Origin of the sequence: Rhizobium sp. BK399 (assembly GCF_014194695.1) — a bacterium.
Lineage (GTDB): Bacteria > Pseudomonadota > Alphaproteobacteria > Rhizobiales > Rhizobiaceae > Rhizobium.
This window is the reverse complement of sequence record NZ_JACIAH010000027.1, coordinates 1-49407: the sequence shown is the minus strand read 5'-3', so window position 1 is coordinate 49407 and position 49407 is coordinate 1. Positions and strand designations below refer to the sequence as shown.

The window sequence follows — 49407 nt, the reverse complement described above, 5'->3', positions numbered from 1 at the left end:
CAAAGGCCGTACATATGAACGCACCGTCCGCGTGGATAAATCGGTTGAGAAGCCCCTTGCACCGCGGGCCGTTCCACATATGAGGTTGTATAGGTCCGAGAACGGATCGGTAATTGCTATGGGCTTAGACCATGGATCCGCCCACATGCCACTCCAATGATCCATTTGACAAAAGACCTGATGTGAAGGGAATTGAACCTGAGGCCTATCCGTTAAAACTGTATATCTCAAGAATGCTCGGGTCTGAAGACTGAAGCGTAATTCTCGCGCGCTAACGCCACAATGCCGATATTGGAACAGCGGACAAACGTTCCCCGAAAGGGATCACCTTATGGTGGTCATACAAGACCATGCCCGAAACAAACCGTTCTCCGGATGCCTTGGCTAAAATTCGCAATCCCGAAAAATCGGAATTGGAGACGGATGCTGCCGCCTTTATCTCGATACCGACGATCCGCCCCCTTCTATCTTCGATGACGATATCGACTTCGTTCTGCTGCTTGTCACGAAAATGCGAAAACTCGAAGCGAGTTTGCCCGCCGCTGGCGAGTTTAAGGATCTCGGCAAAAACGAAAGTCTCCAGCAGTGCCCCGAACTGACCCCTGTCGTCGTGGAGGCGGTCGAGAGAGAGGTCACGAAGGGATGCAAGAAGGCCAGAATCGAGGAAATGTACTTTCGGTGTCTTCGTGAGACGTTTCAGTTTGTTAGAAAACCAGGGTTGTACGGTGCAAGCGAGGAACAGGCTCTCGAAGATACCGACATATTTTTGCGTTGTGATGTGGTTCATCCCAATGGCCGCACCAATCCGGGAATAGTTCACCAACTGTCCCGAATGCTCTGCCAGAATGCGTAGCAGGCGCGGCATTTGAGCAATCTGCTCGATTTGCGCGACATCACGAACGTCGCGTTGAACGATCGCCTGGATATAATCCGCATACCAGTCCTGTCTACGGCTCAAGGTTTTGCGGCCCAGCGCCTCGGGATATCCACCGGCCAAAACTGCAGCCATAAGGTCGTCTCCGAAGATTGGCTCTCCGGCCTTGGCTTCGTTTCGAAAGGCGTCGCGCAGGAAGCTGCTTCCGGCGGTTCTGATCTCGCTTTGCGCAAGCGGCAGCAATCGAACGACCTCCATGCGCCCTGCGAGCGAGTCTGCCACGCGTGGCAACGTCATGAGATTGGCTGAACCCGTCAGAAGGAAGCGCCCTGGTCGCTGGTCGGTATCCACGCTTTCCTTGATGGCCAACAACAGCTCGGGCGCGCGCTGAATTTCATCGATGATGGCGCGATCCATACCTCTTACAAAGCCAACTGGATCCTCTCGCGCGGCGTCCAGAGTCGTTGCATTATCCAGCGTGTAATACTCCATCCCTTCATTGGCCATCTTCTTGGCCAACGTCGTTTTTCCTGATTGTCTGGGACCGACGATCAGCACGACTCGCGTGTCTGACATGGCGTCGGCAACGCGTTGCTCAGCGAGCCTTGGATACAGCGCCACAACTTCATTCCTTTAATGACTGTTTGAAATTACGGCGATGACCAATTGAAAGTCAACATGTGACTATTTGAAATTTGCATGGCGGCAGATTGAAACGAGAAACCAAAAAGTGGGTGGCATGTTAGATGGCGGCATGGGGCCACAGCCCACGCAGGCGCCGCTGAACCTTTCGCTGACTGGTCGCCGGAACTGGCCTAGCTGATCCTCAATGGAGGGGTATCTGCTCAGAAGCGAAGCGAACGCAAATTTGTGCATATTGCTCGAGATCAAGAACCTGAAGCTCGCTTACGCAGCACCCCGATCCTGATCGGCGTCGATCTTTCGGTGAAACGAAGCATCGCGTCGATTGCTCCGTCGATGCAACCTATGAACTCTGGACCCAGGTCGATTCCGAGCGCAGCGGCTTCGTCTTCGGTGGAGCCCCCAAGACAGCCGGCAATTCAATCCCCGACCTCATCGCACTTGGCGGTAGCAATGATGGGCGCACGCCAATCCGTGGATTGATTACATCAGGCGCAGCTCCGGGTGAATACAACCCCATCCTGGCCGTCATTCAGTCATTGGCAATTGCTGGCAGCTTCGACCGCCCGGCCGTCACCATCGGCGCGGAGGCTGGCCAGGGTCCGGGCATCGACGTCGTCGTCGGAACGAGAACAGTGATCGCTCCCGCGCTCGGCGCGAACAGGGCCGCAAGCCTGAAGGACGGCATCAGTGTTCTCGCCGACGGTGCCAACAACCGAAAGACTCTGGTGATCACCGGCCAGACCGCGGCCGACGTCGACGCTGCCGTCGCCGAGTTCCAGCGGTCAGGTGAACAGCAGCGAAACGACGGCACGCCGCAGGGCTTACGGGCGCTTGCTAACGCCAAGGGTCGAGCGCTGACGCCGAACTCCATCGTGCCGCTCCAGAACCTCGGTTTCATTGCTCAGCCGTTCTCGGGTCGCCTCTACAAGGAGCGTGTCAACTTCTCGATGCCATCAGACTTCCACCCCGGCGACTATGGCTCGATGGTCCTCCACCTCAACGCCCAATATGCCGCCAACCTGTCCCGCGACGCCGAGTTGATCCTTCGGGCCAACGGGGAAACGGTTGCGGACATCACGCTTGGCGCAAGCCCCACTGGCTTGATCGACGATCAGCGGCTGCCGATCCCGCTCGGCAAGTTGCGTCCTGGTGAAAACACCATCGAGTTCGAAGCGCGGCTGCCGACGGCGGCAGACACTGTCTGCGATCCCATCACCGGGACAAACGAGGACCGCGCCCGCCTGTCGATCCACGGATCGAGCTTCCTCGAAACCCCGTCCTTTGCCCGCGTTGGTCGCTATCCCGACCTCGCAGCGCTTGTCTCAGGCGCATCGTTCAGCGACCGCACGGATACGGAAAACACCTCGGTCTATGTGCCGGGCCTCAATGCGGCTTCGCTCGACGCGGCTGGTTCCTTCCTTGCCAAGATGGCCTACTCCTCCGGACACGTCCTGCCAGTCGATGTCACCACGGCGGTTCCGGATGCAACTCGGCGCCGTGTTATGGCCTTCGGCAGCTTCGGCAAGGTGCCTGCCGAAATTCAGACCGAAGCACCTTCGGTACGCAGAAACTCGGTCGCCGCAATTCTATTCCGGTTGTCTTCGTGCTAAGAGCCGCTCCTAGCACCGACGACGATGGGAACTGAGAACCTCTCACTCGAGACGACCCTCGCTTGCGCCGTGCCCGAATATCGGCCCGCCAAATTCCAGTCCCAACGTCACTCGTATTGGCATTCATTCGCCAGCATCAGCGGAACCGATAGCCAGAGCGATTAAGCTCATTGGGCCTTGTGAAAACCAAACCGCGCATTCCAAATCGGAAGTTTACCACTGGGGCAGTAGGTCTCCACCAATAGGCTCTTAGCGTCTTTGCATTTTCTGTTTGGATCTATCAGAACATCTATTACATCTGCGCAGGCGCGTGGACTTGCGAAACTTGTGCCAAACTCCGATCCTAAATACGCTAGATGGGCCATCAAAGGGACCTCCAGCCCCCCATTTGCCGTGTCGTATTCGGCAGCCGGGCCTCGGGAAGACCCCTTCCAAACGTTTCCGTTTCTGTCGAGGCCGGCGACACTGAGAACAGCGGGATCGCTCGCAGGAACGATTACGTTTCCTTGGGCACCGCCTTCAATGAAGTTGGTCGCGGCCGTCAACGGGTCCGCCTCAGCTACCACAATCCAACCGTTCACGGCTGTCCGGGTCGTTGCTGGTGCGTTCTGCGCCTGAAGCCGCAGCTTGATGTCTAGGACTGGCAAAGCAGCCTTGTTTGTCGATGTGATTGCAAACGAGATGCAGTTTAAACTATTATGACAACGTGCTCCAAATAGCGACTGCATTATCATTGTTGTAGGAAGCCCTGTGGGGGTCACCGACAAAGTACCAAGAGCTGATGAATCGATCCGCAAGGTAGCGTGATTTGTACGAGTGCCGACATTATGGGTAACGTCGGTTTCCCATATGTCGACGTCGATAGACATACTGATCCCAGCGGAGTCCTCCCACCAGAATTCGACCAGCATCTCCTCACAAAGTGAGCCGGTCCTAATACTAAGATAATCCGGCTCGTCTCCCTCCAGCGTGCATTTCGCGGAGTGACCCGCGCCACCTTCGTTGCCGGCCGCAACCACTAGATACCGATCATTTTTTGTCAACTTTGCTGCAATGTATTCTTCCAAAGGAGATTCGCCATTGTGTGGTCCGACGTGTGTTCCGAGTGACAGATTTACGGCAACTGGAAGGCCGTCCGCGTCGAGTTGCGTTTTCAACGCTTCGATGGCGGTCAAGATCTCGGGCGAGCATGCTTGATCGAATGCGGACAAGCCGGTGCCTATGAATGCGGTTGGCGGTCGCACCAACGCGCAACTCACCGTCGTTTTGTCCAGCTTGGAGTTTTTGTCCAGGCGCTCCAGAAGAACGGATAGGACCTTCTCAGCGTGACCGGACAGCTTTATGTCATTGGTGACGGCATGTCGTAGCTTGTTGCCATAATCGTCGGGCTGGCAGCCTATGTCTTCCTCCCCCAGATCAACGATCGCTGCGGCCACCGTCGCCGCTGACAGTGTTGCGGCATGTTGAAACAAGCTTCTGCAGGTCTGATCATGTGGCGAACCGGAGCCGAGTTCGAAGAGGGGCGTGCCGATATCCAGTAGTTCCTCGGTGGGATCCAAGTGGTGAAATTGAGTGAAATAGCCGACGAGCCTGTCCAAACGGAAGCGTCCCCAAAAGACAGAAAATGGATCTAGTTGGTCAAACCTAAAGCTCTGTGACCCGATTTCCTCGTTGGAGAAATACTCTTTCAATAGCGAGATCGGTTGGCGCGTCCGTGCAACCACTGGAATAGTTGTGCGCGAACATTTCACCTTGTCCGCGATTGCATTTAGTTTGTCAGCTATGTCTTTGGCGGTCACATAGCTTGTCGGATTGGAAGACCAAGGCATCTCCCTATCGAAGCTGTGGAACATGATCGATACCAGGCTCGGACTGAACATTTGGGCGTTCCCTAGCCAGCCAATTACTCTTCGCCACGAAGCGTGAAATTGCGCTCTTGGAAAAACCAGAGCTCCCCGCGTCGCTCCGCCATGTTGTCGGACGAGAGTTTTTCCATGGTAGTTGTGATCCAGTTCGGCTGCTCGATCACCTGCAGTGCCTGTGCAGCTTTGGCTTCGGTCATGCCGAGATGCCAGGCGAACTGGAATAGCTTGGGATCACGCACGAACTTTTCAACGTTTTGCTTCAGCGTCGCCTCAGTAACCCCATTGGGCGATTGTGCTAGCATCACATAGGTTATGTAGTTGATTGCCGACAGTTGTTGTACCAGCGCAGCGACGACCGTTTTCACAGCAGCAACGGCTTCTACACCTATGCCCAGCCATGTGACCGGGTCAAAAGTGGTGTGAGCGGCCGCAAGTACCTTCACCGCAACACTTCCCGTTTCCCAGGTGGCTTGCAGAGCCTTTATAAGGTTGATACGAAGATTGATTCCAAGGAAAGGTGCCTTAGCCGCGGAGGGCGACGCCGGAATTTTCTGCGCTGCCTCTTTCCAGATCTCGCGGATCCGCGCGCCTTCGCTGCTCTTTGAGAATTCAACCTGTTCCCCCGGCATTGCCAAGCCCTCCAGATCCTTCCACAATTTCAAATCTGTTATTAATATTAGAACTAGCTAATAATTAAACTGAAGTCCACGACTTTAGATTGCTCGAAAGGGAAAACGTCCATGACGCGGCAGCGCGGGCTGGACGTCAAACCAGCTGTCAGCGCATGAACGTTGTCTCGGCCTGGGCGATGATTGAGTAGTTGCTCAGCCCTCAATTCTCTTGTGTCCCGCAACGCAGTGGGGTTTCCCTTCGACAAACGCCCGTCCCGAATTGCCAATAAGGAGTATCGAGTTCGCCCATCAGATAGCCAAGAACATCAAGGTGGACCGGTTCCCGCATGACCCGAATGGGGCAAGGCGGGCCCGGTTTATTTCTCGCGGATCGCCTTTGAGACGCGGTCGCGGATCGGCTGCCACAGATACGGGCGAACGTCCTGCTCGAGGTTGCAATGAACACCTCGGCAGGCATTCCCAGCACGAGCCGAACGCCGTCCTCGTCGCTATTCCTGCGATGTCAAAGCCTACTCATTCTCCGCGAAGCTCACCATATCTGACCTGACTAGATGCCCTGCGCTCACGACGCGATATGAGGGTTTGGCCGGGATATACTGAAGTGTCCTGAGCGGCGATTTAAGTTCTTCTGCAGGTGTTTCACGGCGAATGGCACGCCTGGAGGGGTCGGGCACAGGCACTGCATGGATGAGTCTTCGGGTATATGGATGCTGAGCGTTTTCGAAGATGGCGGATCTCGGTCCAATCTCGACGATTTCGCCGAGATACATCACCGCCACCCGGTGGCTAACTCTCTCCACGATAGCCATGTCGTGTGAGATGAACAGGAATGAGAGGCCAAGCTTCGCCTGCAGTTCCAGCAAGAGATTCACGACCTGTGCCTTCACCGACACGTCGAGTGCAGAGACGGACTCGTCAGCAATAATGAGCTTGGGTTCCAGAGCAAGCGCCCTGGCGATCGAAATGCGCTGTCGTTGGCCTCCAGAGAACTCATGCGGAAACCGCTCTGCCATATCGGGTGAGAGCCCAACCTGCGATAGCAGTTCGGCCACCCTCGCCTTCGATTGCAGCCGGTTACCAAGGCCATGAGCAAGGTAGGGTTCAGCAATTGCATCACCGATCCGCATTCGGGGATTGAGGCTTGCATATGGATCCTGAAAAATCATTTGGATGCTTCGGCGAATGCTCCGCATCTCTTGCTTGCCAAGTGTAGAAACGTCCTGTCCCTCAAACAGGATTGCCCCCGATGTCGGCTTCACCAACCCGATGATGGAGCGACCGGTCGTTGATTTACCGCAGCCGGACTCCCCGACAAGCGACAGGGTTTCGCCCGGTCGTATCGAAAAGGAGACATCTTCCACTGCATGCACGCGCCCTGAAAGTCGCCCGAAGGAACCGGAGTGAATATCGAAACGCGTTGACAAGCTGGATACTTCCAGGAGCGCGCGATGTTCATGAGAAACGGTAGTAACCACGGTGGACTGGGGCGTTTGAATTCCGCTTTCCATATCAATAATCGGGAACTTTAGAGGTTCTGTATGTCCACGCATTGCTCCTAATCGAGGAACCGAGGCGAGAAGAGAGCGCGTATAGGCGTGATTTGGAATGTTGAAAACCTGCTCGGTCTGGCCGGACTCCACGCACTGGCCCCTGTACATGACGATCGTTTGATCAGCCATCTCAGCAACGACGCCCATATCGTGCGTGATAAACAGCACCGACATCCCGTCTTCGTCCTGCAACGATTTTATGAGGTCGAGCACCTGTCCCTGTATGGTAACGTCAAGTGCTGTTGTCGGCTCGTCAGCGATGAGCAGTTTCGGGCGGCTCGCAAGGGCCATGGCGATAACGACACGTTGCCGCATGCCTCCGGAGAACTGGTGTGGAAATTCGCTGTAACGACTTGCCGCGGCTGGAATGCGGACCTTATCCATCAGTCGCAGGGCCTCGGTCTTGGCTTCTGCATACGACATGGATTTGTTGTGACACAGCAAGGCCTCCGAAATCTGGTCTCCGATGGTGAAAATCGGATTGAGGCTTGTCATCGGCTCCTGGAACACCATTGCAGCGTCCCGACCGCGGACCTGCCGCATCTGGCGGTCAGTGAGCGATAGAATATCGGTGCCACCGAGGACGATGTTCCCCTCGATACGGCAGGATTGCTTGGGCAAAAGTCGCATGATTGACAGCGATGTGACGCTCTTGCCGGATCCGGACTCACCGACGATTGCGAGCGTTTCCTTCGGAGCAATCTGGAAAGAGACATCCTGGACGACGGGTTTCCAACGTCCCTCAACCAGGAATGAGGTTGTAAGATTGGAGACGGAAAGAACCGATTGCTCAGCGGCGATCTGGCGCGACGTTGCGAGTGCGATCATGATGTCTTTTCCTTCGATCAACTCTGGCTGCTACGGGTTATTTGCAAGAGGAAGTCAACGACTGCCCTGACTTTCGCCGGCGTCCGGCGATGGGCCGGGAAGACAATGGATATCGGATCAGCCTCGATCTCGAAATCTTCGAGCATCGGGATCAACGCGCCGTTATTGATGTCATCGCGAAAGATCCACCAGGTCGCCTGAGAAATTCCGAGACCGGCGACTGCCGCTTCACGCAGAATGTCCCCGCTATCAGTGACCAGTTTTCCGGCCACTCGGATGACCTGGTCTTGGCCATCGAGTCCGCGAAAATGCCAGTTGGCACCAAAGCCTCCGACTATGCAGTTGTGCTGCTGGAGATCGGTTGGGGATTGTGGCATACCGTGTCGCTCAAGGTAGCGTGGCGATGCAACGGTCTTTTGGGAGCCACGCACGAGGATCCGGTTTATCAATCGGGAGTCGGCAAGGCGACCGGAATGAACAACCAGATCGTATCCGCCGTCAATTGGATTGGCAGTCTGGTGTTTGAGACACAAATCTAGCGTTACTTCCGGATAACGCTCGTAGAAGGATTCAAGCGCAGGGATTACGGTCCTCCGCCCAAAGGATGGCGGTAAGGCGACACGGACGCTACCGCGCGGCCGAAGGTTCTTCTCGCGCGCCGCATTCTCGGCCGTTTCGAGATCTTGGAGGATATCACGACAACGTTCATAGAATTCCGCGCCGGTCTCGGTGAGATGCATTCGCCGTGTTGTCCGATGAAGTAGCTGTAGTCCAAGCCCTTCCTCGAGGCGTGTTACGCTCTTCGTCACCGCAGATGTGGTCAGGGAGAGCGCACGAGCCGCCGCCGTGAAGCTGCCGAGTTCGGCCACGCGGGCGAATGCCAAAATATCCTGGAACTTGTTCACGATGCCGTCACGTTCCCTGCCTATTTATGTTGCGCACCGCATAAAAACCCGTCATTCAGCAGCAAGTCGACTGGTTTCCCGACCAATACGCGGACAGCATAGCAATTGATGTGCCGTGGGAAGCCTAAAAATGCGCTGCGGCACCTTGATTGTGGGAAAATGATTTTTTCCAAAATGCCGTATTCTCCTAATTCGATACTCTGAAAGACTTAGGACATAAGAGCCCGCAAGCGGCCAAGGGAACATGCCGATAGGAACCCGCTTTGTCCTCGATGTATTTCAGAAATGCATTATGCCTTACACAGGACTCAGGTGCCTGGGTCGCAAAACGGCATTCAATCGAAATTCGCGATGGAACAATCTCCGCGCTCGAGGTTGATGAAGACCGGGTATCGAACTCCGACAAAATGGAGATGATTGATGCATCAGGGATGCTCGTTGTTCCCGGCTTCGTCAATGCGCATTCTCATTCACCAGATAACCTGGTTCGCGGGACTGGAGACAACCTGCCACTCGAACTTTGGTCATTGTCGTCGTCAGCGGGTCGTGAAAACCGCAGTTTGAGAGAAGTCTACCTCTCTGTCTTGCTGGGCGCGATCGAGATGATGCGAAACGGCACCACTACCGTACTCGACCACGTTCGAATTTCTCCCGATATCAATGCGGACGCGCTTGATGCGGTCGCGTCGGCTTGGTTGGACAGCGGCATGCGGGCGACGATCGCTCCGATTGTCTCAGACCGCGCCGTTGTAGACACGATGCCCTTTGAGGCAAGGGATTTTGATGGCGTGGACCAGTCGGACTTCGGGACACGCCTGCCCTTGCCGGCCACCGAACAGATTGCGATCGTCGAGGATTTCTACGAGCGATGGCATGGAAGAGGAAATGGCCGGATTCGGGTGGCTATCGGCCCTTCAGCGCCTCAGAGATGCTCCGACAAGTTGTTGGTGCAAGCGGCGGACTTCAGTCTGCGCAAGAATGCTCTCCTTCACATGCACGTGCTGGAGACAGACGTCCAGCGACACATGGGGGACAAGCTCTACCGGACTGGCACGATTTCGCATCTTGCAGACTTGGGGCTTTTGAGCTCGCGCACACACCTCGTCCACTGCATCTGGGTCAACGAAAGCGAAATCGAGACCATTGCGCGCCACGACGCCTGCATCGTCCACAATCCCGTGTCGAACGCGCGGCTTGGCAGTGGCTATTGTAAGCTTCCCGCCATGCTCGATCGGGGAGTCCGGGTCGCCCTGGGAACTGACAGCACCTGCTGCAATGACGGAAGCAGCATGCTCGAAACCATGAAATGGACTGCAATCTTGCACAATCTCGCGTCGACCGATCCGTCCCATTGGATTGGGCCGGACCGCGCCCTGGCAATGGGCACGGCAGGCGGTGCAGACGCAATTGGTCTCGGCGACAACATCGGCAGAATAGCGAAAGGCCTTTCAGCCGACCTCACGCTTTACCGTCTTGCCTCACCATCTTTCGTCCCACTTAGGGAGCCTGTCCGTCAGCTAGTGCTGTCAGAGACGGGAATGTCTCATGGCCTGACCCTGTGTCACGGCCGCGTCCTCGCAAGAGATGGTCGGGCGACAGTCATCGATGAGAGGGCGGTCTGGCAGGAAGCCGAAGACCTGGCTGCCCGTCGCAAGCGCGACAATGCCAGCGTCTACGAATCTGCCAACAAACTTGAGAGGCCGATCATGCGCATGCGCGCTCGGCTGATCGGAGGATGCGCATGTCACTAGAATGGACCAATAACCCTATCCGCTTCTTCCAGCACCTTTTGCGGGAGTCGGATGCCAAGAACCTTGATGTCAAGTCCCTGATCTCGGAGGTGACAGAGGTCGGCGCTGGCGGCTACATTGCCATGGGCGGTGGCTTCTCGGCCTGGTATCCGACGGCGCGGACTTCCCAGACGATCAATCCCTATCTGGAGTTTGATTTCTTGGGCACCGTGATCGATGCCGCCAAGCAGAATGACATCCGAGTCCTGGTTCGGATGGATATCTCAAAGGGACGCGCGGGGATGGACAGCAACCATCCAGACTGGTTCGTCAGGCGAGAAGACGGCAGTGTTTCGAAGGTATGGGATATGCCCCAGATCTGTGCGACGGGTCCTTTCTGGCAGGATGAGGTATTCGCCATTCTCGATGAGATCATCACCCGTTATCCCCTACTCGACGGCTTCTTCTTCAACTACCTCCATGTCCCACGCTGTTTTTGTTCGCGTTGCGTCAAAATCGTGTGGGACTCGACAGGTGGTTCCGTTCCAAGCTCAGGTGTTCGTATAGTCGGATACGAGCGTTGGCGGCAAAACTTTCTCGCTGACCACATGGCAGGGGTTAGGAGGTTTATCCGTGCGCGGCACCAAAGTGCTGCGCTCGTGCCCTATCACCATGTGCATGACGGTTGGGACATCCGACGGATGGCTGAAATCTCTGACGTTATTAGTTCGCAGGTGTCAAACCCGGTCATTCCAAATCCTGTTGATCCGCAGCCGATGTGGAATTTTTGGGCTGCGGAGGAAGCCTTGACCGCCAAAGCCCTGAAGCCTGAGACCGCGCCAATTCTCATACAGACGAGCTCCGAGGTCTTTGCGAGCCGCCAAACCTCAATGCCATCGGCTCGTCTGGTCCATAACCTCATCCAGGCGGCTGCCCACGGGGCAAACACTGCGCCGGCAGTGAATGGACTACTCAGTCAGTCAGATACGCGGTTCGTCCCCGCTCTGAGGGATTTCGGTGACTATCAGCTTCGGGCGGAGGAATGGTATCGCGAGCTCCAGTCTGCAGCAAAGGTCGCGATCGTCAAATCGGAAGACAGCCGTTTATGGGGACGCGACGACGGGCGCGCGGCCGGTGCGGTTGATGGACGTGGCCATGTCTCCGAGTTTCGCGGGCTGTTCGAAATTCTTGCCGATCTTCGATACCCCTGCGATGTCCTCGTCGCTGGCAACTTGGACCGAAAGAAGCTTGCCGTTTACGACGCAATCGTCCTGCCCGCGGTCGAGGCGCTATCGCAAGATGATGCAGAACTGATCGATGCTTTCGTTGCAGCTGGCGGGCAGATCTTCGTTACGGCCGATACAGGCCGAACTGACGACAACGGCAGAGCGAAAGTGACCGCGGCACTGAACTGCCTCCCAAGCCTGCCGGGTGATGCGCTTGATGTAACAGGCGCCTATTTCAATCTCGACGCGCCGCAGATTTCTCAGGCGTTCGGCGGGATTCCACATATTGCAGCTGCGGGCGACTTCTGGCCGGTCGATTTGGTGCATGACAGCGATTGCCTTCGGCTGATTGGGCCCTATGCGAATAACGCACCTGAATTCACGGTTGTCGAAGGTCCCGGGAAAGCACCAGGCGTGATTGCGAGACGATTTGGGAAGGGTAGAGCAACCTGGCTGCCTTGGCGCATCGGGTCGTTGTATCACCAATTCTCCATGCCGGAATATCGAACTCTGTTTGCGGCTCTGGCAGAACCGGCCATAGGGGAGCCCCCGGTGAAGACATCGGGATCATCGGCTGTTGAGACAATCCTTTATCGTCGCGGTGAAACGGACATTCTTCATCTTTTAAACGGTGCGGCTGCCCGGCAGAAAGTTCTGACGGAACTTACGCCGCTGGCTGGCTTCGACGTGGCAGTTACGACTGGTGCGCGCCGCGCCGTCCAGATCGGCGACGGTCGCGAAGTCCCTTCGAGGCGGAATGGAGACCAACTGGTACTTCACATCGATCGCCTTGAGGGCTTCATGGCGATTGCACTCCTTCCGTCCGGTTCCTAGCCAAAGCCAAAGCGACACTGAAGATCGCAGCCAATTCCGAGATAATAACCAAGACCAAAATGAGGTGAACCATGAACAAGATACTGAGACGAACCTTTCTGACAGCAGCACTTGCGACGACATCGCTGGCGATCGCTCCTTTTCCAGTGGCTGCTCAAGAGGCTGATACGCTTGTCGTTGCGCAACCGGCCGACGCCTATTCGATGGACCCTGCCAAGCATTCTGCCTTTCCGACCGCAAACATTCTCTTCCAGATTTATGATGGGCTCGTTACGCAGGGCGACGACGGCCAGATGGCTCCCGCTCTGGCGAAATCGTGGACCAACCCCGATCCATTGACTTGGCGCTTCAAACTTCGCGAGGGCGTTAAGTTTCAAAATGGCGAACCCTTCAATGCCGAGGCAGTAAAGTTCACATTCGACCGTGCGCTCGATCCGAAGTTCAAGGCCCCGTACTATTCGCGTATTTCGGCGATCAAATCCGTTGTGGTCGTCGACGACTACACGGTAGACTTCAAGACTGCAAAGCCGTTCCCGACGATGCTCCTATCGCTCTATGAGGCTTCTTTTGCGGCGCTTATTGTGCCTCCGAAGCATACCCAGGAGAATGGCGGCAACGCCCTCGCGACGACCCCCGTCGGAACCGGCCCCTATAAATTTGTCAAATGGCTGAAGGACGAAGAGGTCGAACTCGAGGCGAACCCCGACTACTGGGGTGGCAAGCCAAAGATCGCCAAAGTGGTTTTCCGCCCCATAAAGGAAACCCGCACCCGTATAGCTGAACTCACAATTGGTGGGGTCGGTCTTGCTGCCGATATCCCTCCCGAGGATGTCCCGTCACTCTCCAGCGGCGATACCAAGATTGAGACCGTCCCAAGCGACTTTCTATATTTTCTCGCTTTCGACACAACGCGCGATACCCCTCTCAAGGACAAGAGGGTTCGGCAGGCAATTAACTATGCGGTTGACGTCGATGCGATCCAGCAGGCGCTCCTGAATAGCATGGGCAATCGCATTGCGCTGACACTGCCCGCCAATGGCTTTGCCTACAATCCAGACTGGAAGCCCTATCCCTACGATCCGGACAAGGCCAAGAAACTGCTTGCCGAAGCCGGCTACCCGGATGGTTTCACGATCCCGCTGATGACGCGAAAGGGACGCTTCCTCAAAGACGCCGAGATCGTGGAAGCAACAGCTGGATTCCTCGCCAAGGTCGGGATCAAGGCCGAGATCAAATATCTCGAGCCGGGTGTCTGGGGTCAGATCTCCGAGAAAAAGGGCCGAGAGGGCATTACGTTCCCGGGTTGGAGCGGACGCGACCCCAACCTCGTTTGGGATCCGCTCCTCAAGACCGGCCAGTATCAAAGCTACTTCAGCAATCCCGAGCTGGACGCTTTGCTGGATCAGGGCGCCTCGACAATCAATCCCGAAGAGCGCAAGTCGATCTACGAGAAGGCCGCCGTGATCATCAAGGATGAAGCTCCGCACCTGCCCATGATCCAGCCGCCGCTGATTTATGGGCTCAGTGCAAACCTGAACTGGAAGCCGCGCACCGACAGCATCATCGACCTGCGCAAGGCCAGCTTCCAATAATGTTAACCGCCATGGCTGGAAATGAACCAGCCATGGCGACCCGTCAAGCACAAGGGAACCACCTGTTGTGAGCGCTTTCTTGTTGTCGCGAATATTATACGCGATCGCCGTAATCTTCGGGGTTTCGATCGCCGTCTTTTTCCTGATCAGGATTGGCGGCGATCCCTCGGCACTCTTTCTCCCCCCGGAAGCTTCGGCGGAGGAAATTGCGCGCTTCCGTCACTTGATGGGGTTCGACCGTTCATTGGGGGCACAATACCTGGACTTTCTGGGCCGCGCGCTCCGTGGTGATTTTGGCATGTCACTCCGTTACGAGCAGCCGGCCATGCAACTGGTGCTCGACCGCGTCCCTGCGACGCTGGAACTCAGTGGAATGGCGCTGGGGCTGTCTCTTGTGGTCTCCATTCCATTGGCTATCGTGGCAGCTGCATGGCGGGGTTCGATCGCGGACCGCGCTAGCCTGTTGGTATCTCTGATTGGCCAGAGCTTTCCTGCTTTTTGGCTGGCGATCATGCTGATCCTGCTTTTCTCGGAGACATTTCACATCCTGCCACCGTCGGGTCGTGGTGGTGTTAGGCATCTGATCATGCCCGCAGTTGTGCTGGCGACATACTCGACAGCGATCATCACCCGCCTGCTGCGCTCGTCCATGATCGAAGTCTTGCAGTCTGACTATATTCGCACAGCACGGGGCAAAGGCGTCAGCGAACGGCGCATCGTCCTGAAGCATGCCCTTCGCAATGCCGCGATCCCAACCCTCACCGTGATTGGTCTTCAGGTGGGAGCGCTACTGGGCGGGGCCGTCATTACCGAAGAGGTATTTGCCTATCCCGGCATTGGTCGTCTTGCCATTCAGGCAATCTCAAACCGTGACTTCACGGTCGTACAGGCCTTTGTCCTCGTCATGGCCACCGCGATCGTCTCGATAAACCTTCTGGTCGACCTCTCTTATGGCTTCCTTGATCCACGTCTGAGGAAAGGCAAATGACCGCATTTCTGAGACGCTACGTAAGAAGCGCGCTTGCCGCCCTCGGGCTTGCCATCGTGCTGCTCATCGTCTTCCTCGCCGTTTTTGGCCACTGGCTCATGCCCTTCGACCCTGACGCGCAGGAAATTCTCCAGCGTTTGAAACCTCCGCTCTGGTCAAACGGCGATGGAATGCACTTATTCGGTACCGACGCCCTTGGCCGCGATGTTCTCAGCCGTGTTATTGCAGGAGCTCGCGTTTCGCTAATTGTCGGAGTGACGTCAGTCGTCATCTCTGGTGCGATCGGTGTCACATTAGGGCTGATGGCTGGATATGATGATCGCCGTTCCGGGCGCGTGATCATGGCCGCTACCGATATACAACTTGCCATTCCCTTTCTCGTATTGGCCCTTGCTGTCGCAGCGGTCGTTGGTCCCAGCCTCTGGAATATCGTGGCCATTCTCGGCATCACCAATTGGGTGCAATACGCCCGAGTTGTCAGGGCTGAATGCCTGGTCTTGCGGGAAAGGGAGTTCATTCAGGCAGCACGAACGATGGGGATATCAACTCCAATGATCCTGATCAGGCACCTTCTGCCGAATGTGATGTCCTCCATCATTGTCATATCGAGCTTGCTTGTCGCCAAGATGATCCTGTTTGAATCGTCCTTGAGCTTCCTGGGACTTGGGGTCCCACCGGAAACCCCAACATGGGGCACGATGATATCTGAGGGCCGGAACTATATCGGCAATGCGTGGTGGGTCGCGACCATTCCGGGCTTTGCAATTTTCCTTACGGTCGTCGGCATCAATCTCATTGGCGATCGGCTTCGCGACCTCCTCGATCCTCGCCTGCGGCAGGTGGAAACCTGATGACAACACAATACGACATTCTTCTTTCAGGCTTTCCAGGTAAATGCAGCCGAGGCTTCCTCGGCTGGAGCACGACGGTCTTGCTGAAGACCAGGGCAGGATATGCGTTGTTCGACACCGGCGGCGCGGGTGATCGGCCTGGCATTCTTGAAGGACTGGCCAAACGTGGGGTCGACGCTGGCGACATTCGCACAGTCATTCTGTCTCACCTGCACTTTGATCACATCGCCAACGCTGAGTGCTTCCCGGACGCCGAAATCGTTATCCATGAGGCAGAACTCAGTTACTTCGATAGGCATTGGGCGCACGACAGGGCTGTTCCCAAGTATCTGGTGGAAGGACTATTGCGCAGACCGCAACTCTCTGTGGTTTCCGGAGAGCTGGATATCCTGCCGGGAGTTCGAATGATCAGAACGCCGGGACATACTGGCGGTCACATCGCGCTTGTCCTCCAGATCGACGGCGAATGCGTTGTCCTGGCGCAGGATGCCTTGAAGCATCGTGGTGAAGTTGCCACCAGCGTATCGGCTGGCTCGTTTGACGCAAAGGCCGCATCCGCGAGCGTTCAGCGCATCGTCGGTATGGCCGATATCATTGTCCCTGGTCACGATGCTCCCTTCCGCATCCACGACGGAGCCGTCGTACTGCCTGGCCGTCTGCATGAGGAGATCCGGATCACGATCGACGACAGACTATATGAAATGGAGATCGGATAGATGAAGCTGCTATTCAATGCGTTTATCTGCACTGGCCTGCCTGGTGGATTTTACGCAGACGGCGCGATCCTCGTCGAGGGCAGCACCATCAAATGGATCGGCCCATCGAGCGACTTGCCGGACGTAGCGATTGGGGCAACAAGAGATGATCAAAATGGGAAAGTGGTCATCCCCGGCCTCGTCAACACCCATGCCCATGGTGGGCTTTCCACTCACCGTGGCTGCTGTGACGATGGCGACCTTTTCCAATGGGCAAAGGCACTTGCTCCGCATACCGCATCCCTGACAATCGACGACAACCGGCGGGGCTCCACCCTCGCTGCGATGGATATGATACGCGCGGGCATTACGACCGCATGCGACTGTACACGGTACGGTGCAGGTGTCTTCGCATCGGTGGCGAGCGAAATTGGCATGAGGTCGTTAAGCGGCGCTCTTGCAAACTCGCCCGAACTTCGACCCAACGGCCGCCCCAATTGGCCGCTTGCGCTTAAGGAGACACGGCAAGCGATTTCGGACAATGCGGGCAACGGACTGTGCCGCTTTTATCTCGGGGCCCATTCTCCGTACAGCTGCACGCCAGAGCTATTGAGGGCCGTCAAGCGCGGGGCCGAGGCGCTCGGACTTCCCTTCACGATACATGTGGCGGAGAACCTCGCTGAAAACGATCTGATTGCGGAGCGCTATGGTCGCTCACCCGTCGCCTGGCTCAACGATCTCGGCGTGCTCGATGGGACCTCTATTCTTGCCCATTGTGTATGGCTCGATGACGCCGACATGGACATCCTTGCTGCGACCGGAGCTGGCGTGGCTCATAACCCCGCGAGCAATGCAAAGCTTGCGAGCGGTGTCGCACCCATCCCGGCGCTGCGGCGGCGCGGCGTGCCCGTCGGACTGGGTACCGATAGCACCCTTTCGAACAACAGCCTGGACATCTTTCAGGAGATGAAGCTGTCGGTCCTTCTCCAGCGCGCGACAACTCTTGATGCTTCGATCCTCGGCGCTGCGGACGCCTTCTCGATGGCCACCATCGAGGGAGCGCGGGTCCTCGGATGGGATCGCGAGATCGGCAGTCTGGAGCCCGGAAAGCAAGCCGATCTGGTCGTCCTCGCCTTGGAGCACCCGTTGGGAATGACCTACGAGAGAGCTCTTTCTGACATCGTCTACCACGCCGGTCCGCAGCACGTCCGCAAAGTGATGATCGCGGGGGAAACCGTGTTCGACGAAGGCAAATTAACAAGGATCGACGAAGCCGCGGTGCGGTCAACGATCCATCGTCACTATCAATGCAATTGAGGGAATCGAGTATGAACAGAGCACCAGTCGGACTGCTTACGAGCGCTGCCTCCGAAAACCTTCTTCAAAATCGTCGGTCGGAATCCGTTTCGACCCCGTGGGGTGAAGCCGAAGTCCTGCTCGGAACCATTGGCGGGCGCGAGACGGCGGTCATTCTGCGGTATGGCGAAAAGCTGACGGTACCCAGTCACAAGATAAACTATCATGCGAACATATGGGCGTTTCGCGAACTGGGCGTCGAGGCCATCATTTCCCAGAACGCCATCGGCTCCGTCAATCCGGCCATTCGGCCCGGTGATATCGTCATTTCCGATGACTTCCTCGACAAGACGAAGTCGCGCGCCCAGTCCTTGTTCGACGAGAGCGATTGCTGGGTGCGCGTCGACTTCACTGATCCATTTTGCCCGCGTCTTCGCACGGAACTGATCGCCGCCGCAAACAAGTACAGTAATCGCGTCATCGAGCGTGGCACCTTTGTTTGCACCGAAGGTCCCCGTTTCGAAACGCCCGCAGAAATTCGCTCCTATCAACGCGACGGGGGTGACATAGTCGGCACGCCGCTTGTGCCAGAGGTTATCTTCGCGCGCGAAGCGGAACTGTGCTTCGCGTCGATAGCACCAGTTATCAATTTTGGTTCGGGGATGGCACCAGCGGTGGTTCACTTTGGACCCGGCAGCATGAACGAAATCTACTACAAAGAAGGTCTCCACGACCTTATTGAAAAGACACTGATAGAAGCAATTTCAGGGCTTTCAACCGATCGGACATGCGGTTGCTCGCACGCTCTCGACGGAGGCTTTCATGGAACCCCGCCGACGTGGCTGAAACGGAAGATCGCTTGAGTTCACCTCGGGCGTGACCGTCGCGTTTCAGCAGCGCTCTCCAATCTTCCTCGGATTCGAGGGCTTGTCGACGATCCCGCCTGGGGGTTCGTCAGTGATCGGTTCGCGCCGCTCTTCGACCTTGGCGACGCCAGAACTGGCCATCGCACCCCAGATGTTATGCCTCAGATGGTCAAATTCGCTTGTAGCGCCGTTGTGCCCTTCAAAGTCAATGCCGCGTCTCAAGCAATCCCCGTGCAGTTCGCACCATCATTGCCAGATGCGCCGGATCGCGCACTCCCTCGCGGTAAAGTGTCACAAGGATCGCTGCTATGCGATCCGCTTCTTCCGACCCCTTTTCTAGACCACCTTCTGTAAGCACCTGGTTGAACACCGGCTGACAGGCGGCAAGATCCCGGGCGTCAAACGTATTTGGCTTTCGAACGTCAATCGTCTTCATCGCTGCAAAGGGAGCGCCGCAATCGCGACGCCCCCGCCCCCCCAGTTACGCGACTTGCTTTTCGGCGTCGATCTGCAGCGAGTGAGGCGCAGTTTCTGCGCCAATCGCAATCTTGCGCGGCTTCATGGCCTCGGGAATTTCTCGCTTCAGGTCTATGCTGAGGAGACCATTTGTCAGCGTTGCATTTTCAACGCGAACGTGATCGGCAAGCTCGAAGCGTCGTTCGAAGGCGCGGCCAGCGATCCCTCGGTGGAGGTATTCGCCGCCACTGTCTTCCGCCTTCTGGCCCTTCACCACGAGAACGTTGCGTTCCTGCGTGATGTCAAGATCACCATCGGAAAAGCCCGCGACCGCCATCTGGATCCGGTAGCCATCCTCGTCCGTCTTCAGGATGTCATATGGCGGCCAGGTTTCTATCCCCTGAACGCGCTGCGAGTTGGCAAGAAGATTGAACACCCTGTCAAAGCCGATGCTGGATCGGAAAAGCGGTGTAAAGTCGAGTTCGTTTCTCATAACCAAAACCTCCGTAAAGCGAGTTGGAATGGAGACGCGCAAGTCGGGCGCCTCCGACGCTGCCAGCCCCTTTCAGGCGGCCGGCGAAAATGATCTGGTTTGGGGGATTTGCAGATTCAAGATGGCTCATAAAAATTTTTTTAACAGCGGCCAGCCCGACCTCTTGAACGATGAAATCGTTGAAACAATCTCAGTTCTGCCTGGAGATTTTCACTCCCTTGATGAAGGTTTTTAGGAGAAACGAAGATGACGACTGAAAGGAACGATCAACTCAACCCTCGTGCCTCGGAGAAGCCGGGCACGAATCGGATCCTTGACAGGAAACAGTCCTATGATCACCCGCGCGACATCCTCGCAACCGCGCTATGCGACAGCGAAAAGCGGGCCATCCTTGCTTCCTGGGCTTCCGATCTCTTTGCTGTCGACTCCTCGCCACAACTGCGGCGCCCACCGGGGGTCAGGAAACCTGTGCGCTATGAGGACATCCTCAAGGCTCTCAAGGCCCTCGATGACGGTGAGGCTCCGTCAATGGCCAGACCCGAAGCTTATTACCGCTGATTTCGGAGGCCATCATGATCGTGAAGCCAAATGCGATGGCCGCTGGAAACGGTCCCCATGTCGATAAGATCGGCGGCCGAATGATTGTAGCGTCCCGCTATGCGGATTGCCTATACCGTCTTGCCCGACAAGCGTACCGGTTTGATATGGCCGACCTTGGCGCCAAGCTAAATAATGTCGCTCGAGCAATCGAGGCCATGGCGCACCGGATCGGCGTCGACCAGCGTGGAGTCGTTGTCCTAGGACGGGCAAGCCGCCTCATCGGCGCGGTAGAAGCAATCGTCGAAAAAACGTCCAAGAGGACCTTCCTTCACTAGAGCACTGGTAGTTAGGGGCGGCGCAAGATCTTGAAGGCCGCCCTTTCCTGAGGCGCAAGGCAAATAGATCGCGAGGCTAAGGAAGCGCTTCAGCCTCTCCAACGCAGCGAAGCTGCCGATGGTGGCGGTTCTACGTGAACCCTAGTGGATGGCGTGACTGCGCATGCGGTGAGGGTGGACGGCCTCGAACTGGCGGACGAGTTCCCTCGCCTGTTTCATGACATGGAAAGGAGTATGACTTTCGTCGCGGGCCAGCTCATCGGCGCTGATGAAGATCGCATCGGCCATGTTCTTCGAGACCATCGCGAACTTCCGGTTGCCTTCCACCATAGATTCCAGGGCGGTACGATCCAGCTGCCGCGCGATATCGATGAAGATCTCCTCGCGCTCCTCGACACTCAGCGCCCTCATGTCGCCTTCTGTATTCATGCTTGTCTCACTCCATTGACGTGAAGCCGCGTGGCCTCCCGTGAAAACCGCGGCCAAAACCTAGGAACCGAGAATTTACAGATCAAGAGGGCGGCTGGCACTCGTTGGCCATGAGTGCCAAAATTTTTTCGAGACCATCTTGAAAGCCGAAAAATAGCAAAATAAATCTTTGCCGCGAGGTGCTCTTCGAGGCCTCGCACCCGCCCGGACTGGCCATCCGGTCCGGCAAGGGTTTCAAAACATGATCGTTTGTCCAAGGAGGAAAACATGTCATTCCGTCCACTGCATGACCGTGTCCTGGTCCGCCGCGTCGAGTCTGAAGAAAGGACCAGGGGCGGCATTATCATCCCCGACACAGCCAAGGAAAAGCCCCAGGAGGGAGAAGTGGTCGCCGTTGGCACCGGCGCTCGCAACGAGGCAGGTCAAATTCAGGCACTCGACGTAAAAGCGGGGGATCGCATCCTGTTTGGCAAGTGGTCCGGCACCGAGATCAAGATCAACGGAGAAGACCTTCTGATCATGAAAGAAAGCGACGTTTTGGGAATTATCGAAATTCACAGCGAGCAGAAGCAGGCCGCTTAAGGCGCAGTTGGGTCAATTGCTATCTGGGAGTTAGAAAGATGGCTGCAAAGGAAATCAAGTTCAGCACTGATGCGCGCACCCGCATGCTGCGCGGCGTCGATACACTTGCAGACGCTGTCAAGGTGACCCTTGGTCCCAAGGGACGCAACGTCGTCATCTCCAAGTCTTTCGGCGCGCCCCGCATCACCAAGGATGGGGTAACGGTTGCCAAGGAAATCGAACTGGAAGACAAGTTCGAGAACATGGGCGCGCAAATGCTGCGTGAGGTAGCATCAAAGACGAACGATCTGGCGGGAGACGGAACGACGACCGCAACCGTCCTCGCACAGGCCATCGTTCGCGAGGGCGCCAAGGCTGTCGCCTCCGGCATGAACCCGATGGATCTAAAACGCGGCATTGATCTGGCTGTCGATGCGGTGGTCAATGAGTTGAAGACCAACGCGCGAAAGATATCCAACAACTCGGAAATCGCTCAGGTCGGAACCATTTCCGCCAACGGCGATTCCGAAGTCGGTCGCTTCCTCGCAGAGGCAATGCAGAAGGTCGGTAACGAAGGTGTCATTACCGTTGAGGAAGCCAAGACTGCCGATACCGAACTCGAGGTCGTCGAGGGAATGCAGTTCGACCGCGGTTATCTCAGCCCCTATTTCGTCACCAACCCTGAGAAGATGCGTGTTGAGTTCGAGGAGCCTTACATCCTCATTCACGAGAAGAAGCTGTCGAACCTGCAGTCCCTGCTCCCGGTCCTCGAAGCCGTCGTACAGTCGGGCAAGCCGCTCCTTGTGATCGCTGAAGACGTTGAAGGTGAAGCTCTTGCGACACTCGTCGTCAACAAGCTGCGCGGCGGCCTGAAGATCGCTGCCGTCAAGGCTCCGGGCTTCGGCGATCGCCGCAAGGCCATGCTTGAGGATATCGCGATCCTCACCGGCGGAACGGCGGTTTCGGAGGATCTTGGTATCAAGCTGGAGAATGTCACCCTGAACATGCTTGGTCGTGCGAAAAAGGTCACCATCGAAAAGGAGAACACGACGATCATCGACGGCGTCGGATCAAAAGCCGAGATCGATGGGCGCGTCGCACAGATCAGGGCTCAGATCGAGGAAACGACCTCCGACTACGACCGGGAAAAGCTGCAGGAACGCCTTGCAAAGCTTGCCGGTGGCGTTGCCGTCATTCGTGTTGGCGGTTCGACAGAGGTAGAGGTCAAGGAGAAGAAGGACCGCGTAGACGATGCTCTTCACGCGACTCGTGCCGCAGTTGAAGAAGGAATTCTTCCCGGCGGTGGCGTTGCACTGCTGCGCGCCGTCAAGGCTCTCGAGGGCCTTGAGACGGACAACCGCGACCAGCGCGTGGGGGTCGATATTATCCGGCGTGCCATCGAGGCTCCCGTCCGGCAGATCGCAGAAAACGCTGGCGCCGAGGGTTCGGTCATCGTCGGAAAACTCCGCGAACAGACGGGCTTCTCCTTCGGCTGGAACGCACAGACGGGCGAGTTCGGCGACCTCTATGGCCAAGGCGTGATTGATCCGGTCAAGGTTGTCCGCACCGCGCTTGAGGATGCCGCTTCGGTTGCGGGCCTGTTGATTACGACAGAGGCAATGATTGCCGAGAAGCCAAAGGATGAAGCCGCTCCAGCGCTGCCCGCAGGCGCCGGAATGGGCTTCTAGGAGAGCTGCTCATGCCGTCGTTAGGCGAGCGTCCTGGAGGAAGGAATGACGACGCGTCTTCTGACTAGAGAAGAACTCCGCCTTTGTGTAGATGCCGTAAAGACGGTCGCACGCGAACGCGGGGTGGAAAAGGATGGGGCTGCGGTGGCCAGGATCATGGCAACCGTTGCCGATCTTTTCAACAAAGGCATGCGCACGCATGAGGATCTGGTAGCGGCCATGAAGGCCGAAACCACCATATGATCGGGAGCGCCCGGGAAATTGTCGGGCGCTTCCACCTGAAAATTTTCATAGCCACTGAAGGTTTTTGGGACAGACGAAATGAACATGAACGGCACCAATTGGATAAGTCGCAACGTGCTGACTGATGCGCTTTCGGCCTCCTACATCCTGGACCATTACCGCTCCATCATCACCAAAAAAAAGATAGAGGTTCCTTTCAAGGCGCAGAAATTGTCGCAAAAGGCCTGCAAGCCTGGTGTTCACTGGCCCGCGGCTCGCCCCCGCCATCCGGCAAAAGCGACCTCCAAATGCGAGGGTCGATCCCGTTAATCGACAATGGTACCCTCGGCCGACAGCTTTCGAAGCTTGGTCCTGGAAGGTATGATAGGCCAACATTCAACGGGGGCCTTGTGTCGACGACCGCTGGCTTGATCCTTGCTGCTTTCATCGCGATCGACCCCAGTTCAGCGTTCGCCCACGGCGGTGGGGTGGGAAATGGAACAATATGGGATTGGGCAACGCTTGCCTTGCAGGAGCGCAACGTCATCGGCGGCTGCCGAGCAAGGACATTTAGCACCGAGAGAAGCTGAAGCGGAGCATGGAGAAAAAAGGTTGCACGGCTGAAGTCGATTGAGGCCCGCCGCCAATCAGCCGGCTGCCCGGCGGATTTGGCTCCTCGAACGTCAGTCTGGTTACTGCTCGTGTTTTAGTCGCTCGATCGCTTCGTCGGCGTCCTCTTCGAGAAACTTGATGCGGGTCCAGAGCTGTTTTGGATTGACCTGGTGGAGCCTTGCAAGCTCCAGGACAGAGACATCGGCGCCCCGCGATCTAACCAGAATGTTCTCATAAGCCGCTGGCTTGCGTTTGGACGCCCATATGCAGTTGGCTGGCTCAAAGTCTCCCGTATTTTTGAGACGGCCGAGCACCGTACCGGGAGGACGCTCACCCATGTCTTCAAGGAAAGCTGAAAATGAAGCCCAGCGCGGGCACAATTTGACACCTGCCCCACCGAACTTCCCGTAAAGCGGATCGGCTCTGTTTTCACATCGGCTTTTCACCTCAGTGTACGCACGTCTCGTCGGAGTGACTTTATGGCCAACCGCGTGTCCATGAACCAGGGATCGCTCCCGGTTGCGTTCTGCGCGCAGGCATCCGCAACTTTTGCTGTCTCCCTTTTTTACGGCAAAAAGAAACATAGAACGCTCGTTGCCGCAATCGCACCGAAAGATCCAGCGCTTGTGACGGCCAGGCACGCTATCGGGACGGAGCCCTGTCAGACGGCCGTATCTTTGACCGGTAATATCGTCAGCGCGTGGCATTCCCTTCCATTCCTGTGTTCTCAACCGACAAAAGCATCACGAGGTGCCTTTCAATGCCCGCCGGACGGAGGACAGAGAGCTTGCTCTCAGGAATTGATGCGACCCGGGGCAATGCCCCTTACGCCGGGCCCCGCCCATTCAGCGGTGTTGGTCCGTGCAGCAGGCTGCCCAGCGCTGACTGTTCGCACCACCGCTCGACCGCATTCAACGAGTTGCGTTCCTTGCGACGACCTTGCAGGCATCCTCATCTCGATGGTTTGGGTTTTCGATGACGAGCTCCCGATTACTGAAGTGGAAGAATAGTACCGTTGCTACATTAGAGGTCAATAAATGATGCGGTACGCCAGCGCACGCCGAGTACGCGGCCGTGCGTCACAATTACAAATTCGGGAGGAGGATCCGCATCGACAAGGACTGTCCGTCCGTTACCGTACGCTGGGAAACTTCGCCGACGATCTATAGCCATTCTTAACAACCCCATGATGTCTTCGTCAGATCAGAGGGGAAGATCATGTTCGCTTGTTTCCGTTTTATCGTTCTCGCATTTTTACTCGTACCGGTGTCTTCGTTTGCTGCAAATGATGACTGGCGGGTAGCCAAAGCCACGAAAGAGGTTCGATATTCACTCGGGGACGCCAAGTGGATCGATTTGCATGCCGGAGACGTCTTGCCGAACCACGCATCGATTACCACAGGTACCCGGGGACGGGCGCTGTTGGTTCGCGGTGTCGAGAGGATCGAATTTCAACCGAACACAACTGCGTCCATCACGACGACGTCAGGCTTCTTGTCGCCGCGCAAGACGGAAATCAAGCAACAGATTGGGTCGCTCGAGCTGGAAATCGAGAAGCGGAGCCAACCGCACACAACAGTCCAGACACCCTTCCTCGCAGCCGTGGTAAAAGGGACGATCTTCCACGTCTCCGTCAGCAAGACGGCGGCATCCGTCAAGGTCGACCGAGGTCTCGTTCAGGTTACCTCCTTTGCCAGCGGCCAGCAGGCAAATGTCGGCCCGAAGCAGTCCGCCAGCGTCGGCGCCAAGACCGGTATGAGTGTCGCTGGGCAGGAAGCAACACCTTCGATCACGTCGGTCCCGGCGTCGGCAGCAAAGCTTCCGGCCGCGGGAAGCAAAAAACTGGGCAGCGAGAAGCAGGCCAACAGCAATAATAAGCCTTCGAAGGCCGATGATGGATCTAAGGCTGCCAACGGCAAGAGCCACTTTGGCGGAAGCAGCATTGGCGGTGATAGATCCAGCAATGGAAACAACGGATCGGATCGTTCGCGTGGCAGCGGCAATGGCAATGGAAACAGCGGCGACACCGGTCATGGAAACGGCGGGAACAACGGCGCGAAGGGCAACAACTCTGGCAGCGGAAACCATGGCAATTCCGCTAGCGGAAACAACGGCAATGGGCATGGCAGAAGCGGGAACAACGGAAACGGCAAGGGGGGCAGCGGTAATAACGGCAATGGCAATGGGAATGGCAAGGGGCGGTGAGGAAGGCAGCTGCGAATTTGCTGCGGGTTGCCAGCAGTTTCGCTGGAGCGACCGCGTCTCGCTGCATCATCATAGCAGGGATGCTGGGTGTCGCGGCGTTTTGCGCCGACCTTCGTCCAATCGTACAATTGGACCACGCGCTGATTGCAAAACGCTTTTCCCTGGCCGAACGCCCTGCATCCGGAAAGATCGTTTTCGTCGCGATCGACAAACGTAGCATCGATCAGGTTGGTACATGGCCGTGGCCGCGGGGTCTTTATGGAGAGCTGCTGGACAGGCTCGTGTCTGCCAAGGTCGGCGACATCGTGCTGGATATCGATTTTTCAACGCCCTCCACTGCCGAAGAAGACGCGCTCCTTTCAGCTGCGCTGGAACGCGCAGGCACAGGCGTCTTGCTTCCCCTTTTTCGCCAGCAAGCGTCGGCAAATTCGTCGGAAACCGAGATATCAAGACCTATCCCTCAACTCCTCGACAAATCCTGGCCGGCCTTCGCGAATGTTTCACTTGACCTGGATGGATTGGTCAGACGGTTCTCGCTTGGGGACATTGATAACGGTACTCCCACGCCATCCGTGGCCGCCGCACTTGGCGGCGCCTCGGCAGCGATCGAAAGCCAGTTGGTGGATTTCTCGATCACACCGCAAAGCGTGCCAACCTACTCCCTGTCGGACGTTCTTGACCGTACGGTCGGAGCCGCTGAGCTTGCCGGCCGCTCGGTCGTCGTCGGTGGTTCGGCAACCGAACTCAAGGACATTTTCCCCGTCCCGGTCTACGGCGCGCTAGCTGGGCCTTTGATTCACGTCCTGGCGGCCGAAACACTGCTTCAGGGCCGCACACTCAAGACATTCGGTCAACGACCGCTCGAGCTTCTACTGGCGACCTGCCTCATCGCGGCCCTGCTTTCCTTTCGCTACATCGGCATGACAAGAACGAGCGGTTTGCTCGCAGCATTCGGATTGATCGGCGAGATCGCCGCATATCTTCTCCAGAGGGACTTTGCGTTCGTGATCCGAACCGCGGTACCGTGGATGCTGCTCTTCCTCGCATGGGTTCTTGCATTGAACGAGCGCATCGACCTCGGCCAGGTAGTCGCAGCCATCGCCAGGACAAACGCCAGCAATACACGGCGCCTGATGGCCCGCATCATCTCCAATAGCTCGGATGGCATCGTGGCATTCGGCGACGACCTGAAGATTGTGGAGATCAACGAGTCGGCAAGATCGATCCTGAAATCCGATCTTGGCGCCGATATTCTCGCCGCCGTAAATGAGCGCGTCTCCCGAGCCCTTGGTGAACTGGTCCATCAGTTTGCCGCAAGTCCTGGTTTGGTTCGCTCAGTGACCGTCCAGTTTTCCGAAAATGAGGCAGACAGCCATTTCGACTACGAAGCAATCATCACTCTTTCGCCGCTCGAGGACGCGATCTCGAAGTCCGGAACAAGATTTGGCGGCTGCATCATCATCCGTGACATCACCACCCGCAAGCGCTACGAAGCCAGGCTGAAGCGGCTGTCCGAAGAAGATCAGCTCACCGGGCTCCTCAGTCGTCGTGAGTTTCTCGCGCGTATCGAAGGGTGCGATGGCATGGTCGCGGTCCTCGACGTCGATCGGTTCTCTCGCATCTGCTCGACACTGGGAAGAGCTGTCGGTGACAATATGCTCAGAGCAATCGCCAACCGCCTTTCTGAAAACGTGGAGGCAGTGCTTGCGCGTATTGACGGTGACCTTTTTGCGATCGCATGGCTCGAGGAAATCCAGGATAAAGCGGTCGTTGCTGAACATCTCGTTTCGCTTTTTGACGAGCCCCTCTTCGCGAACGATATGCGGACGAATGTCTCTGTTCGACTGGGAGCCGCACCGCTGGGGCCGACAGATCCGGAGGAGGCCTTGCGCGCCGCTGAATCCGCGCTTTATGAGGCCAAGGCAGGGTCGACGCGCTGGGCGATGTTTGACCCGGCCACGGCCCAAGCTCAGGCACGTTCCCGTCGCCTTGAAGCCGACATGCGAACAGCAATGGCAGAGCGTCAGTTCTTTCTGCTGTTTCAACCGCAGATCAATCTCGCCACCGGCAGATTTGTTGGCGCGGAGGCCCTATTGCGATGGCGACATCCTGAGCTCGGCCTCATATCGCCAGCTGAGTTCGTGCCAATTGCCGAGACATCAGGGCTGATCTGCGAAATTGGCCGCTGGGTCCTCATGGAGGCTTGTATCGAAGCTTCAAGGTGGCCCTATGGCATAGTCGCCGTCAACGTCTCGCCGATCCAGTTCGAACGCTCAGACGTCGAAGCGGAAGTGAGGCTGGCTCTTGCGTTAAGCAGGTTGCCCAAATCCCGACTCTGCATCGAAATGACTGAATCGACGTTTCTCGACAATAATGCACGCTCGACCGAAAAAATGGCCGCATTACGTGCTGCGGGCGTCGCTCTGGCATTGGACGATTTTGGAACAGGATATTCCTCGCTGAGCTATCTCGCCGACCTTCCGCTCGACAAGCTCAAGATCGATCAGTCCTTCGTGCGCAGGTTGACGCGGGACGCCGGCGTCATGGAGATCGTAAAGGGCATCGTGTCGATTGCCCATGGTCTCGGCCTGGAGATCGTTGCGGAAGGCATCGAAGGCGAGGCTGAGATGGAAGCGCTCCAAAACCTGCGGTGCGAGACGGGCCAGGGATACCTGTTTGGCAAACCGCAGACCGCAAGCGAGATGCTGGCAAATCACGTGCTACAAGAGGTTTGAATAGGACCGCCGCTTTCAGACGGACTGGTCACTACAAATCTGTCCCTACGCCAATCGAATTTCATCTCAACGTCAGGACGGCCCATCGGTGCTGTTTGAGATCTTCTCCATCGTGTCGAGCACGTCTTCCGGAGTGACGTCCTCTTGCAGTTCCTCGATCTCGTCCTTTTGCTCAAGCTGCACTCCGAGCTTTTCCGCAATCGCTGACACAATTGTCAGAACCTGCGTCGCCTCATGCTCGGCCAGTAGCGATATCTGAAGGTTGAGGTCGGCTCGTTTGTCGTCGGCGTCAGCCATCCGATTCTGACTGATCATTACGAAGGTGGAGATGAATATCGCTTCGACCGAGGCAACCATGGCAAGGATGACGAGCGACGGGTCGAAAGCGGGAACGAAGGGTAGAACGCCGATATTGATCAGGATCCAGCTTCCGAACACGATGGCATTAATGTAGACGAAGGTCATCGAACCCGCAAAATGCGTCATAGCTGCTGCAACCCTGTCCTGAGCCGAAGCCTTTCTCTCCTCCTCGCGCCTTCTGGACAGTAGCGCCTCGATATTGCGATCGAGGCGGCTTGAAACACTCGACTGAGACGTGGAATTGGAAGCTGCCATGTTGATGCTCCGGGCTTGCGAACAAAACCCCGTCCTGCGCGTGAGGTTCCAATGCGTCACAGCGGAATGGATGCGACGGAGTTGTATTGAACGATAACGCGCAGCACTCCCTGTCGATTATGGCAGGTCTGTTCCAGGCGGAGCTCAATGCCCGGCTATGGTCTCGGTTTGATTAAGTCGTTGTGATGACAACTTCAAATTTGTGGCGTGGCCAGACCAAACCTCCATACACCGGGTTGGGAGATGCATTCGCTTCAGGACCCAATCGCCCTTGGAACAGTCAGGACTTCTCCGCCAACCTAGCGGATCTTCCGGGGCCGTCCGCCTTTTGCACCGTTGGCACGGCTCGCCTCGATCTTCGCAGCAGATCGGGATTGACCGCCTCGGCGCTGCGCGTCCAGGAACTTTGCAGTTCCGAAAATGCCGTTCATCAATCCCGAAATTGTAAAGTCCACGTCCAGACTTTCCCAGTGCAAACCTGTTTCGCCTAGAAGCTCGACTTCGGCCAACTGGGCAACCGTCGCCTTTTCAAGACCTTGTATCGAACGGGCAGGCAACATGAAAGCCGCACCGTTCGTAAAATCAACGACGATACGCCCGGACGCTTCATCAAAGCGAACCGTCGCTGGGATCGGCGCATGGGCTCGTTCTGCGGCCCTTTTCAGGGTAGCGTCTCGATAGTGATGATCGTCGAAGATAATCTCACCCATGAATACTCTCCCATTTCTCGGTGAACAGGCGCTGGTTTGCTTGAACAATCGCAAGGGCCACACCCAAGTCCCGCTTCATCATTCTACGGTTCGATAATACCGTGAGGCGGAGAATATTGATTCTGACCTCGGCGTTTCCATAAACATGCACATGCGCCGGTTCATGATCATCCGTGTAACAAAACGCATGCCAGCTTCGCGGAGAACTCTGACCATTGTCATTTAACCTAACAAGTTGGGTTTTTTCAAGGCCGAGAAGCGCCAGCCTGCCATTATGGAGGCCAGCTCTTGAGCGCGGGTGGAGGTCAGTTCAAGTCGAAGTAAACCCTTCTGGACGAGGCATTGCCATCATCGACAATGTCGAAGTAGTAGGGCTTTTCCCGTCTGGGCCGCGCCATGTAGTCCACATAATCACATCGCCAGCGGCTGTGATAAACGCGGGTGACATCGCCTCGCTCCACACTTGAAAGACGCCCGCCTCTCGTTTCTCCGACAATCCTGCCTTCCCAACAGTCGCTTCCTTTTCGAATGCACTGCGACAGCTCACCCGGGTGGTGTCCACTCATGAATCCGCCAGCTGCTGGTGACCAGCCTGATGGACAATCTTCAAACTTCTCGAAACCCGGTTTTCCAGCACCGCCCTCCGGACATGTCGGCCAGGAAAAGCCCGGCCTTTTCATGGCCGAAATCAACCGGCTCATGGGGGGACGGCATTCTGCAATGTCATGCCAGGATGGATCAGACAAGGCAGCGCAAAGAAGGACTTCGCAGCCCCATTCATCGGCTGCTGCATGGTTCACGGCGCTCGACAGCAGTAGAACGGAAAGGAGGATAGACTTCATCCCAACGGTCTCCGGTAAACGATCAACGGTCGGTGCGTTTCGGTAATCGCTTGGCATCAACAAATGGCGGTGAAATCTCAGCGCGTCGTTGGCGCAGTAAATTATAATCGGCGATAGGCCGTCGGCTGGCCGTGCGATCGATGGCCTTCTGCCCCCACTCGTTCATGTCGAGGACATACGTCCCCCACATGCCATAACGGGCGTCCATGGCGCGCCTTTGCGCCAGCCGGTACGCGGCAACGCCGGTGTTCCAAGGCGCAACTCTTGCCCAGCCAACCCTCAAAAGCTCGAAAGCAAGGTCACGATTACCGGCGCGACAACGTCCGGTGCGAAGATATCCTCTCCCCTCGATCCGGCATTCGACGCCGTGGGCTCCAATCGACCTCTTCAGCCAGGCTTTTGCGAAGGCACCGCAGGGCACCGGTTTCAGGCGATCGCCAGCTGCGTTACGCACGTCGCCATTGAATGCCCATTGCGCAAGGTCGCACCCGTCGATGCCCGCGAGCGTTACCCTTAGTCCATGTTCGGGAAAGAGCAGCGTGCGCCCATCGATGACGGATGCCCTGCCGGCAAGTTCGAGTGAGCTCGAATGCTGTCGCGACGACAATGGCTGTGCGTTGATCGCGTCTGCGCTATGAGAGGTAGTCGCGGTGGTGATGGTAACGACCACCATCATACCGACCGCCCCTAGTGGCGGCACCGTTACGTTCCACATCGCGCCGCAGGCGCGACAGTTGAAGTCTCCGAAACAATTCGCGATTGTCATGGCCGCGTCCTCGGATCGGCCCACATTCCATAGCCGTGGCGTCCGATTTTCTCGGCATCTACAAGATCCGGCCGCATCGGGGAGCCGTCCTGGTTCTTTGCCAGTCTGAGCGCGCCGATAGAAAGCAGCTGTTCCTCAAAATTGTCGATGCTGTCGAGCACGCCAGGGAAGTAATAATAACCGAAGCAGGTAACGTCCTGCCGCGGCGCATTTTCCTCCGAAACGAATGCCCGGCAGAGGATCACCTTCGGCGACTTGAGAAGAATCTGAAGATGCTGCCGCCCAAAGTCCGAGCAGCTGCCGGAAAATCCTTCCCGTCGGTTTACCATCTCGCCTTCGCACGGCTCTACACCGTAGAGGTGCAGGGTCGTTTCGCTATCGACGCGAACGTCAAGGGCAGAGACCGCACGAAAACCGGCGGCAGACGCATATCCCTTTCGAGACGCCACCGTGTTGGCTCCGTCGTAGTACTCGATCACAAGAACTGTCTTTCCAGGGGCCTCAAGTGACTTGATGTAGGCGCGGTCGACTGGGGCCGCAGCCGGGACCTGCGATGGGACCACAAGCATTGCCGCCAGCAGCGCGACGTTTTTCGATTGATGAACCAAAACCGCTATTCCCATCCCATCCCCCTTACATCGGGCCGGGGGCAGTTTGCAAACTATAACAGTTCATTTTCGGGATTGACAAGTAGCAATTTTTGATATGTTTTCATTTTACATTGAACGCAGGGGTAGTTTCATGCCACGCAAAAGCTGGATCCCTATTGTGATCACACTCGCATCCCTGCAATCCGTCACGGCCTGGGCTCAACCTACCGAGACTGCTGATAAAGCCGGCGCTGCGGGTGAAGTGAACCGACAAGCAGCACCTGGAGTCGTTGCCTTTACCGATACCGAGGGGCGGGCCACTCAAACACGGACGGGCATGGCGACCGCCGCAATCGACCGCCTATCGGCCCCTTCCCTTTTGAACTATATTGGTTCGCTTTTTTCTGCTGCTCACGTCAATCCCGCGATCGAGAAGCATGACAAGTCGGCAGGTCCGGATAGAACCAAAACAGTCCATACTCGGGCTCCGTCCTCTGCCCCCGCACCCTGTGGCCCATCGTCGATGTCTGTTGACGACGTCAAGGCCCTGGTGGTTGATCGTGCCGGCAGGTACGAGGTCAATCCTGACTTGGCGCTCGCTATCGCCTGGACTGAAAGCCGCTTTGACAGGGTTCGCAACAGTCCTGGGGGTGCTCGGGGACCAATGCAACTGATGCCTGACACCGCACGGCTCCTCAACGTCATCGACGTTTGCGACCCCGTTCAGAATATCGATGGCGGGATACGCCACCTGCGCGCCCTTCTCGACGAGTTCAAGAATCCGATCATTGCTGCTGCCGCATACAACGCTGGTGCAAAGGCCATCCACGACAATGGTGGGGTCCCAGCCTATCCGGAGACCGTCCGTTATGTGGCCTCCGTGATCAATCACCAACTCGGTCTCACCTTTACCACGGAGCCAACAAAAGGCGGTTCTGGACAGGAAACCGACGTCATCGGCCGCACCACCATTGGCGCTCGTCCACCGCAATTCAAAGGCGGGGTCATGCAGTTCTGAACCAGAAGGAGAAGGTTATGAAGCCCGTCCTGTCTCATCTTCAAGAGGTCTTGGCGCGAGCTACGGCCATGACGTGTGCAGTTATCCTGGTGCAGTTGATCTTTGCAGACGCCGCACTGGCGCAAGCGACCAATCAGGCGTTTGCTCCCTTGCAGACAGTGGTACAGGCGGTCGTCGACTTCATCACCGGTCCCTTCGGTCGGCTGGTTGCCATCATCGCCGTCATTGGTCTCGGCTTCCTCGCCTTTGCGGGGCGTCTGAGCTGGTTCACCGCTGGTGCTGTCGTCCTTGGGATCGGTCTCGTCTTCGGGGCGCCTGCCATCGTCGACCAATTGATATCGACCGTCGGGAACTAGGATCATGACTAGCGACGACGATAAGCCTCACCTCACCCCCTTGGTGATCGGTCTGACACGCTCACCAACCGTTTGGGGCGTTCCTTACATGGCCGCGGTCATCGTCATTGGGCTGACAATCATCGCCTGGCTGATAAGCAATGAACTATGGGCGCTGCTGACCGCGCCGATTGCCTTTGTCGTTCTTTTCACGCTGTGCAGTCGGGATCAACGCGCTCTCGATGTGCTGCAGGTCATAACCCGTCTCACCCCGAGAACACCGAACAGGACGTTCTGGGGCACCAACTCCTATGGACCATAACCTATGCTTGCCGTCATCAGCCAGGAACTCGGCTTCGGTTCTGTCCGCCAACGCGAACGATCCATGGCTCGCCATATCCCCTACGTCAGGCATGTGGCGGATACCGTCGTCAGTCTTGAAGACGGTACCTTGACGAGCACGATCAGGCTGGACGGGCTCTTCTTCCAGACGGAGGATCAGGCTGAGATCAACATGCGCTCGCTCGTGCAGAACACCTTGATCCGCGCGCTTGGGTCAAGTCGGTTCTCCCTTTGGTCAACGGTCGTCCGCCGCCGGCTTGATACCGCGCTAGATGGCGCGTTTGACGATCCGTTCCTCACAGAGCTCGACCGGCGCTATGCCGCGTCACTTGCCGGAAAACGCATGTTCACCAACGAGCTCTATCTCACTGTTTTGCGGTCCGACACGCACGGCGCGCTGGCGCTCGGTGATCGCGCCCGTCGTATGTTCCGGCGAGCATCCGGCCGCAAGTCGCAGGAATACCTGCGCGAGGCAGTTGGAGAGTTGGAAGAGCTTGTCGGCAATATCGTTCGCGATCTCGGCAAATATGGCCCAACAGTCCTTGGTATCTCGAGCATTGATGGCGAGCCCTATTCAGAACCAGCCGCTTTCTTCAACACACTCCTGACTTGCGGCGTTGCGCGGATGATGCGGCTTCCCCGCATGGGTCTTGCAACCTACCTTGGGACATCCAGGCTGCATTTTTCCACGCGCACCATGCAGGCGCAAGGACCGATCAGGGAGGATGACCGCTTTGGCGCCATGCTCTCCATCAAGGAATATCCGCCCTTCACTGGTCCCGGGATGCTCGACGGGCTATTGCAGGTGAACCACGAGTTCATACTCACCCAGTCCTTTACGCTCGTCGACAAGCCAATCGCCCAGGAGAGGATCACAAGGCTGAAACGGCAGATCGGCGCATCCGACGAGGCCGGCAGCGATGTCGAAACCGATGTCGATTTCGCCTTGAACAGTCTGCTCAACCAGGAAGCTGTCTTCGGTTTCCATCATCTCTCCCTGCTATGCCTGTCGCGCGACATGACAGGGGTCAACAAGTCAGTCGCAGATCTCGGCGCCTGTCTGACAGACATGAACATCAACTGGTTGCGCGAGGACCTGAACCTGGAGGCTTCCTTCTGGGCACAGTTGCCCGGCAATCAAGCCTATATTGCGCGCCGCGCACTACTCTCGAGTGCCAATTTCTCCGGGCTTTCCTCGATGCACAATTTTGCCGCTGGCAAGAGGCTGGGTGTGCATTGGGGTCGTCCAGTCACCATCCTGGAGACCACGAGCCAGACACCCTACTGGTTCAACTTTCACCAGCGTGATACCGGTCACTTCCTGGTCACAGGCCCCACCGGTTCGGGCAAGACCGTGGCTCTCACCTTTTTGATGGCACAGGCTTTCCGGATCAGGCCCACGCCTCGAGCCATCTTTTTCGACAAGGATCGTGGCGCAGAGATCTTCATTCGGGCGATGAATGGTGCCTATGAGATCCTGTCGCCGGGAACCCCGACAGGTTTCAATCCACTGCAGCTTGAAAACACCGGACAAAACCGGGAATTCCTGCTTCGGCTGCTGAAGGCGATGCTTCGCAATCACCGTGATGCAGTGTTCGACCAGCAGGAAGAAGATACACTGGAGCGCGCCATCCTGCGGCTCATGGAAGAGCCTGCGGCAGAGCGAACCTTGCCGAACCTTGCCGGACTTCTGACCGGCCGATCACGTGCCGAGCAGAACGATCTTCATGCCAGGCTTCGTCCCTGGATCGACGGCGAAAAGGCCTGGCTGTTCAACGCAAGCCAAGATGTCCTGTCGTTCAGCGACCGTCGGATATTTGGGTTCGACATGACCAGCATCCTTGACAATGACGAGGTGCGCACACCGGCGCTGATGTACATTCATCACCGCCTCGAAGAACTCTTCGACGGCACGCCGGTCATGATCTTCATGGATGAAGGCTGGCGTCTGTTGAGGGATCAGACCTTTTGTGACTTCATCGTCGACAAGATGAAGACCATCCGTAAGCTGAACGGGATCGTCGGCTTCGGCACGCAATCAGCCGCCGATATCGTGCGCTCGCCAGCTGCCCACACACTGATCGAACAGTCTGCCACCAACATCCATTTCCCCAACCCGCGTGCTGACGAAGAAAGCTATGTCCACCGCTTCGGTCTGACGGCAAAGGAATTCAATTTCATCCGCACCACCGCGCCTGAAAAGCGCACGTTCCTGATCAAGCACGGCAATGACAGCGTCATTGCCAGGCTCGACCTCACCCTGATGCAGGACCTCGTCAAGGTCTTATCCGGCCGCAAGGAAACCATCGAGGAATGCGAGCGCCTGCGCACTGAGCGTGGCAGCGCTCCGGCAGCCTGGCTTGCCCGCTTCTGTGGCTGGGAGGATCAGCCATGAGAGGCCGCGATGCACCGAGGTCGCATTTGGCAGTGATCACCTTTGCGGCAGCAAGCTTCGTTGCCGCACCCGACGTTGCCAAAGCCGATGTGCCGACGATCGATCGTTCTGCACTTGGCCTGCGTCAGCATCGCGCGCGGGTAACCGGCAATCTCGAAGTGATCGAGCACAATCGCTACATCATGAATACCTCGGTCACCTGCTCCATGTATCGGCCCGGACGCCGCAACGATCCGGTTGGTGCTGCTGAGGCAAATCCTGAAATCGCGGGCCTCGTTCGTCGTATCGCCCGTGAGGAGCACGTGGACGAGAACCAGCTTCTCGCGCTGGTCTACCAGGAAAGCCGCTTTAATCCATGTGCCAGGTCAGCAGCCGGAGCGACCGGCCTTGCCCAACTCATGCCGGAGACCGCCGCAGCCCTTGGCGTCGATATCAACAATATCGAAGAGAACCTGCGTGGTGGCGCACGCTACTACAAGGACCAACTTCAAGGTTTTGGCGGCAACGTCAACCTGGCGCTTGCCGCCTATAATTCAGGGCCTGGCAATGTCAGCAAATACGGCGGTATTCCTCCCTTCAAGGAAACTCAAGGCTATGTCGGTCTCATCACGAAGGCTTGGCTGCCCGCGTTTGGCGGCTCGGACAAATCGGCAATCCCCCTGAACTTTGGTGGAGGCGAAACCGCCTTCACCAGCGTGCGCTCCTCCACGTTGCTCGCCATGGGAACGACTGCTTCAACATCGGCAAGTCTTGGCGACGTAACGCGCTGGTACCGTCAGCTCAGCGCCGCAGCACCTGGAACCGTGCAGGAAAGCTTCGATCAGAATTCCTCTGCGCGCAACGCCAACCTCGAGATGATGAATAATGTCATCAAGTTGACGGCCGCAATGGCCGAGCTGATCAATTCCCGCAATGCCGTTTCCGCCGCCAGCCTCTCGGGCTCCTCGCAGTCATCATCAATCAGCGAGGTCCGGCAATCCGGCGACACGATCCAACTATGTGATCCGCGACAAAACCTGACGTGGAGCGACGAGGCCAGGGCTTGCGTCGAGAAGAGATCCGACGAGAAACAGGTGCAGCTCCTGCTGCACCCTCAATGACGGGAGAAGATGCAATGAGACATGAACTTGTAGCCGTTTGCCTCCTGCTTGCCTCTGCACCGGCAGCCCTTGCCGACGTGCCGGTCATTGACAGGACCAACTACCAGGTGGCGAAGCAGACCGCCGAGACCACGGACAAGATCCTGGATACCAACAAGAACATTCTGACGACCGTCCAGGACACATTGAAGGCGGTCACCGGAGATCGCGGTAGCACGGCAGCCCCCTTGAAGGATCTCGCGGTCGGTAACGGCTTCAGTGCTTCATCGATCCCATCCCTTGACGGTATCCTGAAGCAGGGGGCGCCGAATTTCGGATCCTTGAACGGTGATGTCGCAAGAGCAGCAGCAACCTTCGTCAACGGGCTGCAACTCGTCAAAAGCCTGTCGGGAAAGGATGAAAGCGGCTTCTCCGGCGATAAATCCTATGAGCAGCTCGTCAACACGGTGCTTGGCGTCTCAGCCCTCATCAACGGCTCCCAGACGGCACTTAAGACCCGCCGCAATGCTTTTCAGCAGGCTGGAGCGCATATTGGTGCGGCCGAGGACATCAAGGGATCGATCGACCAGAATACCCAGTTGCAGGTGCAATCCGGCCTGACGCTTAACGAGATGATCGGAGTGATGAATGGCGCCGTGTCATCGTTGCAGGCCGAAAACCAGCGCCGGCTTACCGATATTTCGAACACCAAGAAACTTCTGAGCTTAGGCAAGTAGAATGATCCAAAAGCTTTTGGTCATTGCCGCAGCCTGCGCTGTTTTCCTGACGGGCTGCGGCAGCGCAAGGGAAAAGTCCGCTCCGTGCAAACGGCCAGGCCCGCTTGCCTATGCCCCCGATCCAAGAAGCGATTGCGGCGCCATGCACCGCCTTAACGATCCGGTGGCCGCGTTTGACGCGATCGGCATTGTCGATCCCGCCCGGAAGGACAGCCGGTAATGCAGGACTTCCTCGGCGACCTTCTTCAGCGCATCGAAGAGACAGGATCGAGCTTTTCGGCGCAGGCCTATACTGTCGTCGGTGATGAGCTGATGCCGCTCCTTCGCGTCATGTTCATGGCCTATGTCGCCTGGTACGGTTTGCAGCTCGTCATGGGCACGTCACGACTTTCCGTCGGCGAGGTCATTGGCAGGCTCGTCAGGATGATGCTGATCCTCACCCTTGTCAGCTCCTGGGCAAATTTCGACAATCTCTTCTATCGCTGGCTCAGCGACACGCCTGAGGATGCCGGTCGCGCCATTCTGGCTGCCTCAGGCACGGGGATTACCGAGCCGACAAACGGTCTGTCGCAGATCTGGAACACCGCCAATGAAGCAGCATCGGTGTTTGCGGAACAGTCCGGCTATTTCTCCATCCTGCCAAGCATGATCGGTATCCTGATCATGGCGGGTGCTGGCATCTTCATCGCCATAGCGCTTGCCATCCTCATCCTTGCCAAGGTCATGCTCTGGGTCCTAATCGGCACCGCTCCGATCTTCATCGCCTGCCTGCTGTTTGACCGGACGCGGGCCTACGGCATGGGCTGGTTCAACCAGGTGCTGACCTATGCGCTGATCCCGCTCTTCATCTACGTCATTGCTGCCTTCCTGATTTCCGCGATGGATCCGGAGCTGACGAAGATCGACGCAGCAAGCAATTCCCGCACGCTGACACTTCCCGACATTGCCGGCTTCCTGCTGCTCAGTCTCGCCGGCGGATTCGTGATGCTTTACATCCAGTCGATCGGGCAAGGGATCGCAGGCGGTATCGCCTATGGCGTCGGGAGCGCTGCAACAAGAACGTCGGCCCTGCTTGGGTTGCGACTTCCGATCAACGCAGCGGGTGCAACGACAGGCGGCGCCAGGCGCGCCTATCGCGCTGGCCGTTCACTCTCAAGCCGCTTCACCACGAACGATAATAATCCCGCTGCTTCCGGCGCGCGCAACGCCATGCAAGCAAAAATTTCCAGACAGGGCCTTCCCGGCTGAACCATCACAAAGAGCTTGAACGATGGCTGACACAAAGGAACTTGATCTTCGCACCTATTACCAGAGCGGAGACATCTGGGAACAGGAAATCGTCAAGAAGGCGAAGCGATCGCGAACGCTTGCCTGGCTGGTGACCTCGGTCTTCGCAGGCATTACGGTGCTTGCCCTTTCGGCGCTCGTCCTCATCGTCCCGCTCAAAAGCTTCGAGCCTTATATCGTCGAGGTCGACAGGAATACCGGCTATGTCGAAGTCAAGAGTGGCCTGACCCGGCCCGCCAGTCTCACCGACCAGCAGGCGATCACCCAGGCCAACATCGTTCGCTACATCCGCTCCCGCGAGGGTTATGATCCCTACGCCATCGAAGAAAATTTCGGGGTTGCCGCATTGCTGTCGACCGGCAATGCCGCGCGCGAGCTGAAGGAGCTTTATAGCGCCGCCAATGCGAAGAATCCCGCAAGGGTCTTTGGCAAGAACAGGAAGGTGACAACCGAAATTGCATCGGTGACGTTTCCGAACAGCTCGACCGGGATCGTCCGTTTCTCGACAAGTGAAATTTCCGACACGGATACCATCACCCGCCATTGGATTGCCGTGGTGCGCTATCGCTACACCGATACGCCTGCGACCAATGAGTGGCGCTTTGAAAATCCGCTCGGCTTTCAGGTCTATGACTACCGGCGCGACCAGGAAACCGTGACGGAGAATAACCAGTGAGAGGCTATAGAATGATTGCCGCGGCTCTCGCCGTTCTTGCGCAAGCCCTGCCTTTGGCAAGTGCGGAGACACCATCCGCCGGCCGGCTTGATCCGCGTGTGACCCGTGTCGTCTACCAGCCCGAAAACGTCGTGCGGGTCTCCGCCACTTACGGGATTTCGACCATGATCATCTTCGACGAGGACGAGACGTTCGAGACCATCGCTGTTGGCGACACCGAAAGCTGGGACGTGGTGCCGACGGACAAGGGCAATATTCTCTTCGTCAAGCCGAAGGCAAGGAATGTAGCGACCAACCTCAACGTCGTGACCACGAAAAGGATCTATTATCTGGAGCTCGACGACTTTGCGCCCGAGGACAAAAGACAGGTCTTCGGCATCCGCTTTGTCTACCCGGACCGGGACCTGAACAGGTCTCTCTTGAAAGAGGCAGAAGCCCGCGCCTCCTATCCGAACATCTCAGGCATCGACAAGGCCAACGTCAACATAAACTATTCGTTCTCCGGCAATCCCGGCCTGAAGCCGCTGATGGTCTTCGATGATGGCAAAAAGACCTTCTTCAAGTTCGGTTCCAAGGTGCCGGCAATCTTTGCCGTCAACGATGATTTCAGTGAGACGCTTCGCAACATGCGGCGCGAAGCAGACTACCTCGTCGTTGACGGCACGGCGGTCCAGTACACGCTGCGCGATGGAAATGACTGGACCTGTATTTTCAATTTGGGACAACCGGACTTCGGCGGGCCGGATCCGGCAATCCTTGGACCCTCCCCGGAGGACAAGGCAAGCATTCGTCGAAGGAGCGGCAACTGATGCAGCGCTCTCCGGAACTGGAAGCAATGCTTGCCGCCGATGAAGCCGAAGTGCGTGACAGGCACGTTCGAGGAAAGCGCATGCTTGGCGGCACTGCCCTTGTGCTTGGCGGAGCAGCGCTTGCCTATGTCTTCGTTCTTTCGCCGCAAAAGCCGGCTCAAAATGCCCTGCAGGAAGACGAGGAGTTTTCCACCACGACGTTCAGGCCACCGTCATTCCTGCGCGAGGAGAAAAAGGAAGTAGCACCCCCGGCCGACAACATCATCCAGATCCCCGAGCCACCACCGCCGCCCCCCGCACCCGAACCCGAGGCGAGCGAGTTCAATGTCCCTCCCCCTCCGGCGCCAGCGCCGGCTGTCGACGCGGCTCCTTCCGAAGCGGATGTGTTCCCGGAACGATACCGGTCAAAGCAGATCGTCGCCGACATCGTGGCAACGGCAAGCGATGCGGCATCGGTGAACAGTAACGAGGCCGGCGGAGCAATCGTTGCCGGCGAGGACCGCAACAGCAAGTATCTGGCTGCGGCATCCGCCATTGCCGACCGATCGGCCAAGGCTCGCCAGATTGCCCGCATCGATGCGCTGATCCCCGAAGGAACCCTTATCCCTGGCATTCTCGAGACCGCTGTAAACAGCGATCTCCCGGGACAAATCCGCGCCATCACATCTCAGGATGTCTATTCCTTCGACGGTCGCCGGGTGCTGATCCCGACCGGCACGCGTCTGATCGGCGAATACCAGTCGGATATCACGCGCGGACAAAAGCGGATTTTCATAATCTGGACGCGTTTGCTGCGCGATGACGGGGTCTCGGTTCGGCTGAACAGCATAGGTGCCGACAGTCTCGGACGCTCCGGCCTCACCGGCCGGGTTGACAACAAGTGGCGCGAACGCTTCGGCTCCGCGATCCTGCTCTCCATCGTCGGTGCAGGCTCGTCCTATCTGACCGGGTATGGCAGCAACCAGTTTGCCACAGGCAGCGATGGGTATTCCCGGTCGGGCGAGGCGGCCGACCTCGCGCGGCAGACAATAGCCCAGACATTTTCCGACATGGCCAACCAGGCGCTTTCCGAAAACCTCAAGATCCCGCCAACGATCAGCGTCCACCAGGGCGAGCGCATCTTTGTCTACGTCCGCCAGGACCTCGACTTTTCCGCCATGTATCCGGATCCGGTCCAGGAAGCACTGAAGGAAATCAAGCATGAGCGAGGCCTTAATCAGGACCGTTTCCGGTAACGACCCACACTACTTCCTGCGCCGCGCGCTTTCGCCGCTGGCAGACTTTCTTGGCGATCCATCCGTCATGGAGATTTCCGTCAATCGTCCTGGCGAGGTCTTCGTCGAACGTCTCGGTGCCTCGGCAATGGAATTCCACGCGATCCCGGCACTGACGTGCGCGCAGATCGAGCATATCGGAGAGCGGGTTGCGGCTGCCAGCAGCCAGTTCATCAGCCGCGCCAATCCTTTGTTGAGCGCTGCATTGCCGTCCGGCGAACGCATTCAGATCATACTGCCGCCAGCAGCACCCGACGGCGGAGCACTCTCGATCAGAAAGCAGGTCATCAATGACCTGAGCCTCGCCGACTACCGGAACAGTGGCGGGCTGGACAGGGTTTGCGTAACTGTCGGTGGTCCGAGCGAGACTGAACATCACCTGACGGCACTGCTTCAGGCCGGCTCCATCCACGACTTTATCGAAACCGCTATTCTGCGCCGCGTCTCCATTCTGATCAGCGGCGGCACCTCGACCGGAAAGACCACCTTCCTGAATGCCTGTCTGAAGTCGGTGGATGAACACGAGCGCATCCTGACACTCGAGGATACACGGGAGCTTTTACCGTCGCAGCGCAATCGCGTTCATCTTCTCGCCTCTCGCGGCGATCAGGGCACGGCTCAGGTGACGATCCAGTCGCTGCTTGAGGCAGCACTGCGCATGCGGCCCGACAGGCTGTTTGTCGGCGAAATCCGCGGTGCGGAGGCATTCGCGTTCCTTCGTGCCATCAATACCGGTCATCCCGGTAGCATGTCGACCGTGCATGCCGATACGCCGATGGGCGCCTATGAGCAACTCGCCATGATGATGATGCAGGCAGGCATGACGTCCGGTTACTCCAGGCAGGATCTGATGTCCTATATCCGCATGGTCATCCCGATCGTCATCCAGCTTCGGCGTGACGGAGGTCGTCGCGGCGTTTCCGAAATCCACTATGCGCCACAGTCGACATGAGCCGCTCTTACCTCGTTACCTATTTCTGTTTCTGCCTGCTGATCGCAGTCGCCATCTGGATGCTGAGTTACAGTCTTATCCTGCAAATCGTCTGGAGGGATGGCCGGATCCTGAGGCTGATGACGACAACGGACCCGCTTGCCCCCATGCGTCAGTTCATTGCCTATGCAGATAACAGGTCGTTGCAGGTCGCAGCCCTTTCCGCATTGCTTCCTGCAGTCGCCGCAGGGGCGGCGGCGGCCGCCTTTGGGATAAGACGAACATCGAACCCGCTTGGTGATGCCGCCTTCCAGGACGTTGCCTCACTCCGACGCGCCGGCTGGTTTCGTCGCGACGGCCATATCTTCGGCCGACTGGGCGGGCGTATCCTTCGACGCAAGGACGACCGTCACCACCTGATCATTGGGCCGACCCGCTCCGGAAAGGGTGTCGGTTACGTGATCCCGAATGCCCTGATGTTTAAAGGCTCGATGATCGTCTCAGACCTGAAAGGCGAAATATTCGAGCGCACCGCCGCCTACCGGAAGGCAAGAGGCAACCAGGTTTTCTTGTTTTCGCCAGGTGCGTCGAGGACCCATCGCTGGAACCCGCTGGATTTCGTGCGGGCAGATCGCGGCGAAAGGACCATCGACATCCAGAATATGGCGGCAATTCTCATCCCCGAGTCCGCCGGATCTGATAATGCCGTCTGGCAGGGACTGGCGCAGCAGGTAATTGCCGGCGTCATCAGTTATGTCCTGGAGAGCCGGCATTATCGCAACCGGCGCAATCTCGGCGAGGTCAACGCCTTCTTCAACACCGGTGAGGACCTGCAGGTCCTGATGAAATCGCTCAAGGAGAAAGAGAAGGATCTCTCCCGCTTCACGCTCTCCAGCTTCAACGCATACATCGCGCTCAACGAGCGGGCAGCCCGCTCGGCCCTCCTCGATATCCAGAAAGCGCTGGCGCCGTTCCGTAACGAACGCGTTGTCGCAGCGACCGCCGTCACCGACATGAACATCGTATCCCTCCAGCGCCGACCGGTGACGATCTATCTTGCACCCAACATCACCGACATGACCATCCTTCGACCGTTGCTGACCCTCTTCGTGCAGCAGCTGATGGATCTCCTGACACGCGACCATGATCCGAATGCCGTGCCGGTCTATTTCCTGCTCGACGAATTCCGGCAGCTAAAGCGCATGGACGAAGTTCTTAACAAGCTCCCCTATATCGCAGGCTACAACATCAAGATGGCTTTCATCGTCCAGGATCTCAAAAGCATCGATGAGATCTACGGAGAAACGACCCGCCATTCACTGCTTGGCAACTGCGGCCTGCAACTGATCCTCGGTGCCAATGATCAGGCAACAGCGGAATACGCCTCGCGCTCGCTCGGCAAACGGACGATACGCTATCAATCGGAAACACGCACGATCGAGCGCCTCGGCCTTCCGCGTCGAACCAGGGTCGAACAGATCCGCGAACGCGACCTGATGATGCCGCAGGAGATCCGGCAGATGCCGGAAGATCGGGCAATTCTCCTCGTCGAGGGTCAAAAGCCGATCCTGGCAGGCAAACTGCGCTACCACGCGGTCGAGCCGTTCAAAAGCGCTGCAGCCCATGGAACCTACGCCAGCGTCGAGATCCCCGAAATCGATTTGCCGCCGAACTCCACCGTGCCGGATATGGTGGCAGATCGCGAGGAACTAGCGACCGATCTCCAGCAAGAGCAAGGACCTGTCGTGGACGAACCCGTGCCGGCGCCCGTCGTCATTGCAGAAGCGGTCAACGACGAGACATCCGTTGCATCGGCACGGTCCCGCTCCGTCGTGACCGCAGGCAGCCCCGGTTCCGAAGCAAGACTTTCGATGACCGCATTGCGCCTTGATGCAATTGTTGCAAGAACTCTTCGCGACACTGCTCTGACGGCCGAGCAACGCGTGAGCATCCAGGAAATTCTCGCAAACACAGTGCCGGACCCCACCGATGTCGGTCTCGAATCCGTCGACGATGACGTGAGCTGAACAGCTGAGAAAACCTGGCGCCGACTGTTGCCTCGTTTTCCGCGAGGATGCCGAGTAAGTGCCGCCGGGCCGACTATTGACGACGAACGTGTCGCCGCTGGCGCTTGCGCCATCAATCAAAGACCTCGGAGAGCCACGCCCGTGATCATGCCGGCACATCGCAAGTTCTGCCGGCGGTGACGCAAAGCGACAAGCGTTGTGCACTGCCGCGGTTCAATGCGCAATCGTACCGATCTGCACGAACAGCAGCCTTCACCTGCAGGCCAAAAGCAGTACGGTGTCACGCGGATCCTGTCCTTGCCGCAGCGCCAGCGCAACAAAGAGGCAGTACCCGTCAAACCTAGAGTCTCCCGAAGTTTGATGCGATGAAGTAGAGCCCTGAATTACGGCCGGATCGATCGGGCAGCGAAGGCATCGTGCGAGCGTTTCTCGGTGATTGCCTGGCTGTGTCCCCCGTTTTGACAAGACGCTCCACTGCGGTCTCGATGAGGCTTGTCTGACCCAAGACCGCCTCGCCTTGCTCGGCTCGTTCGGCATGGCGCAACGGCCGGCTCGTTTTCTTCCCCTGCCGGCCAGGGCCGTCATTCCTCGCGATGACAAGAAAGCCTCGACCAGGCCGTCCTCCACTTCGTTGCGGTCTTTGAAGATGCGCGCCGCCCGTCTTCGGTCTCATCGACAGCCATCGAGACCGCGATGGGCGCGGTCCGATCAACAGAAGGAAGACAGCAATGGCAACCATCGGCTCTTTCACCGCTTCCAGCGACGGCTTCACCGGCACGATCAAGACCCTCAACCTCAATGTCAAAGCCAAGATCGTTCGCGTCGAACGCTCGTCGGAAGACGCCCCGGACTTCCGGGTACTGGCCGGAACGGTCGAGTTCGGCGCCGGGTGGCAAAAGCAGGCCCGCGAGAGTGAACGCGACTACATCTCGGTCAAGCTCGATGACCCATCGTTTGCAGCACCGATCTACGCGACCCTGGCCGAAGTCCAGGGCCAGGAAGGACTGCAGCTCATCTGGTCGCGCAGCGCCCGCAGATAGGCCACGCAATGAGGCCCCGCCCAGATCCGGGCGGGGCATTTCCCATGTCACCTGTTGAGCGCGCCGTTCAGATTGCTTTTGTGAAGCCGGTTATTACCGGCGGAGGCTCGATCGTCGCGTCGCTCCCGGCTAACGCCCTGCGCCTCGCCGCCTCCTTCGCCTCGAACTTACGAGAACCCGGCCAGCGCTCTTCGCAACGTTTCACGGCGCCTGCGGTGATCATTGCAGGACCACCACTTCGACAGATGCCAGGTCCGGGACATCAGACGGAATTGTTCTGCAGCGGCAGCGAAGGCATCTCGCCATCTGCAACTCGCCAGATCCATGCCGAGAGGTCAGGTCTTGCGACGAGCATCTCCTTAATCCCCGCTTCGAATGCCTCGTCGGCCGACGGCGGCACGATATAAAGCGCGACCGGCTGCGGCTTCATCTCAGGCAAGGTCGCATTGGCAAAAGGCTGACCGCGGCTAAGATCAAAGCGCAAACCTTTCACAGATTTTGTCCGCAGGCGGGCCAGACGTTCGACGAGCTGTCGCTCGTAGGCACTCTCGATCGGCAGCCATTGTTCGCTCACGCTCATCAGTGCGATTTCGTTGACGGTAAGGATGCCAGCGTCTCCGCTCGCAATTGTCGCGATCATCATCAAATGCGAAGTCTCGCCAGATTGCCAAAGTTTGAGCTCCGGCTCGAAGCGGCGCTGAACGTTCTTCCAGGTTTCCTCCTCGAGATGAAGACGAAACCCGGGCATATGCCTGATCACGATCTGTCGACCATTTCGCGCCCCCGCGAAATCCTTGACCTCGCCGACAAGGATCATCAGCCGCCCTGATCCCGCTGATGGCTGGAAAAGGCGCCGGAGCTTGTAGGAGCGTCGCTCTTCGATCGCAAGCTTGTCCTCGGTCTTGAAGGGCTCGGGTATCAATAGGCACTCAGAAAGAGCCTCGCCTCTGACCGTCATGTGGCCGGCCGCGTCGACCAAATGATGATAGACCTGCCACCAGTGACGCCTGCCGCTCCAGTTTGCCGTCCATTCCGTCAGCCCGCTTTCATGCCACAGGAAATGCAGGAGCGCGCGCAGCGACAGTTTCTTGCCCTTGATCTTAACGCTTTTGGCGCCCAGCGAGGCGGTCGCTGCACGTGCTGTCGCTGCCCGCTTTGTCAGCGCGAAATCCAACTTCAAAGACGCCAGTCCGTCGGCCCCGTCCAGCTTGATCGCGCTGCCCAGCAATGGACCCAGTCCTGACAGATCGTAGGGCAGCTCGTAGGATGGGCAAGCCGGATCATGACGGCCACCAGTCAGCGGCATGCGCTTGACGACGAGCTGTTCGCCGACATCTGCGATGTACATTTCCACACCGGGATCCCGGCAGAGGCAGAGGGGGCGGACGCGTCTGCTATAGGCATCGCCCAGAAGTTCCGCAAACGCCCTATGATCTTCACTGCACTCGACACAGTCGAACCGATAGCGCCTCGTCACGACAGCACCCTTGGCACCCGGACGCAAGGGAAAAACTGGTGCCACACGAGAGCTAAAACTGTCAGCTCAGACCGGGCCAGTGTGCCGGGTGGGCAAAGCCAGCTCAAGGCCGCACGGCCCCTCCGATTTTCTCTCCGCTTCGCTGCACTACGCTGCGACAAAATTGGTTCCTCCGCACGCCGGCTCTGCCGGTCGCATGCGCGCCTTGACCTGTCTCTCCCCGCCCTGCCTGCCGCCGTCATCTGTCACATCAGTCACGGAGACGACGATGACCATCGACCAGCACATCGAAGAACTGCGCGCCGAGGCCCGCAATGCCGAAACGCTTCTGGAGCGCAAGGCGATCGAAGCCGAACTCGAACTGGCGCTTGCCGAACGCGAAGTCATCTGGGCCGAACTCGACGGCCGCATCGAGCCGGAGCCGCCGTTCTGAGTCGGCTTTGCCCCTTGTTGATCGAAGCCCGCCGGATCGACCGGCAGCCTTCGATGCTGTCTCTCAATAGCCATTGTCTTGCAGATAGATGTCGATGGCCGCCTGCAGGATCGCGGTCATCTTCACATCGTTCTCATGGGCCGCCCGCATCAACCTCTCCTTCACCGCCTGCTCCAGCGGCACGTTGACGTAGAAGCGGACTGCCCGGTCCTTTGCCCGCTTCAGGTTCTTAAGCCGCCGTGCAGCCTCCTGCTGTTCGCTGCCACGTTTTGCAGCGCGGCCGCGCCGCTCCTCTTCAGGGAGCCGAGGTAACAAGGTTTCCGTTGCCTGCGGCGGCAAGGATTTGGCCGTGTTCGTCAGCGGAGCCCTGCGATTATCTGCCGCCCCGACACTGCGTTTCGCATCCACCAGGGTTCGATTGGCTTCCGGCTCGCGGCGCGGTGCAAGCGAGAACTGCTCAATGTCGATTGTGTCCTTGCTCACGCTGCCACCTCATCTGATGCCGCCACCCGCCGCAGCTCGATCTCCTCGACCAGGGCCTTTACCTCAAGGCGCGCCTTGCGCACGCTTTCGGTCAGATCTTGCATCTGCAGCGTGCCAAGACCGTTCTGGATGTCACGGTAGACGTTGCGCTCGAACAGCTCCGTCTGCAGCAGCATGGTCTGGTAGTTCGCCTCGATGAGGCCAGCGACGAAAGGACGAATGAAGCGGTAGGCTGCAAGGCTTCGGCCAGGCAGGGTAATTCGGGTGCGAACGTTCAT

General features: G+C 57.6%; 49 protein-coding genes and 2 pseudogenes. 33 read left to right on the top strand and 18 right to left on the bottom strand.

Annotation, left to right across the window (positions count from 1 at the left end):
- Positions 1-271 precede the first annotated feature (271 nt).
- Complete coding sequence (locus FHT97_RS29380) at positions 272-1495, bottom strand: ATP-binding protein (protein ID WP_183865041.1); 1224 nt, start codon at positions 1493-1495, stop codon at positions 272-274.
- A gap of 347 nt (positions 1496-1842) precedes the next feature.
- Between FHT97_RS29380 and FHT97_RS29375 the strand changes: the two are divergent.
- Positions 1843-3129: pseudogene (locus tag FHT97_RS29375) on the top strand (cellulose biosynthesis cyclic di-GMP-binding regulatory protein BcsB); the annotation flags it as partial.
- A gap of 167 nt (positions 3130-3296) precedes the next feature.
- Here the strand turns inward: FHT97_RS29375 and FHT97_RS29370 are convergent.
- From FHT97_RS29370 to FHT97_RS29355, 4 genes are all read right to left on the bottom strand, one after another.
- Positions 3297-5009, bottom strand: coding sequence for a hypothetical protein (locus FHT97_RS29370; RefSeq protein WP_183865040.1), 1713 nt, complete (start codon positions 5007-5009; stop codon positions 3297-3299).
- A gap of 23 nt (positions 5010-5032) precedes the next feature.
- Complete coding sequence (locus FHT97_RS29365; RefSeq protein WP_183865039.1) at positions 5033-5623, bottom strand: hypothetical protein; 591 nt, start codon at positions 5621-5623, stop codon at positions 5033-5035.
- A 512-nt stretch (positions 5624-6135) separates the two neighbouring features.
- Positions 6136-8004 carry an ABC transporter ATP-binding protein gene (locus FHT97_RS29360; protein WP_183865038.1) on the bottom strand — a complete coding sequence of 623 codons (1869 nt, stop codon included), beginning with the start codon at positions 8002-8004 and terminating at the stop codon, positions 6136-6138.
- A 17-nt stretch (positions 8005-8021) separates the two neighbouring features.
- The gene (locus FHT97_RS29355; RefSeq protein ID WP_183865037.1) at positions 8022-8909 is read right to left on the bottom strand and encodes a LysR family transcriptional regulator; all 888 of its coding nucleotides are present in this window, start codon (positions 8907-8909) and stop codon (positions 8022-8024) included.
- A 413-nt stretch (positions 8910-9322) separates the two neighbouring features.
- On the opposite strand from FHT97_RS29355, the gene FHT97_RS29350 reads away from it, so the two are divergent.
- From FHT97_RS29350 to FHT97_RS29315, 8 genes are all read left to right on the top strand, one after another.
- Positions 9323-10660 (top strand): amidohydrolase family protein, encoded by a 1338-nt coding sequence (locus FHT97_RS29350; RefSeq protein WP_183865036.1) that lies wholly within the window; start codon positions 9323-9325, stop codon positions 10658-10660.
- Positions 10651-12699, top strand: a complete 2049-nt coding sequence (locus FHT97_RS29345; protein WP_183865035.1) for an alpha-amylase family protein — start codon at positions 10651-10653, stop codon at positions 12697-12699. The genes FHT97_RS29350 and FHT97_RS29345 overlap by 10 nt, the downstream gene beginning before the upstream one ends.
- A 71-nt stretch (positions 12700-12770) precedes the next feature.
- Entirely contained in the window at positions 12771-14291 is a 1521-nt protein-coding gene (locus FHT97_RS29340) for an ABC transporter substrate-binding protein (RefSeq protein WP_183865034.1), read from the top strand.
- A gap of 67 nt (positions 14292-14358) precedes the next feature.
- Positions 14359-15279: an ABC transporter permease gene (locus FHT97_RS29335; protein ID WP_183865033.1), complete on the top strand. Its 921-nt coding sequence runs from the start codon at positions 14359-14361 to the stop codon at positions 15277-15279.
- On the top strand, positions 15276-16130 hold the full coding sequence (locus tag FHT97_RS29330) for an ABC transporter permease (protein ID WP_183865032.1): 855 nt from the start codon (positions 15276-15278) through the stop codon (positions 16128-16130). Before FHT97_RS29335 ends, FHT97_RS29330 begins: the two co-directional genes overlap by 4 nt.
- Complete coding sequence (locus tag FHT97_RS29325) at positions 16130-16846, top strand: MBL fold metallo-hydrolase (protein WP_183865031.1); 717 nt, start codon at positions 16130-16132, stop codon at positions 16844-16846. Before FHT97_RS29330 ends, FHT97_RS29325 begins: the two co-directional genes overlap by 1 nt.
- Positions 16847-18142: an amidohydrolase gene (locus FHT97_RS29320; protein WP_183865030.1), complete on the top strand. Its 1296-nt coding sequence runs from the start codon at positions 16847-16849 to the stop codon at positions 18140-18142.
- Between the two features lie 11 nt (positions 18143-18153).
- Positions 18154-18984, top strand: coding sequence for an MTAP family purine nucleoside phosphorylase (locus tag FHT97_RS29315; RefSeq protein ID WP_183865029.1), 831 nt, complete (start codon positions 18154-18156; stop codon positions 18982-18984).
- A 208-nt stretch (positions 18985-19192) separates the two neighbouring features.
- On the opposite strand, the gene FHT97_RS31285 is transcribed toward FHT97_RS29315, so the two are convergent.
- Both FHT97_RS31285 and FHT97_RS29305 read right to left on the bottom strand, forming a co-directional pair.
- A complete protein-coding gene (locus FHT97_RS31285) occupies positions 19193-19423 on the bottom strand; it encodes a hypothetical protein (RefSeq protein WP_183865028.1) in 231 nt (76 codons plus the stop codon).
- 45 nt (positions 19424-19468) lie between these two features.
- Positions 19469-19936, bottom strand: a complete 468-nt coding sequence (locus FHT97_RS29305; protein ID WP_183758746.1) for an Hsp20 family protein — start codon at positions 19934-19936, stop codon at positions 19469-19471.
- 28 nt (positions 19937-19964) lie between these two features.
- Here FHT97_RS29305 and FHT97_RS29300 point away from each other — a divergent pair, with 28 nt between their 5' ends.
- Genes FHT97_RS29300 through FHT97_RS29290 form a run of 3 tightly spaced genes read left to right on the top strand, consistent with a single transcriptional unit; the run spans position 19965 to position 20811 of the window.
- Positions 19965-20171 carry a hypothetical protein gene (locus FHT97_RS29300; protein ID WP_183758748.1) on the top strand — a complete coding sequence of 69 codons (207 nt, stop codon included), beginning with the start codon at positions 19965-19967 and terminating at the stop codon, positions 20169-20171.
- Between the two features lie 11 nt (positions 20172-20182).
- Entirely contained in the window at positions 20183-20494 is a 312-nt protein-coding gene (locus FHT97_RS29295) for a hypothetical protein (RefSeq protein ID WP_183865027.1), read from the top strand.
- A 14-nt stretch (positions 20495-20508) separates the two neighbouring features.
- Positions 20509-20811 (top strand): hypothetical protein, encoded by a 303-nt coding sequence (locus FHT97_RS29290; protein ID WP_183865026.1) that lies wholly within the window; start codon positions 20509-20511, stop codon positions 20809-20811.
- Between the two features lie 141 nt (positions 20812-20952).
- Here FHT97_RS29290 and FHT97_RS29285 read toward each other — a convergent pair whose 3' ends face one another.
- Positions 20953-21240: a hypothetical protein gene (locus FHT97_RS29285; protein ID WP_183758754.1), complete on the bottom strand. Its 288-nt coding sequence runs from the start codon at positions 21238-21240 to the stop codon at positions 20953-20955.
- Between the two features lie 267 nt (positions 21241-21507).
- Here FHT97_RS29285 and groES point away from each other — a divergent pair, with 267 nt between their 5' ends.
- The 4 genes from groES to FHT97_RS29265 all read left to right on the top strand — a co-directional run bounded on the left by groES (position 21508) and on the right by FHT97_RS29265 (position 24041).
- Positions 21508-21822 carry a co-chaperone GroES gene (gene groES / locus FHT97_RS29280; RefSeq protein WP_183758756.1) on the top strand — a complete coding sequence of 105 codons (315 nt, stop codon included), beginning with the start codon at positions 21508-21510 and terminating at the stop codon, positions 21820-21822.
- 38 nt (positions 21823-21860) lie between these two features.
- Positions 21861-23489 (top strand): chaperonin GroEL, encoded by a 1629-nt coding sequence (gene groL / locus FHT97_RS29275; RefSeq protein ID WP_183758757.1) that lies wholly within the window; start codon positions 21861-21863, stop codon positions 23487-23489.
- 45 nt (positions 23490-23534) lie between these two features.
- Positions 23535-23732: a hypothetical protein gene (locus tag FHT97_RS29270; RefSeq protein WP_183758760.1), complete on the top strand. Its 198-nt coding sequence runs from the start codon at positions 23535-23537 to the stop codon at positions 23730-23732.
- An 84-nt stretch (positions 23733-23816) separates the two neighbouring features.
- Positions 23817-24041, top strand: a complete 225-nt coding sequence (locus FHT97_RS29265) for a hypothetical protein (RefSeq protein ID WP_183758762.1) — start codon at positions 23817-23819, stop codon at positions 24039-24041.
- A 362-nt stretch (positions 24042-24403) separates the two neighbouring features.
- On the opposite strand, the gene FHT97_RS31280 is transcribed toward FHT97_RS29265, so the two are convergent.
- Positions 24404-24907 carry a hypothetical protein gene (locus FHT97_RS31280; protein WP_246712841.1) on the bottom strand — a complete coding sequence of 168 codons (504 nt, stop codon included), beginning with the start codon at positions 24905-24907 and terminating at the stop codon, positions 24404-24406.
- Positions 24908-25541: 634 nt separating this feature from the next.
- On the opposite strand from FHT97_RS31280, the gene FHT97_RS29255 reads away from it, so the two are divergent.
- The gene (locus FHT97_RS29255) at positions 25542-26528 is read left to right on the top strand and encodes a FecR domain-containing protein (RefSeq protein ID WP_183865025.1); all 987 of its coding nucleotides are present in this window, start codon (positions 25542-25544) and stop codon (positions 26526-26528) included.
- An 80-nt stretch (positions 26529-26608) separates the two neighbouring features.
- Complete coding sequence (locus FHT97_RS29250) at positions 26609-29263, top strand: EAL domain-containing protein (protein WP_183865042.1); 2655 nt, start codon at positions 26609-26611, stop codon at positions 29261-29263.
- Between the two features lie 72 nt (positions 29264-29335).
- On the opposite strand, the gene FHT97_RS29245 is transcribed toward FHT97_RS29250, so the two are convergent.
- From FHT97_RS29245 to FHT97_RS29220, 6 genes are all read right to left on the bottom strand, one after another.
- Positions 29336-29878 (bottom strand): DUF1003 domain-containing protein, encoded by a 543-nt coding sequence (locus tag FHT97_RS29245; RefSeq protein WP_183865024.1) that lies wholly within the window; start codon positions 29876-29878, stop codon positions 29336-29338.
- Positions 29879-30177: 299 nt separating this feature from the next.
- Positions 30178-30588: a DUF2442 domain-containing protein gene (locus FHT97_RS29240; RefSeq protein WP_183758783.1), complete on the bottom strand. Its 411-nt coding sequence runs from the start codon at positions 30586-30588 to the stop codon at positions 30178-30180.
- Positions 30581-30739, bottom strand: a complete 159-nt coding sequence (locus FHT97_RS31680) for a DUF4160 domain-containing protein (RefSeq protein ID WP_259186635.1) — start codon at positions 30737-30739, stop codon at positions 30581-30583. The genes FHT97_RS29240 and FHT97_RS31680 overlap by 8 nt, the downstream gene beginning before the upstream one ends.
- Before the next feature lie 154 nt (positions 30740-30893).
- On the bottom strand, positions 30894-31430 hold the full coding sequence (locus FHT97_RS29230; RefSeq protein ID WP_183865023.1) for a hypothetical protein: 537 nt from the start codon (positions 31428-31430) through the stop codon (positions 30894-30896).
- Between the two features lie 22 nt (positions 31431-31452).
- Positions 31453-32196: a thermonuclease family protein gene (locus FHT97_RS29225; RefSeq protein ID WP_183758787.1), complete on the bottom strand. Its 744-nt coding sequence runs from the start codon at positions 32194-32196 to the stop codon at positions 31453-31455.
- Positions 32193-32765 (bottom strand): hypothetical protein, encoded by a 573-nt coding sequence (locus tag FHT97_RS29220; RefSeq protein ID WP_183758822.1) that lies wholly within the window; start codon positions 32763-32765, stop codon positions 32193-32195. Before FHT97_RS29220 ends, FHT97_RS29225 begins: the two co-directional genes overlap by 4 nt.
- 544 nt (positions 32766-33309) lie before the next feature.
- Here FHT97_RS29220 and FHT97_RS29215 point away from each other — a divergent pair.
- The 14 genes from FHT97_RS29215 to FHT97_RS29150 all read left to right on the top strand — a co-directional run bounded on the left by FHT97_RS29215 (position 33310) and on the right by FHT97_RS29150 (position 46736).
- Positions 33310-33804, top strand: coding sequence for a lytic transglycosylase domain-containing protein (locus FHT97_RS29215; protein ID WP_183865022.1), 495 nt, complete (start codon positions 33310-33312; stop codon positions 33802-33804).
- A gap of 17 nt (positions 33805-33821) precedes the next feature.
- Positions 33822-34160 carry a TrbC/VirB2 family protein gene (locus FHT97_RS29210; protein WP_183865021.1) on the top strand — a complete coding sequence of 113 codons (339 nt, stop codon included), beginning with the start codon at positions 33822-33824 and terminating at the stop codon, positions 34158-34160.
- A 4-nt stretch (positions 34161-34164) separates the two neighbouring features.
- The gene (locus FHT97_RS29205; protein ID WP_183758790.1) at positions 34165-34461 is read left to right on the top strand and encodes a VirB3 family type IV secretion system protein; all 297 of its coding nucleotides are present in this window, start codon (positions 34165-34167) and stop codon (positions 34459-34461) included.
- Between the two features lie 3 nt (positions 34462-34464).
- A complete protein-coding gene (locus tag FHT97_RS29200) occupies positions 34465-36876 on the top strand; it encodes a VirB4 family type IV secretion/conjugal transfer ATPase (protein WP_183865020.1) in 2412 nt (803 codons plus the stop codon).
- On the top strand, positions 36873-37976 hold the full coding sequence (locus FHT97_RS29195; RefSeq protein ID WP_183865019.1) for a lytic transglycosylase domain-containing protein: 1104 nt from the start codon (positions 36873-36875) through the stop codon (positions 37974-37976). The genes FHT97_RS29200 and FHT97_RS29195 overlap by 4 nt, the downstream gene beginning before the upstream one ends.
- Before the next feature lie 14 nt (positions 37977-37990).
- Entirely contained in the window at positions 37991-38692 is a 702-nt protein-coding gene (locus tag FHT97_RS29190; RefSeq protein WP_183865018.1) for a type IV secretion system protein, read from the top strand.
- Position 38693: 1 nt separating this feature from the next.
- Positions 38694-38912 (top strand): hypothetical protein, encoded by a 219-nt coding sequence (locus FHT97_RS29185; protein ID WP_183865017.1) that lies wholly within the window; start codon positions 38694-38696, stop codon positions 38910-38912.
- Entirely contained in the window at positions 38912-39940 is a 1029-nt protein-coding gene (locus FHT97_RS29180) for a type IV secretion system protein (RefSeq protein WP_183865016.1), read from the top strand. Before FHT97_RS29185 ends, FHT97_RS29180 begins: the two co-directional genes overlap by 1 nt.
- Positions 39941-39962: 22 nt before the next feature.
- Positions 39963-40655: a type IV secretion system protein gene (locus FHT97_RS29175; protein ID WP_183865015.1), complete on the top strand. Its 693-nt coding sequence runs from the start codon at positions 39963-39965 to the stop codon at positions 40653-40655.
- An 11-nt stretch (positions 40656-40666) separates the two neighbouring features.
- Positions 40667-41464 (top strand): TrbG/VirB9 family P-type conjugative transfer protein, encoded by a 798-nt coding sequence (locus FHT97_RS29170; RefSeq protein ID WP_183758825.1) that lies wholly within the window; start codon positions 40667-40669, stop codon positions 41462-41464.
- Positions 41464-42699 carry a type IV secretion system protein VirB10 gene (gene virB10, locus FHT97_RS29165; RefSeq protein ID WP_183865014.1) on the top strand — a complete coding sequence of 412 codons (1236 nt, stop codon included), beginning with the start codon at positions 41464-41466 and terminating at the stop codon, positions 42697-42699. Before FHT97_RS29170 ends, virB10 begins: the two co-directional genes overlap by 1 nt.
- Entirely contained in the window at positions 42665-43690 is a 1026-nt protein-coding gene (gene virB11 / locus FHT97_RS29160; protein WP_183758806.1) for a P-type DNA transfer ATPase VirB11, read from the top strand. The genes virB10 and virB11 overlap by 35 nt, the downstream gene beginning before the upstream one ends.
- Positions 43687-45696: a type IV secretory system conjugative DNA transfer family protein gene (locus tag FHT97_RS29155; protein WP_183865013.1), complete on the top strand. Its 2010-nt coding sequence runs from the start codon at positions 43687-43689 to the stop codon at positions 45694-45696. The genes virB11 and FHT97_RS29155 overlap by 4 nt, the downstream gene beginning before the upstream one ends.
- Before the next feature lie 728 nt (positions 45697-46424).
- Positions 46425-46736, top strand: coding sequence for a DUF736 domain-containing protein (locus tag FHT97_RS29150; protein ID WP_183865012.1), 312 nt, complete (start codon positions 46425-46427; stop codon positions 46734-46736).
- A gap of 262 nt (positions 46737-46998) precedes the next feature.
- On the opposite strand, the gene FHT97_RS29145 is transcribed toward FHT97_RS29150, so the two are convergent.
- Positions 46999-48213: a DUF1173 domain-containing protein gene (locus FHT97_RS29145; protein WP_183865011.1), complete on the bottom strand. Its 1215-nt coding sequence runs from the start codon at positions 48211-48213 to the stop codon at positions 46999-47001.
- 268 nt (positions 48214-48481) lie between these two features.
- Here FHT97_RS29145 and FHT97_RS29140 point away from each other — a divergent pair, with 268 nt between their 5' ends.
- Entirely contained in the window at positions 48482-48646 is a 165-nt protein-coding gene (locus FHT97_RS29140) for a hypothetical protein (protein WP_183865010.1), read from the top strand.
- A gap of 63 nt (positions 48647-48709) precedes the next feature.
- Here the strand turns inward: FHT97_RS29140 and FHT97_RS31275 are convergent, their stop codons facing one another.
- Positions 48710-49129, bottom strand: coding sequence for a hypothetical protein (locus tag FHT97_RS31275; protein ID WP_183865009.1), 420 nt, complete (start codon positions 49127-49129; stop codon positions 48710-48712).
- Positions 49126-49407 (bottom strand): annotated as a pseudogene (locus tag FHT97_RS29130) (ParA family protein); the annotation flags it as partial. The gene FHT97_RS31275 and the pseudogene FHT97_RS29130, both read right to left, overlap by 4 nt.

Excerpts from the sequence above, each read along its gene's own strand:
- FHT97_RS29370 (WP_183865040.1), bottom strand. The coding sequence starts at position 5,009 with ATGTTCAGTCCGAGCCTGGTATCGATCATGTTCCACAGCTTCGATAGG.
- FHT97_RS29365 (WP_183865039.1), bottom strand. The coding sequence starts at position 5,623 with ATGCCGGGGGAACAGGTTGAATTCTCAAAGAGCAGCGAAGGCGCGCGG.
- FHT97_RS29360 (WP_183865038.1), bottom strand. The coding sequence starts at position 8,004 with ATGATCGCACTCGCAACGTCGCGCCAGATCGCCGCTGAGCAATCGGTT.
- FHT97_RS29350 (WP_183865036.1), top strand. The coding sequence starts at position 9,323 with ATGATTGATGCATCAGGGATGCTCGTTGTTCCCGGCTTCGTCAATGCG.
- FHT97_RS29345 (WP_183865035.1), top strand. The coding sequence starts at position 10,651 with ATGTCACTAGAATGGACCAATAACCCTATCCGCTTCTTCCAGCACCTT.
- FHT97_RS29340 (WP_183865034.1), top strand. The coding sequence starts at position 12,771 with ATGAACAAGATACTGAGACGAACCTTTCTGACAGCAGCACTTGCGACG.
- FHT97_RS29330 (WP_183865032.1), top strand. The coding sequence starts at position 15,276 with ATGACCGCATTTCTGAGACGCTACGTAAGAAGCGCGCTTGCCGCCCTC.
- FHT97_RS29325 (WP_183865031.1), top strand. The coding sequence starts at position 16,130 with ATGACAACACAATACGACATTCTTCTTTCAGGCTTTCCAGGTAAATGC.
- FHT97_RS29320 (WP_183865030.1), top strand. The coding sequence starts at position 16,847 with ATGAAGCTGCTATTCAATGCGTTTATCTGCACTGGCCTGCCTGGTGGA.
- FHT97_RS29315 (WP_183865029.1), top strand. The coding sequence starts at position 18,154 with ATGAACAGAGCACCAGTCGGACTGCTTACGAGCGCTGCCTCCGAAAAC.
- FHT97_RS31285 (WP_183865028.1), bottom strand. The coding sequence starts at position 19,423 with ATGAAGACGATTGACGTTCGAAAGCCAAATACGTTTGACGCCCGGGAT.
- FHT97_RS29305 (WP_183758746.1), bottom strand. The coding sequence starts at position 19,936 with ATGAGAAACGAACTCGACTTTACACCGCTTTTCCGATCCAGCATCGGC.
- FHT97_RS29300 (WP_183758748.1), top strand. The coding sequence starts at position 19,965 with ATGGAGACGCGCAAGTCGGGCGCCTCCGACGCTGCCAGCCCCTTTCAG.
- FHT97_RS29295 (WP_183865027.1), top strand. The coding sequence starts at position 20,183 with ATGACGACTGAAAGGAACGATCAACTCAACCCTCGTGCCTCGGAGAAG.
- FHT97_RS29290 (WP_183865026.1), top strand. The coding sequence starts at position 20,509 with ATGATCGTGAAGCCAAATGCGATGGCCGCTGGAAACGGTCCCCATGTC.
- FHT97_RS29285 (WP_183758754.1), bottom strand. The coding sequence starts at position 21,240 with ATGAATACAGAAGGCGACATGAGGGCGCTGAGTGTCGAGGAGCGCGAG.
- groES (WP_183758756.1), top strand. The coding sequence starts at position 21,508 with ATGTCATTCCGTCCACTGCATGACCGTGTCCTGGTCCGCCGCGTCGAG.
- groL (WP_183758757.1), top strand. The coding sequence starts at position 21,861 with ATGGCTGCAAAGGAAATCAAGTTCAGCACTGATGCGCGCACCCGCATG.
- FHT97_RS29270 (WP_183758760.1), top strand. The coding sequence starts at position 23,535 with ATGACGACGCGTCTTCTGACTAGAGAAGAACTCCGCCTTTGTGTAGAT.
- FHT97_RS29265 (WP_183758762.1), top strand. The coding sequence starts at position 23,817 with ATGAACGGCACCAATTGGATAAGTCGCAACGTGCTGACTGATGCGCTT.
- FHT97_RS31280 (WP_246712841.1), bottom strand. The coding sequence starts at position 24,907 with ATGTTTCTTTTTGCCGTAAAAAAGGGAGACAGCAAAAGTTGCGGATGC.
- FHT97_RS29255 (WP_183865025.1), top strand. The coding sequence starts at position 25,542 with ATGTTCGCTTGTTTCCGTTTTATCGTTCTCGCATTTTTACTCGTACCG.
- FHT97_RS29250 (WP_183865042.1), top strand. The coding sequence starts at position 26,609 with ATGCTGGGTGTCGCGGCGTTTTGCGCCGACCTTCGTCCAATCGTACAA.
- FHT97_RS29245 (WP_183865024.1), bottom strand. The coding sequence starts at position 29,878 with ATGGCAGCTTCCAATTCCACGTCTCAGTCGAGTGTTTCAAGCCGCCTC.
- FHT97_RS29240 (WP_183758783.1), bottom strand. The coding sequence starts at position 30,588 with ATGGGTGAGATTATCTTCGACGATCATCACTATCGAGACGCTACCCTG.
- FHT97_RS29230 (WP_183865023.1), bottom strand. The coding sequence starts at position 31,430 with ATGAAGTCTATCCTCCTTTCCGTTCTACTGCTGTCGAGCGCCGTGAAC.
- FHT97_RS29225 (WP_183758787.1), bottom strand. The coding sequence starts at position 32,196 with ATGACAATCGCGAATTGTTTCGGAGACTTCAACTGTCGCGCCTGCGGC.
- FHT97_RS29220 (WP_183758822.1), bottom strand. The coding sequence starts at position 32,765 with ATGCTTGTGGTCCCATCGCAGGTCCCGGCTGCGGCCCCAGTCGACCGC.
- FHT97_RS29215 (WP_183865022.1), top strand. The coding sequence starts at position 33,310 with ATGTCTGTTGACGACGTCAAGGCCCTGGTGGTTGATCGTGCCGGCAGG.
- FHT97_RS29210 (WP_183865021.1), top strand. The coding sequence starts at position 33,822 with ATGAAGCCCGTCCTGTCTCATCTTCAAGAGGTCTTGGCGCGAGCTACG.
- FHT97_RS29205 (WP_183758790.1), top strand. The coding sequence starts at position 34,165 with ATGACTAGCGACGACGATAAGCCTCACCTCACCCCCTTGGTGATCGGT.
- FHT97_RS29200 (WP_183865020.1), top strand. The coding sequence starts at position 34,465 with ATGCTTGCCGTCATCAGCCAGGAACTCGGCTTCGGTTCTGTCCGCCAA.
- FHT97_RS29195 (WP_183865019.1), top strand. The coding sequence starts at position 36,873 with ATGAGAGGCCGCGATGCACCGAGGTCGCATTTGGCAGTGATCACCTTT.
- FHT97_RS29190 (WP_183865018.1), top strand. The coding sequence starts at position 37,991 with ATGAGACATGAACTTGTAGCCGTTTGCCTCCTGCTTGCCTCTGCACCG.
- FHT97_RS29185 (WP_183865017.1), top strand. The coding sequence starts at position 38,694 with ATGATCCAAAAGCTTTTGGTCATTGCCGCAGCCTGCGCTGTTTTCCTG.
- FHT97_RS29180 (WP_183865016.1), top strand. The coding sequence starts at position 38,912 with ATGCAGGACTTCCTCGGCGACCTTCTTCAGCGCATCGAAGAGACAGGA.
- FHT97_RS29175 (WP_183865015.1), top strand. The coding sequence starts at position 39,963 with ATGGCTGACACAAAGGAACTTGATCTTCGCACCTATTACCAGAGCGGA.
- FHT97_RS29170 (WP_183758825.1), top strand. The coding sequence starts at position 40,667 with ATGATTGCCGCGGCTCTCGCCGTTCTTGCGCAAGCCCTGCCTTTGGCA.
- virB10 (WP_183865014.1), top strand. The coding sequence starts at position 41,464 with ATGCAGCGCTCTCCGGAACTGGAAGCAATGCTTGCCGCCGATGAAGCC.
- virB11 (WP_183758806.1), top strand. The coding sequence starts at position 42,665 with ATGAGCGAGGCCTTAATCAGGACCGTTTCCGGTAACGACCCACACTAC.
- FHT97_RS29155 (WP_183865013.1), top strand. The coding sequence starts at position 43,687 with ATGAGCCGCTCTTACCTCGTTACCTATTTCTGTTTCTGCCTGCTGATC.
- FHT97_RS29150 (WP_183865012.1), top strand. The coding sequence starts at position 46,425 with ATGGCAACCATCGGCTCTTTCACCGCTTCCAGCGACGGCTTCACCGGC.
- FHT97_RS29140 (WP_183865010.1), top strand. The coding sequence starts at position 48,482 with ATGACCATCGACCAGCACATCGAAGAACTGCGCGCCGAGGCCCGCAAT.